The organism is Enterobacter cloacae complex sp. P24RS (genome assembly GCF_014982165.1).
In the GTDB taxonomy this organism is placed as follows: Bacteria; Pseudomonadota; Gammaproteobacteria; order Enterobacterales; family Enterobacteriaceae; genus Enterobacter; species Enterobacter quasihormaechei.
In genome coordinates, this window is sequence record NZ_JADCKU010000003.1 from 115,344 (window position 1) to 171,810 (window position 56,467).

The following is a 56,467-nucleotide window of genomic DNA, read 5'->3' on the forward strand; positions in this document are numbered from 1 at the left end:
CGGCATCGCCACCAGCACCGGGCCGAAAATCTCCTCCTGGCAGGTGCGGGCGCCGTTCGACAGCCCTTCAATAATGGTTGGCAGGAAGAAGCTGCCGTTTGCGAGCGCCGGATCTGCCGGGATTTCGCCGCCGCACAGCACCCGGCCCCCTTCGCGCTTCGCCAGCTCGACGTACTCAAGAACGCCCTGGCGATGCTTGTCGTTGATCAGCGGTCCTACATGGACGCCGTCAGCGAACGGATGCCCCACGCGCAGGCCGCGCGTGAGCTCCAGCAGCCGCGCCATCAGCGGCGCGTACAGGCTTTCGTGGATAAACAGCCGGGACCCGGCGATGCACGCCTGCCCTGCCGAGCTGAAAATGCCGTAGCAGATCCCGCGCGCGGCCTGCTCAACGTCGGCATCCTCCAGCACGATGGTCGGGGATTTGCCGCCCAGCTCCAGCGACGCCGGAATCAGCTTTTCCGCGGCCACGTGCGCCAGATGGCGGCCCGTATTGGTGCCGCCGGTAAAGGAAATTTTTCGCACGCGAGGATGGCGCGCCAGCGCGTCGCCAATCACCGAGCCTTTGCCCGGCAGCACGCTCAGCAGACCGGCGGGCAGCCCGGCCTGTTCAAAAATGCGCGCCAGCTCGAGCGCCATCAGCGGCGTGGCTTCGGCAGGCTTGAGGATCACCGCGTTTCCGGCGGCGATGGCCGGGGCGACCTTCTGCATCTCGCTGGCAATCGGCGAGTTCCACGGCGTGATGGCCGCCACCACGCCGAGCGGCTCATAGCGGCTTAGCGTCAGCAGATCCGGCTGGCGCGGCGTGGGCAGTTCCCCTTCCAGCAGCTCGCAGGCGGCGGCGAAGTAGCGGGCCGTTCCCGCCGCGCTCATCACCAGCCCGCGCGCCTCCGCCAGCGGCTTGCCGTTATCCCGGCTCTGCATCTGCGCCAGCTCGTCAGCGCGGGACTCAATCAGATCCGCCACCTTGTGCAGGATCTTCGCCCGCACGTGCGGCAGGCTGTTGCGCCATGCGGGATCGCGCCACGCGCGCTCGCCGGCCTCGATCGCGTCGTGCAGATCGTCAATGTTTGCCGCGTTCAGCGTCGCATTGAGCGACCCGTCTGCCGGGAAGTGGCTCTGCATCGGGTTACCGCCGCCGCGTCGCCACTGGCCGCCGATAAAAATCTTCAGATCGTCCATCGTCACTCCTCAGCTCAGGGCCAGCTCGCGGCAGGCGCGCACCGCGCTGAGTGCCGCCAGGGTGGAGGTTTTAGGGTTAGACGCCAGCGGCAGCCCGCTCAGCTCCAGATGGAATTCGCCAAACAGCCCTTCAACGTGCAGCGTGTGGGTGTTACGTTTCGTTGTCGGGTCAACCATCAGCTGCACGCGGGTTTCATCCATCCCGACGCCGCCGAGCGCCACGGTCGCCGCCACGTTGGCGTTCGCCGGGAACAGGCGCGCCGCCTCGCGGGCGCTGCCTTCAAAAAAGACCTGCGCCTCTCTGACTGCGTTGAGATCGATAAGCTGCTCGGCGTAGCTGCCGCGCCAGCTAGCCGGGCTTTTGCGCGACTGATAGGTGACGCGCTCAAGCCCGCCCTCCTTCGCCGCCGCCAGCCCGTCGATGCCCGCCACCGCCCCGGAGAGCAGGGTCAGTTTTCCGCCCGCCGCGAGCAGGCGCTGCTCCAGCGCGCTGTCCGCCAGCGCGCCGGTGGAAATAACCGCCAGATGCCAGCCGCGACGGAGAATATCTTCACCGTACTGCGCCACCGCCTGCTGGCTGGCGCACTCCAGCACCAGATCGGGCGTTTCCGTGCAGTCCATCGGCGAGCCCAGCGCCACCGCCGTATCGCTAAACCGTTCCGCGATCGCCGCGTGGTGAGACTCGCGCGCGACGATCCAGCCGATCGTCACCCCGGCAGGCAGGCGTTCGATCACCGCCTGCGCCATCGCGCCGTAACCAATTAACATGACCTTTTTCATGATGCGTCCTTACAGATGGCGGCAGAAGCCGCCGGAAACGTCCAGCGCCGCGCCGGTGGTAAACGATGCCAGCGGCGAGGCGAGGAACAGCAGCGCCTGCGCGGGCTCCTGCGGCTTGCCGAGGCGCGCCATTGGAATGCCGCGCCTGCGCGCGATCTCCGCCGTCCACTCCGGCCAGCTCTGGCTTTTGTCCGCCCGGCTTTCGAAGCGGCGCTGCCACTGGCCGGACTCGACCATGCCAAGCAGTATGGAATTGACGCGAATCCCTTTGCCCACCAGCTCTTTCGAGAGCGTCAGCGTCATGTTCAGCAGCGCGGCGCGGGCTGCCGACGTGGCGATCATGTGCTCTTCCGGCTGAAGCGCCAGCAGGGAGTTCACGCAGGTGATGGAAGCGATGTCGGACCGTTCCAGCAGCGGCTGAAACGCCTGAACCGGGTTAATGACGCCAAACAGTTTGAGTTCGGCTTCGTGCAGCCACGCCTCGCGCGGCGTGTCATGGAAGTGCGCCACGTAGCCCTGACCAGCGTTGTTGATCAGCATATCCGCCGCGCCAAAGCGCGCCTGCACCGCCTCCGCGAAGGCCTGCACCTCGTCGGCATTCAGCACGTCGCAGCGGTAAGAGAAAATTTCCCCGTCGGGATAGTCGTTTTGCAGCGTCGCATGGGCGCTGGCGAGCCGGTCCGGGTCGCGGCCACAGAAAGCCACTTTCGCCCCTTCGCCCAGCAGCAGGCGCAGCGTTTCAAAGCCAATGCCGGACGAACCGCCGGTAACGACCGCTACGCGGCCGTCAATGTGTGCATTCATCGCGCACCTCTTCGTTAATGCGTAAAAGCTGTTGGTTAAAAAACGCGTCGTTATCGAGATAGCTCGCGTGTCCGGCCTGCGGAATGGCGGTAAACGGCATGCCGTAGCGCAGCGCCAGCCCCTGCACCAGCTCGGGCTGCGTTATCGCGTCCTGCTCGCCGCACCAGACTTCAAATTGACCGGCGTAACGCGCCAGCCAGCCGTGAACGTCGTCGTGCGCCAGCATCCACGCAGCGGCAAGGTAGCCTTCCGGTCGCAGCCTGCGCATACCCGCCGCGACGGTGGCGATATCTTCCGCGCGCGCGCCGGGGCGTAGCAGCTTCGCGGCGCGGGTCTGGGCGAGGATGTCGCCGCCGAGCGCTATCTGCTGCTCGCGATTACGCCAGACCTGCTCCCGCTGCGCCGGCGCGGCATTGCCGTAGCCCTGCGCGGCGTCCGCCAGCACCAGATGAATGACGCGTTCAGGAAACTTCGCCGCAAACGCGCTGGCCACCAGCGCGCCCAGGGAATGGCCCACCAGCACCGCCTGCCAGACACCGGCGCGATCGAGCATCGCCGCCAGCGCGTCGGCGTAATCCCCCGCGTTCGCCCGCTCAACCGCCAGCATCGGGCTTTCACCGTAACCGGGCATGTCCCACGCCAGCACGCGAAAACCGTTCAGCGCCATCTGCTTGTGCCAGGACGCAGCGCCAGAGCTGATCCCGTGCAGCAGCATCAGCGGAATGCCGCTTCCCTGTTCACGAAAAGCCGTCATGTAGCCCCCTTAGTTCCGCTTCACTTTTGAGAGCGGATGATCGGAGGGGTAGGTCGGGATTTCCGGCTTGTTGGTTCCCAGCATGACGCACATCAGCGCCTCTTCTTCCCCGTGGTTAAACAGGCCGCGATAGATACCCGGCGGGACGGAGATCAGGTCACGCTCGCGCAGCACGGTTTCGGTGTAGTTGTCGCCGTCCTGGATCATCAGCGTGATCTGCCCTTTGAGCATGAAGAACACCTCCTCCACGTCGTCGTGCAGGTGCAGCGGCCCTTCGCACTTCGACGGCAGCACCATGGTGGAGAAGGTAAAATGGTCCGCCTGCACGGTGTTGGTGTCGTTCGCCACGCCGGTTGCGCCGGTGCCGATGTAGCGCATCTGCGCCCGGCGGTATTTCGGATCAAAATCGGCCTGGAACTTCAGCGCGTTCCAGTCGTATTTACGGCCTTCGAAGCGCGCGATGCGCGACTCGACCCACTCTTCCATCGTCAGGTAGTCAGGTTTGATGCCTGTTTTGTGGGTTACGGTTGAATCAGTCATGACACTCTCCTCAGTAACGTCTCAGCAGCGGCAGTAACAGGACGCAGCCCACCGCCGCCATCACCGCCAGAAAAATCAGCCCGGAATCCATGCTGTGGGTGAAGGCGATAAGCGCGCCCATCACCGCCGGCGACAGCGCGCCCGCAAAATTTCCCAGCCCGTTGAAAATCCCCCCCGCCGTGGCGCTCACCCGGGGATGGGTGGCCTTCGCCAGCAGGGCGAAAATGTTGGGGGCGCCGGTGCCCCACATAAAGGTGCTGAAGCTCATCGCCGCGATGATGGCAAGCGGGGTATCAAGGTGCATCACCGCCGCCAGCCCGACGGCCGCCCCCGCCATCGAGATAAAGCAGGCCGCCGCGCGCTTATCGACCCGGTCAGAGAGCCACGCGCCAATCACCTCTCCCGCCAGCATGGCGATGAACGGCATCGACGACAGCCAGCCCGCGTGCTCCAGGTGGATGCCTTTGCCCTTGATTAAGTAGCCAGGCAGCCAGCCATTAATGCCCCACAGGTAGGTCAGGAACGCGATGTTAAAGATGCAGATGATCCAGAAGTGCGGGCTGACAAACAGCTCGCGCCGCGCCGCGCGCCGCTCGTCCTGAGACGCCTGCGAGGTGCCGGGTTTTGCTTCCAGACGGATCCCGCGCAGGCCGATGCGCACAAAGATAAGCACCGGCACGGTCAGCATTGCCATGACAAAGAAGGTGCTCTGCCAGCCGAAGGTGTTCAGCAGCCAGAGGGAGAGCGGGAAGCCAATCGCCGCGCCTACCGGCGTGCCCAGCAGCCACAGCATGGTGGCGCGCGCCTGTAAATGCTGCGGGAAGTTGTGGCGCACGATGGCGAAAGCCAGCGGGAACAGTGGTCCTTCCGCCACGCCCAGCAGGATGCGCAGGACGATCATCAGCGTGTAGTTATGGGTAAAGCCCATCGCCACCATCAGCACGCACCAGATCGCCATCATGCCGGTGAGCAGGCGCAGCGGCGCGATTTTGTCGCCTAAACCGCTCAAAAATACCGACGAAAAGCCGTAGCTCAGCAGGAAGGCGCTCATCAGAATGCCGAGGCGCGTGGTGTCAAAATCGATGCCCATCGCCTGCTGGAAATGGGTGTCGGAAAAGAGCGCCGCGATGCTGATTTTGTCGAAAAACGCCAGCAGCACGCAGGCCAGCAGCGACAGCGGGATGGCCCAGCGCACCGCTTTTTCAGGCATGCGGGTTCCCTCACCGCTCGCCTCGACGGGCGCGGTGTTGGTCTCTAATGTGGTCATGTCTCCCCCTACGGGTGCGGGTTAGCTATCGCAGTGACATCAGTGAAAAAGTCGGGTCGGCGAGCGGTACGTCCGACAGGTCCCGCCCCGCCGCCATCCAGCGCTTCGCCAGCTTGACGGTGCGCGCATCGTTGAACGCCACCAGCTGCGTCAGCCGCCCGCGTTCATCCAGCGAGAAGAACAGCGCGTCTTCACGCACCCGCGTTTTGCCTCCCGGCTGCGGAATGCCGAGGATCTGAATATTGTGCTGGTATTGATCCGACCACAGCCACGGCGCGTCGTCGTAGCCTGGCGCATCGGGGTTAAGCATGGCTTTCGCCGTCGCCACCGCCTGATTCTGCGCGAAGGCCCAGGACTGGATGCACAGGCCGTAGTGATGGTGCTGCGCCACGTCGCCTGCGGCAAAGATGAACGGATCGGACGTGCGCCCCTGGGCGTCCACCACGATCCCCCGCTCGGTGCGAAGTCCCGCATCGCGCGCCAGCTCCAGATTGAGATCGACGCCGATCCCCACCACTACCGCATCTAAGGTTTCACGCTGGCCGTCGCAGTGGATGACCGGCAGGCCGTTATCGTCCTCCAGCTCCAGCGCGCCGCAGCCGGTACGGATCTCCACCCCCTGCTCGCGGTGGATGGCCTCTAAGCGCTGCGACACCTCGCCGCTCACCGAGCGCATGCACAGCGCGGGCTGCTGCTCAAACAGCGTGACCGCCACGCCGCTTTTGCGCGCGGAAGCGGCAATCTCCAGGCCGATCCAGCCGCCGCCGACAATCGCCAGTTTTTTACTTTCCGCCAGACGCGCTTTCAGGCGCTGCGCGTCCTGCCAGTGGCGCAGGGTGTAGACCTGCGGATGCGCCGCCCACGCCTGCGAAGGCAGGCGCGCCCGCCCGCCGGTGGCCATTAAAAGGATGTTGTAACTAAGGCGTTCGCCGTTGCTCAAACGCACGGATTTCGCTTCACGATCGACTGATTCAGCACGCAGCGGGCGGTACCAGGTCAGGTTCAGCGCCTGCTGTGCTGCTTCGCTAAACAGCCGCGGGAGCGCCGCGTCCGGCTCCAGCAGAGACGCTTTCGACAGCGGCGGACGTTCGTAGAAATCCCACTCCTCTTCCGCCACCACGCAGATCTCGCCGTCGAAGCCCTCGTCGCGCAAGGTTTTCGCCGCCCAGCCGCCCGCCTGACCGCCGCCGATAATGACAATGCGCGACGTCATACCGCCTCCGGCTTTTTCTGCTGGCGGCGCGTGTCGTGGTCAATCCCGCCTTCTACCGCCCATTCGGTAAAGGAGACCAGGGAGTGCTCCAGCTCGCGCGGCTGCCAGTTTTCCGTCAGATAGTCGTCGTTGGTGTAATACTCAAACGCGCCGCCGGTCGGGCTATTGACGTACCAGAAGTACGCCGACGACACCGGATGGCGGCCCGGCCCGATAAAGGTGCTCCATTCATTTTTATTCATCGCGATACCGCCGCCGATCACCTCGTGGATGTCGCGCACGGTGAAGGCCACGTGGTTGAGGCCGCGCTTGCGGTTCGGCAGTTGCAGCAGGAACAGGTTGTGATGGCCGCCGCGCGCCGCGCAGCGCAGGAACACGGCGCGGTTGATGTAGCGGTCCGAAACCTGGAAGCCGAGCACCTCGCGGTAGAATTTCTCCACCGCCGCCAGCTCCTCCACGAAGAACACCACGTGCCCGACGTTGATCGGCTGGGCACGCTCATAAACCGGGCTCGGCGTGTCGATGCGGCGGGCGTCGCCCCACTGGTTAATCGGCTCAACGTTCAGCTCCACGTCAGTCTGCTGGCTGACCTGCACGCGCAGGGTCATGCCGTTCGGATCGAGGCATTCCAGCGCGTCGCCCACTTCGCGAAAGCCGGGCTGCTGCGCAAGCTTCGGGCGCAGCGCGTCGAGATCGGACTGTGCGGCAACCGCCCAGGTCATGCGGCGCAGGGTGTTGCCCGCTTCAAACGCCGGCGGCAGGTCGGGGCTATCGATGGGGTTCAGCTCCACGCGCGCGCCGCTCAGGGTGGTAAAACGCTGGCCGCTGGCATCGCCCGTCAGGCCAAAATCACGCATAAATTTGGCGCAGTGCGTCAGGTCTTCCACGCCAAATTCCAGCTTTTCAATTCCGGTTACACTCATCGTTCGTTGCCTCATCTGGCCCAAATTGGGCGTAAAACATGCCCGACGCAGTTAAGCGCCTGACGTTAACTCACTGATTTAACTGGCCTGTGACAAATAGCCTAAGAAGCCAGAAATTTTATCTGCCGCGAGGCGAACCTCGTTTTGCAGCCGCTCGCGGTCGGTCTGCGGGATCTCCTCCGACGGCACCAGAATGCTGACCACCGCCGCCACGCGTCCGCTTCGGTCATACACCGGGTAGACGATGGAGGAGATGCCGTGGCGGAAGAAGGATTCGCCGATGACATACCCGCGGGCTTTGTCCTGCTGCACCATCTGCCACAGGGCCTCGCGGTTGTGAAGCTGCCCCGGCGCGTTGCCCGGCAGGCGCTCGTGCGGGAACAACTGTTCGAAATCGGCGCGGGAAATATCGGTCAGCAGCATGCGGCCCAGCGAGGTGCAGTGCACCGGCAGGCGGGTGCCAATGCTGACCTGGTTGATGCGCGACCCGGCGGCGCTGACGCGGGCGATGTAGATAATGTCGCGCCCGTCGCGGATCGCCAGATGGCTGCTGCACTGGCTCACGTCGCGCAGCTGTTCGATCACCGGCTGGCCGACCTGCGCCACGTCCAGCGAGGCGATGTACTCAAAGCCGAGACGCAGCACGTTCATGCCCAGCGAAAAGGTACTGGTGCGCGCGTTCCGCTCCAGAAAGCCCATGTACTCCAGCGTCTGCACCACGCGATAGGCGGTCGCCTTCGGCATATCCACCAGCCGGTGCAGCTCGGCAAAGGTCAGATCGCGATGCTGCTCACCAAAAGCCAACAGCAGCTGTAAACCGCGCTCCAGCCCCGGCACCAGATATTTCACTTCCTGATCGTTTGCCATAATCGCCACACCTTAGTTAAAAACAAAACCGCCGTTGACCGGGATCAGCTGCCCGGTGATAAATCGCGACAGATCGCTTAACAGCCAGACCACGCTGCCGGTGACGTCTTCCGGCTGCTGCGCGCCGGTTAACGCGCGGCCATTCTCGTAAAGCTGATGGCGCTCGGCCGGAACATATTCGGTTGCCTCGACGCGGGTTAACCCCGGCGCGATGGCATTAATGCGGATACGCTTTTCACCCAGTTCGCGCGCCATTGAGCGGGTCATCGCAATCACGGCGCCCTTGCTGGCGACGTAGGCCATCAGGCGCGGCGCGCCCCACAGCGCGGTGTCGGACGCAATGTTCACGATGCCCGCGCCCTCGCGCAGCAGCGGCACCGCGGCGCGCGTCACCAGCCAGGTGCCTTTGACGTTAACGCTCATCACCCGATCCCAGAGATCCGGATCGTAATCGAGCATATTTTTGCCGCCGACGCCCGTCGCCATCGCCGCGTTGTTCACCAGGCCATCAATCTGACCCTGCTCGCCAATCGCGCTGAACACCTGCTCAATGGACTGCGGATCGGCCAGATCGATAACGTGCGGTTCGATCGCATAGCCTTGCTCGCTCAGGGCGTGGGCGCTCTCGGCCAGCTCGCCCTTGAGGATGTCGCACATCATCACCGCCGCGCCCTGCTCCGCGCAGGCTTTGGCAAAGTGAAAGCCCAGCCCGCGCGCGGCGCCGGTTATGACGATGCGCTTGCCGCTCAGCAGCCCGTTCATCAGGCGGCTCCCTGCTGTTCTTCGCGCATCGCCAGCTGCTCTTTGGCGGCCTTTTGCATCATGCGGCGCAGGCGCGAGAGGCCGACGTCGTGCTGATACAGGTATTCATGGTCGCGGGCGTTGGGCGCCAGGCTTTCCAGCACCACGCGGTCCTGCTCCAGCACTTCCCAGTGCAGTTTTTCCAGACGGTTGCGGTACATGAAGCGCCACATGTCGCGCTGCCAGCCCTGCACCCGGCGAATGCGCCAGAAGAAGACGCGGCAGTTGTCGTTATCTTCCGGCACCACCATGCCGACGATAAAGAAGTGGCCGCCCGGCCCGAAGCGCTTCTTGTACGGAATGGAGAGGCGCATCCAGCAGGTGCCGCTGTTGCCCAGCTCCACCCAGTCAAAGTTGACGCCGCTCTGCCCTTTTTTCTCGAAAATAAAGCCGGTTTTGGTCGGCTGGAGCACCATGTCGGCCTTGCGATCCCCTTCCGCCATCGAGTGCGACGAAGAGTGCAGATAGGTGCCGTGCATCGGATCCATCACGTTTTCCAGCGCGTACTGATAATTGCATTTCCACGCGGCGGTGCAGAGGAAGTTGCTGAAACTGTCCGTATCGGCGAGCTCGTCCGGGAAGGTCAGCTCGTCCGGCTGCTGGTCTGCGGTGACGCCAAACCACAGGAAGATGGCGCCGTGCGCCTCCTGCACGTTGTAGCTGCGCACGCACTGCTGGCCGACCAGCGGGCATTTGTCCACGGCGGGCACGTCTTTCACCTCGCCGTTGCCCGCGACCTCCACGCCGTGATACCAGCAGGCAATGCGGTCGCCCAGGTTCCAGCCCATCGACAGGCGTGCGCCGCGGTGCGGACAGCGGTCCTCCAGCGCCTGCACCTGGCCGTCTTTGTTGCGCCAGACCACAATCTGTTCGCCCAGGCGGGTAATGCCCACCGGTGCAGACTGCACCTCCCAGCTCGCCAGCACCGGATACCAGAGGCCGCGCAGACCTTTATCGAGATAGTGTTGTACGGTAGTCGTCATCGCGTTGCCCTCAGTAGCCGTTAACCTGTAAGAATGCCTGGAAGCTGGCTTCGCTCCACGGCTCGCCCTGCTGATCGTGCATGCGCACCGCGTTCAGCCCGTTCACCAGCTCCGGTAAGGTTTCAACTCCCTGCTCGAAGAGATCTTCCAGCGTGGCGATGAGGTTCACTTCCCAGCTTTCCGGCTCGCGGCTGCGGGTCTGCCAGATCAGGTTCTGGTAATCACCCGGCTTATGGATCGCACCGTTACCGCCCTCAGCCGGTGGGGCAAACTGACGGCTTTCCGGCAGCGCCGGGTTGTAGTTCAGGGTGTCGCTCATGCCACGGTCTCCTCGACGAAGGTAATCTGAATCTGGTTTTCAAAAACCCGAACCGGGTAGCGGTTAAGGTTGCGTCCGCCGGGGCCGTGCAGGCACTGGCCGGTTTTGACGTCGAAGACCGCCTCGTGCAGCGGGCATTCCACTTTGCCATCTTCCACGAAGCCCTGGCTCAGCAGGGCATAGGCGTGGGGGCATACGTCTTCCAGCGCGTAATATTCACCGTCAATCAAATACACGCCGATCTCTTTACCGTCGACGTTGCCGCTAAAAGGGAAATCTTCCTGTACTTGTTCTGCGTCACATACGCCTATCCAGCTCATCACGATCCTCCAGGCTTTTGTTTCATATATGAAACTCTGTTTCTTATTTAATACGGTCAATATAAAAGCGATGAATGTTTCGTCAACCCGCAATGTGACGAATTTGTTAATCAAACGGTAATTAATTAACTAAGTGTGCAAAGGATCACGAAAAAATGCAGCGATATGAAATTTTCATTATTGCGGCGTGAAAGAATACGATTTATCGATGGCCTGAAATTTTAATAAACAGTGATTGACTTCTTTTCTTTTTGTTCCTTAAAAATAAAAGAAGGTAAAATTATGGTGTTTCACCTGTGAAACTTAATTTTATTTTTCCATTAATAAACAATGAGTTTCATAGGTGAACCATTTTACCCCTGTGACAATCACGCGCATGAAAAATAGAAATAAGCGAAAACATAAGGCAGGCGTTATGACGGCAAGATGGCAAGGCACAGTGGCATTGTTATTACTCATTATTATTTCCTACGTCGACCGGGTAAATATTTCTGTCATGATTTTAAACCCGGAATTTGCCCAGCATTTTCAGCTAAATGAAAACAGAATGTTACAGGGAATGCTGATGACCTGTTTCCTGCTGGGTTATGGATTTTCGGCTTTATTATTAACTCCGGTTATTGAAAGCAAACTCCATTATCGACAGGGATTATTGAGCAGCATAGCGATTTGGGCAGCGGTATGCGCCATTTCCCCGCTGCTCGGATCGCTGATGGGCATGCTTATCGCACGCACGATCCTGGGGATCGCTGAGGGGCCGCTCTTTTCGCTGAAAACGCGCTTCATCAGCGAACACTTTAGCGCGCAGGAGATCGGCAAACCCAACGCCGTGACCGCGCTGGGGGTCTCGCTCGGGCTGGCCGTGGGCTTTCCGCTGGTAACGTGGCTGATGGCGCATCTCGGCTGGGCCGGGTCGTTTTATGCCCTGGCGGTACTGAACCTGGTGCTGGGCGGCGGCCTTGTCTGGCGCTTCCTGCCCGCGCCGCAGGGTGCGGAGCAGATCAAAAAACCGGGCTTCGCAGAGACGTTTTCGCTTGCCTGGCAGACGCCGCTGCTCGGGTGGATCCTGCTGGTGGAGATTGCCACCCTGAGCTATCTCTGGGGGAGCAGCGCCTGGCTGCCCGCGTGGCTGCGCGACGAGCATCATTTCTCGCTGCACGCCACGGGCATGCTTGCGGCCATTCCCTTCCTGCTGAGCCTGGGCTCGAAGTTCCTCGGCGGGGTGCTGCTCGACAAAATGCGCCCTGAACAGGCGCCGGTGCTGTTTGTGGTGGGCGGCGCGCTGACGGCGCTGTCCGTGGTCGCGCTGATGCTCAGCCATCAGCCTGCCTGGCTGGCGCTGTTTATGCTCTCGGCGAATGTATTCTGGGGGCTACAGGGGGCGGCTATTCCGGCGGTGATCCAGCATCACGCCGCGCGGGAAGCGGTGGGCAGCGCTTACGGCATTATCAATGGGATCGGCAATATCTGCGCGGCGTTTATTCCGCTGCTGATGGGGATGGTGATGAGGTCGGTGGGGTCGGTCAGCTCAGGCTTTTCGGTGCTGGTCGTCTCGCAGGCAATCACCCTCCTTGCCGGGGGAATGTTGCTGCTGCGCATGCGTCGCGCAGCAGCAATCAGCGCGTAAGGCTTATTCGCCTTTTTTCGCGGCCTGGATGTAGAGCATTTCCAGCGCCAGGGTCGCCGCGGCAAGCGCGGTGATCTCGGACTGGTCATAGGCTGGCGCCACTTCCACCACGTCCATCCCAACGATGTTCAGATCCTTCAGGCCACGCACCAGCTTGATGGCGCGGTCTGACGTCAGGCCGCCAATCACTGGCGTACCAGTACCCGGTGCAAACGCCGGATCCAGGCAGTCGATGTCAAAGGTCAGATACACGGGCATATCACCGACGATCTGCTTAACCTGAGCCAGAATATCGTCCACGCCGCGATCGTTCACCTGGCCGGCGTCCAGCACGGTGAAGCCGTTATCTTTGTCGAACTCGGTACGGATGCCGATCTGCACGGAGTGGTTCGGATCGATCAGGCCTTCTTTCGGCGCGGTGTAGAACATGGTGCCGTGGTCGAACTCGCAGCCGTTCGCGTAGGTGTCGGTATGCGCATCGAAGTGCACCAGCGCCATTTTACCGAAGTGCTTCGCGTGGGCGCGCAGCAGCGGCAGAGTAACGAAGTGGTCACCGCCGAAGGAGAGCATGCGCTTACCGGCCGCCAGCAGCTTCTCTGCATGCGCCTGCAATTTTTCGCTCATTTCGCGCGCGTCGCCGAAGGCGTACACCAGGTCACCGCAGTCCACCACGTTCAGGCGCTCGCGCATGTCGAAGTTCCACGGGAAGCGGTTGTGCTCCCAGGCCAGGTTGGTGGAAACCTGACGGATTGCCGCCGGGCCGTGACGTCCACCCGCACGACCGGAGGTTGCCATGTCGAACGGTACGCCGGTGATCACCCAGTCAGCGTCGCTGTCGTACGGCTGGAAGTTCATTGGAAGGCGTAAAAAACCAAACGCGTTAGATACCAGAGAGTTATCGTACTGATGACCTAAAGTGCTCATGTCCAGACCTCTTTTAACGTCGATACATTAAAAACAGATGAAAAAAAATCCCCTCCGCGTCGTTAAACCCGACGAGGAAGGGATTGATTCGTAAATCGCATATTGGGGCGAATTATCGCCGTTAATTCATACGGGTTCAAGTGAGTATAGCATTCTGTCGGATGGCGGCTGCTCCTTATCCGGCCTACATTCGTAGGCCCGGTAAGCGCAGCGCCACCAGGCATTGGCGGCACAGCAGCCTGATGCCCTCACCCCACCCCTCTCCCACACGGAGAGGGCGTTTTACTTACTCGTCTTCCAGGTAGGTGTACCCGTACAGACCCGCTTCAAACTCTTCCAGGAACTGCTGCTGCAAGGCGTCGTCCAGACCGGTGTTTTTCACCTGGTCGCGGAACTGAGTGAGCAGTTTTTTCGGATCCAGTTGCACGTATTCGAGCATATCCGCCACGGTGTCCCCTTCGTCGGACAGCTCAACCTCGACGCTGCCGTCAGGGAAGACAAACACGTCAACCGCTTCGGTATCGCCGAACAGGTTGTGCATGTTGCCGAGGATCTCCTGATACGCACCCACCATAAAGAAGCCCAGCATTGGCGGGTTCTCAGGATCGTACTCCGGCATTGGCATCGTCGTTGCGATACCGTCACCGTCCACGTAGTGGTCAATCGCGCCGTCAGAGTCACAGGTGATGTCCAGCAGCACCGCGCGACGTTCCGGGGCGTGGTTCAACCCTTCCAGCGGCAGAACCGGGAACAGCTGGTCGATACCCCAGGCATCCGGCATCGACTGGAACAGGGAGAAGTTGACGTACATTTTGTCCGCCATACGCTCCTGCAACTCGTCGATAATTGGACGATGCGCGCGGTTGCTCGGGTCGAGCTGTTTCTGCACTTCATGGCACATGTTCAGATAGAGCTGTTCGGCCCAGGCGCGCTCTTGCAGGCTAAAGGTGCCTGACGAGTAGCCGACGTGAATATCGTGCAGGTCCATCTGGCTGTCGTGCAGCCATTCGCGCAGGGAACGACGCGTGCCCGGCTCGTGCATCTCCTGCCAGGTTTCCCACATGCTTTGCAGGGAACGTGGGGCATCGTCAGCCGGAGGCGTGGCTTCGGTGATTTCGCTACGCTCGACGCCGATGATGTTAGACACCAGCACCGTATGGTGCGCGGTAACCGCGCGGCCAGATTCGGTGATCACCGTCGGGTGCGGCAGGCCGTGCTCTTCGCAGGCATCGCCAATCGCCCAGATGATGTTGTTGGCGTATTCGTTCAGGCCGTAGTTGACCGAGCAGTCAGACTGGGAGCGGGTCCCTTCGTAGTCCACGCCCAGGCCGCCGCCCACGTCAAAGCACTGGATGTTCACGCCAAGCTTATGCAGCTCAACGTAAAAACGCGCGGATTCACGCACGCCGGTGGCGATGTCGCGGATATTGGCCATCTGCGAGCCGAGGTGGAAGTGCAGCAGCTGAATGCTGTCCAGACGTCCGCGCTCGCGCAGAATCTCCACCAGCTGAAGCACCTGGTTCGCCGCGAGGCCAAACTTGGATTTTTCACCGCCGGAAGACTGCCATTTACCGGAACCCTGCGACGCCAGTCGCGCACGCACGCCAAGGCGCGGGATCACGTTCAGACGCTCGGCCTCTTCCAGCACGATCGCGATTTCGGTCATCTTCTCGATCACCAGGTAGACCTTGTGGCCCATCTTCTCGCCAATCAGCGCCAGACGGATGTATTCGCGGTCCTTATAGCCGTTACAGACGATCACCGACCGGGTCATGCCCGCGTGCGCCAGAACGGCCATCAGCTCCGCTTTGGAACCGGCTTCCAGGCCCAGCGGCTCGCCGGAGTGGATCAGGGACTCAATCACGCGGCGGTGCTGGTTTACCTTGATCGGGTAAACGAGGAAATAGTCGCCGTTATAACCATACGATTCGCGCGCGCGTTTGAACGCGGCGTTAATAGAACGCAGGCGATGTTGCAGGATCTGCGGGAAGCAGAACAGTGCAGGCAAGCGCTGGCCCTGCGCTTCACGGGCTTTCACCAGCTTAGCGAGATCCACGCGCGCTTCCGGGACGTCCGGATCCGGGCAGACGCTGATGTGGCCCAGTTCGTTAACGTCGTAGTAGTTATTGCCCCACCAGGCAATATTGTAAGTGCGCAGCATCTTGCTGGCTTCCTGGGAGCTCATCGCAACCTCCTGCATAGAACGTAGTACACCCTGTTCGCCTGCTGACGAAGGCGAAAGCGAAGACATGTCGTCAGACATAGCGAACCTCAACTCTTTGTAGTAAGTGTAAAACAGTTGACTACTATCGCAGCGTTATACGGCGATAACAACCCATTAACGGCTCCATTTCCCAGCAGAGTATGCTGAAATCCAGACCGTGCGACCGGTTTCTTATTCATATCATTGTAAAACACGTATCCGAACTCTGTATGACAAGGTTCGGCGAAACCACGAGAAAACTCCTGTATTAACAAGAGCGCCCTTGTTCAGTTTTCACAAAGCGTAACCGGCTCTGGAATCCTGAGAAGCACCGAGATGGGTATAACATCGGCAGGTGTTTAAACCAGAAGTGCGGGTGGGAATCACATGCGCGCCAGAACGGCTGCGCTGAATGAGCGGAAAACGATGGTTCATTATCTCGTATCACCTCCACGGCCGCCTCTGCTGAAACGGACCACAAGCCAAAGCTAAAAGTTCACTGCTTAACCCGGCTGGAAGTGGCGACACGATGTGTTCATCGAGCGCTGATTTTATATGAGCCGCGCGCCGCGTTTTATACCGAGAAGGTAGCTAAAAAGCAAAATAAAAATGTGCAGGTTGCCAGCGCCGTCAGGAAAAATTTCCAGCTATGTTTTCAACGCAGTGAGAGGTGAGTCAAAAAAAACTGGAAATCGGGCGAAGAAGTGACCTAAAATAGCCATCCAGATGTTAATCCATCCATACCGATTAACACTCAGACTGCCAGTGTCAAAATCCTGTAGGCCTTGGTAGAATTATCTCCTTTGGCTATTCCACACAGCAGCTTGAGCTAACCAAATTCCTCTTAGGTGAAATAAAACATGGCAAAACACCTGTTTACGTCCGAGTCCGTATCAGAAGGACATCCTGATAAAATTGCTGACCAAATCTCCGATGCGGTGCTGGATGCGATCCTCGCGCAGGATCCAAAGGCGCGCGTAGCGTGTGAAACCTATGTCAAAACCGGCATGGTTCTGGTTGGCGGTGAGATCACCACCAGCGCATGGGTTGATATCGAAGAGATCACCCGTAACACGGTACGTGAGATCGGCTATGTGCATTCTGATATGGGCTTTGATGCCAACTCCTGCGCCGTACTGAGCGCGATTGGCAAACAGTCTCCGGACATCAACCAGGGCGTTGACCGTGCCGATCCGCTGGAACAGGGCGCGGGCGACCAGGGCCTGATGTTCGGCTATGCGACCAACGAAACCGACGTGCTGATGCCGGCCCCTGTGACTTACGCACACCGTCTGGTGCAGCGTCAGGCTGAAGTGCGTAAAAACGGCACTCTGCCGTGGCTGCGTCCGGATGCGAAAAGCCAGGTGACCTTCCAGTACGACGACGGGAAAATCGTCGGTATCGATGCCGTGGTTCTCTCCACGCAGCATGCTGAAGAGATTGATCAGAAATCGCTGCAAGAAGCGGTGATGGAAGAGATCATCAAGCCGGTTCTGCCGACTGAGTGGCTGAGCTCTGCGACCAAATTCTTCATCAACCCAACCGGACGCTTTGTTATCGGCGGGCCTATGGGTGACTGCGGTCTGACCGGTCGTAAAATCATCGTTGATACCTACGGCGGCATGGCGCGTCACGGTGGCGGTGCATTCTCCGGTAAAGATCCGTCTAAAGTTGACCGTTCTGCCGCGTACGCTGCGCGTTATGTAGCGAAAAACATCGTTGCTGCCGGCCTGGCTGACCGCTGTGAGATTCAGGTTTCCTACGCTATCGGCGTGGCTGAGCCAACCTCCATCATGGTGGAAACCTTCGGTACTGAAAAAGTGCCTTCAGAACAGCTGACCCTGCTGGTGCGCGAGTTCTTCGACCTGCGCCCATACGGCCTGATTCAGATGCTGGATCTGCTGCACCCAATCTACCAGGAAACTGCCGCGTACGGTCACTTTGGTCGCGAACATTTCCCATGGGAAAAAACCGACAAAGCCGCCCTGCTGCGTGACGCTGCCGGTCTGAAGTAATCGACTGACAGCTGCTAAAACAGGCCAGCCTTTGTGCTGGCTTTTTTTATGCCGGATATACCCCGCTTTCAGAATAATCTCTTTGCATGATCGTAATTCTTCTGCTGTTACATTCCCTTTCAGTTAAGTCTGAAATGCATGCAAACGCGATGCATATCAATTAATTTACCTCTATATTTTCAAAGCTTTAATTATTTTTACGGTTACGGGTTAGTGTAACCGATTACACCATTGTGATTTGTCTCACATATTTTTATGAGCCGCTCACCTACTCTTAATATCGATAAAACTGATAACCCAACTGGAGGGCATAATGCCTGACAATAATAAACAGGGGCGTACGTCCAATAAGGCAATGACGTTCTTCGTCTGCTTCCTTGCCGCTCTGGCAGGATTACTCTTTGGCCTGGATATTGGCGTCATCGCCGGTGCATTACCTTTCATCGCCGATGAGTTCCAGATTAGCGCACACACTCAGGAATGGGTGGTTAGCTCCATGATGTTCGGCGCCGCCGTCGGCGCGGTCGGCAGCGGCTGGCTCTCCTTTAAGCTCGGGCGTAAAAAGAGCCTGATGATCGGCGCGATCCTGTTCGTTGCCGGCTCATTGTTCTCTGCCGCTGCGCCTAACGTTGAAGTGCTGATCCTCTCCCGCGTGCTGCTGGGTCTGGCAGTGGGCGTGGCGTCTTACACTGCTCCGCTGTACCTGTCTGAAATCGCGCCGGAAAAAATTCGCGGCAGCATGATTTCCATGTATCAGCTGATGATCACCATCGGTATTCTCGGGGCTTATCTCTCCGATACCGCGTTCAGCTACAGCGGCGCATGGCGCTGGATGCTGGGTGTGATCATCATCCCTGCCGTCCTGCTGCTGATCGGCGTCTTCTTCCTGCCGGACAGCCCGCGCTGGTTTGCCGCCAAACGACGCTTCCACGATGCCGAACGCGTGCTCTTACGCCTGCGTGATACCAGCGCCGAAGCGAAAAACGAGCTGGAAGAGATCCGCGAAAGCCTGAAGGTGAAACAGTCCGGCTGGGCGCTGTTCAAAGAGAACAGCAACTTCCGCCGCGCGGTGTTCCTCGGCGTGCTGTTACAGGTTATGCAACAGTTCACCGGGATGAACGTCATCATGTATTACGCGCCAAAAATCTTCGAACTGGCGGGTTACACCAACACCACCGAGCAGATGTGGGGCACCGTGATCGTCGGCCTGACCAACGTGCTGGCGACCTTTATCGCCATCGGTCTGGTGGACCGCTGGGGACGTAAGCCAACCCTGACGCTGGGCTTCCTGGTGATGGCTGTCGGTATGGGCGTGCTGGGTACCATGATGCACCTGGGCATTCACTCTCCAACGGCACAGTACTTCGCCGTGGCGATGCTGCTGATGTTTATCATTGGGTTTGCGATGAGTGCCGGTCCGCTGATTTGGGTACTGTGCTCTGAGATCCAGCCGCTGAAAGGGCGTGATTTTGGTATCACCTGCTCTACCGCAACCAACTGGATTGCCAACATGATCGTCGGCGCAACGTTCCTGACCATGCTCAATACCCTGGGTAACGCCAATACCTTCTGGGTCTACGCGGGTCTGAACCTGTTCTTTATTGTTCTCACAATCTGGCTGGTTCCTGAAACCAAACACGTTTCACTGGAACACATTGAACGTAACCTGATGAAAGGTCGTCCTCTGCGCGAAATCGGCGCACACGACTGATCCTCTTGCGGGAGGCGCCTCTTGCGCCTCCCCGCTTCCCGCTTTATGCTCTGCCCCTATGAAAGCTCCCCGTCTCCCCATCGCCATTCAGCAAGCCGTTATGCGCAGCCTGCGGGAAAAACTCGCCCTGGCCAACCTGAAGCTCGGCCGCAGTTATCCTGAACCGAAGCTGGTCTATCAGCAGCGCGGCACCGCGGCAGGCACCGCCTGGCTGGAAGCCTACGAGATCCGCCTGAACCCGGTGTTGATGATGGAAAATCAGCAGGCGTTTATCGAAGAAGTGGTGCCGCACGAGCTGGCCCATCTTCTGGTGTGGAAACACTTTGGCCGCGTCGCGCCGCACGGCAAAGAGTGGAAGTGGATGATGGAGGCGGTGCTCGGCGTTCCGGCACGCCGAACCCATCAGTTCGAGCTGGAATCGGTGCGCCGCAATACCTTTCCCTACCGCTGCCAGTGCCAGCAGCACCAGCTTACCGTCCGCCGCCACAACCGCGTGGTGCGGGGCGAGGCAACCTACCGCTGCGTGAAGTGTGGCGAACCGCTGGTCGCGGAATAATCAACTGAACTATCAGGAACTTTCCTGATCTGACTGATTGCATACAGGAACAACATTCGTTACGTTGCGGGCTCGTTTTGACACGGAGTGTAAGATGTCCCGTAATGTTTCTCTCGCGGTCGCTTTTCTGGCGACGGCGCTTTCCGGCCATGCTCTGGCCGACGGTATTCACAGTTTTTCTCAGGCTAAAACGGCAGGCGTAAAGATTAACGCCGACGTGCCGGGTGATTTCTACTGCGGCTGTAAAATCCACTGGCAGGGTAAAAAAGGGATCGTGGACCTGGAGTCCTGCGGCTATAAGGTGCGCAAGAACGAGAACCGCGCCAGCCGAATCGAATGGGAACACGTTGTTCCGGCCTGGCAGTTTGGCCACCAGCGCCAGTGCTGGCAGGATGGCGGACGTCAGAATTGCGCAAAAGATCCGGTCTATCGCCAGATGGAAAGCGATATGCACAACCTGCAACCCGCCGTGGGTGAAGTCAATGGCGATCGCGGTAACTTCATGTACAGCCAGTGGAACGGTGGCGAAGGCCAGTACGGTCAGTGCGCGATGAAGGTCGATTTCAAAGATAAAGTAGCCGAACCGCCCGCGCGCGCGCGCGGCAGCATCGCCCGTACGTACTTCTATATGCGCGACCGCTACCATCTCAACCTTTCCCGCCAGCAGACGCAACTGTTCAATGCCTGGGACAAACTCTATCCGGTGACGGACTGGGAATGCCAGCGCGACGAACGTATCGCCAACGTCCAGGGGAATCACAACCCTTACGTCCAGCGGGCTTGCCAGGCGCAAAAGAGCTAACCTACACTACGGCCATTCGCTTATATCGCATGACATATGGAATTTCTGACTATGCGCATCCCTCGCATCTATCACCCTGAACTGATTACCGCTGGCGGCGAAATCGCCCTGTCTGATGATGCTGCAAACCACGTAGGCCGCGTGCTGCGCATGGGTGCAGGCCAGGCCATTCAGCTCTTCGACGGCTCGAATCAGGTTTTCGACGCTGAAATTACGCGCGCCGACAAAAAAAGCGTGCACGTAAAGGTGCTCCGTGGCGAAGTGGACGACCGGGAATCTCCGCTGCACATTCACCTCGGCCAGGTGATGTCGCGCGGGGAAAAGATGGAGTTCACCATTCAGAAATCCATTGAACTGGGTGTAAGCCTCATTACGCCACTTTTTTCTGAGCGCTGCGGCGTTAAACTGGATGCGGAACGTCTGAACAAAAAGCTCCAGCAGTGGCAGAAAATTGCCATTGCGGCCTGCGAACAGAGTGGCCGTAACCGTATTCCGGAGATCCGCCCGGCGATGGATCTGGAAGACTGGTGTGCAGAAGAGGAAAGCGGGCTTAAGCTTAATCTTCATCCGCGCGCCAGCGCCAGCATCAATACGCTGCCGCTGCCCGTTGAGCGCGTACGCCTGCTGATTGGCCCGGAAGGCGGCCTGTCGGCTGACGAAATCGCCATGACGGCGCATTACCAGTTTACTGATATTCTGTTGGGACCTCGCGTTCTGCGCACTGAGACAACGGCACTCACAGCCATTACCGCGCTACAGGTACGGTTTGGCGATCTGGGTTGACCCATTAACGGAGAAGAAGATGATTAAGCTCGGCATCGTGATGGACCCCATCGCAAACATTAACATCAAGAAAGATTCCAGCTTCGCTATGCTGCTGGAAGCGCAGCGTCGCGGCTATGAACTCCACTACATGGAGATGAACGATCTTTACCTGATCAACGGTGAAGCCCGCGCACGCACCCGCATCGTTAACGTCGAGCAGAACTACGACAAATGGTACGAATTTGGCACCGAGCAGGATATTGCCCTGGCCGACCTCAACGTCATCCTGATGCGTAAAGATCCGCCGTTCGACACCGAATACATTTACTCCACCTATATCCTTGAGCGTGCCGAAGAGAAAGGAACGCTGATCGTCAACAAGCCGCAGAGCCTGCGCGACTGCAACGAGAAGCTTTACACCGCCTGGTTCTCTGACCTGACGCCGGAAACGCTGGTCACCCGCAGCAAAACGCAGCTGAAAGCATTCTGGCAGAAGCACGGCGACATCATCATGAAGCCGCTGGACGGCATGGGCGGCGCGTCGATCTTCCGCGTGAAGGACGGCGATCCGAACATTGGCGTGATTGCCGAAACGCTGACCGAGCTGGGAACCCGCTACTGCATGGCGCAGAACTATCTGCCTGCCATCAAAGACGGCGACAAGCGCGTGCTGGTCGTAGACGGCGAGCCGGTGCCTTACTGCCTGGCGCGCATCCCGCAGGGCGGCGAAACCCGTGGCAACCTGGCGGCCGGCGGCCGTGGCGAACCGCGTCCGTTAAGCGAAAGCGACTGGGAAATTGCCCGCCGCGTCGGTCCTACGCTGAAAGCTAAAGGTCTGATCTTTGTCGGCCTCGATATCATCGGCGATCGCCTGACCGAAGTGAACGTCACCAGCCCGACCTGCATTCGTGAAATTGAAGCGGAATTCCCGATCTCGATCACCGGAATGCTGATGGACGCTATCGAAAAACGTTTACAGAAATAACCTGTGACAGCGCCTGTGTTTATCCCCATACTGGGCGCTGTCGCTTTTTAAACCAGGAAACAGTACCTCTGACAATGAATTTACAGCATCACTTTCTTATTGCCATGCCTGCTCTCCAGGATCCGATTTTCCGCCGCGCCGTGGTGTACATTTGTGAATACAACGAAGACGGCGCGATGGGGATTATCATCAACAAGCCGCTGGAAAACCTCCAGGTTGAAGGGATTCTGGACAAGCTGAAAATCCCCGCTGAAGCGCGACTGCCGGAGATCCGTCTCGATAAACCGGTGATGCTGGGCGGCCCGCTTGCAGAAGATCGTGGCTTTATCCTGCATACCCCGCCGGTTTTCTCGTCCAGTATTCGTATCTCCGATAACACCGTCGTCACGACGTCTCGCGACGTGCTCGAAACGCTGGGCACGGCAAATCAGCCTTCTGAAGTGCTGGTTGCGCTCGGCTACGCCTCCTGGGAAAAAGGGCAGCTGGAACAAGAAATTCTGGACAACGCCTGGCTCACAGCCCCTGCGGATATGAATATCCTGTTCAAAACCCCTATTGCCGATCGCTGGCGCGACGCGGCGAAGCTGATTGGCATTGATATTCTGACCATGCCTGGCGTTGCGGGGCACGCGTAATGAGCGGCACCCTTCTCGCCTTCGACTTCGGCACCAAAAGCATCGGCGTCGCCGTGGGTCAACGGATAACCGGCACCGCCCGCCCCCTCACGGCGCTGAAAGCTAACGACGGCACGCCGGACTGGAACCTTATTGAGCGCCTGCTCAAGGAGTGGCAGCCGGACAACGTGATTGTCGGCCTGCCGCTGAACATGGACGGCACCGAGCAACCGCTTACCGCCCGCGCGCGCAAGTTCGCGAACAAAATCCATGGCCGCTTTGGCGTCTCCGTTAAGCTGCACGATGAACGTCTGAGCACCGTTGAAGCGCGCGCTGGCCTGTTCGAGCACGGCGGCTTCCGGGCGCTGAACAAAGGCAGCGTGGATTCTGCTTCTGCCGTCATTATCCTCGAAAGCTATTTCGAACAAGGTTACTGAGCGCCGGAGCCTACAGCCGCCCCTGCGCCCGCCGCTCTGCCAGACTCTGCTCAAAGTTCTGCATCCCCGCCTGCTGCCCCGTTTGGATAATGCCCGGAAGTTGCCAGGTTTTGCCTTCGCGGATCAGGTTCGCCGCCGCAGACGTGTTCACCAGTAATTCGTACAGCGCCACGCGCCCGCCCTGGAGATCCTGACGCAGCTTCTGCGCCAGCACCGCGCGCAGGCTTCCCGCCAGCTGATTGCGCACCGGATCTTTTTCCTGTGCCGGGAAGGTATCGACCAGGCGCTCAATGGCCTGCGCCGCCCCGCGCGTGTGCAGCGTGGCTAAAACCAGATGGCCGGTCTCAGCCGCCGTCAGCGCCAGGCGTATCGTCTCGCTGTCGCGCAGCTCGCCAAGCAGAATCACATCCGGATCTTCACGCAGGGCGCTGCGCAGGGCCTCGGCAAAGGACGGGCTGTGCTGGCCTATCTCGCGCTGCTGGATCAGGCAACGTTCGCTCTGGTACATAAACTCCACCGGATCTTCCAGGGTCAGAATATGCCCGTCCGTCTGGTGATTGAGGAAATCGACCATCGCGGCCAGGGTGGTCGATTTTCCGCTGCCGGTGGCGCCGGTGACCAGAATCAGGCCATTGTCATGGGTCAACAGCGCCGGGATCGCTCGCGGCACGCCCAACGCAGAGAGCTGCGGGCACGTCAGCGGCAACAGCCGCAGCGCGATCGAAACGCCGTGCATATGCTTAAACGCACTGCCGCGCAGCCGCTGACCGCCTGCGAGGGTAACGGCAAAATCCACCTGCCCGTTTGCCCACCATGCGCCCTGCTGTTCGTCGTTGAGCCACGCTTTTATTAATCCCTCCACATCCGGGGGCGGAAACGGCGCCGGTTCAAGTCGGCCTAACCTGCGCCAGCGCGGTGGCGAATCACTGCACAGGTGTAGATCGGAGACGTTATGCTTTACACTAAGGGCCACAATTTCTTCCACATCCATAGACTACTCCTCGGAAAATGAACGACATTGCGCATAACCTGGCACAGGTCCGGGACAAAATCTCAGCCGCTGCAACGCGTTGCGGCCGTGCTTCAGAAGAAATTACGTTGCTTGCAGTCAGCAAAACCAAGCCTGCGAGCGCCATCGCAGAAGCGATTGCCGCCGGCCATCGCGCCTTCGGCGAAAACTATGTGCAGGAAGGGGTGGATAAGATTCGCGCTTTCCGGGAACAGGGCAATACGGACCTGCAATGGCACTTTATCGGCCCGCTACAGTCGAACAAAAGCCGACTGGTAGCAGAGCACTTCGACTGGTGCCACACCATCGATCGTCTGCGCATCGCCACCCGTCTGAGCGACCAGCGCCCGGCAGAGATGCCAGCGCTTAACGTGCTGATTCAAATCAACATCAGTGATGAAAACAGCAAGTCCGGCATTACGCTGGGCGAACTGGATGCGCTGGCGGCTGAGGTGGCGGCGCTGCCGCGCTTAACCCTGCGCGGGCTGATGGCAATTCCGGCGCCAGAGTCAAGTTATGAAAGGCAGTTTGCCGTGGCACAGCAAATGGCTGTAGCATTTGAGGCGCTTAAAGCGCGCTATGACACGGTAGACACGCTTTCTCTGGGCATGTCGGACGATATGGAAGCCGCCATCGCGGCAGGCAGCACCATGGTGCGCATCGGCACGGCTATTTTCGGTGCGCGCGATTACACCCAATAATAAGGAAAACTGAGGAACGCCATGAAGACGTTGACTTTCCTGCTCTCAACGGTCATTGAACTGTATACGATGGCGCTGCTGCTGCGCGTCTGGATGCAGTGGGCCCGTTGTGATTTTTACAATCCATTCTCACAATTTATCGTGAAAATCACGCAGCCCGTTGTGGGGCCGCTTCGCCGCATCATTCCGGCAATGGGGCCGATAGACAGTTCATCCCTGCTGATGGCATTTATTCTGAGCGTTATCAAAGCGATCGTGCTGTTTATGGTCATTACTTTCCAGCCAATTATCTGGATTTCAGCCGTTCTGATCCTCGTGAAAACCGTCGGCCTGCTGATCTTCTGGGTCCTGCTGGTGATGGCGATCATGAGCTGGGTAAGCCGGGGCCGTAGCCCGGTGGAATACGCGTTGATTCAGCTGACGGAACCGCTGCTGCGTCCGATTCGTAGCTTGCTGCCTGCCATGGGCGGGATCGACTTCTCCCCGATGCTCCTCGTTCTGCTGCTGTACGTGCTGAATATGGGTATCGCGGAACTGTTGCAGGCGACGGGCAATATGCTGCTGCCGGGGCTGTGGATGGCGTTATGAGTGCAGTTAGCCCCTGCGCCGACGGGCTGGTTTTACGGCTGTACATTCAGCCGAAAGCCAGCCGCGACAGCATTGTTGGGCTGCATGGCGACGAATTAAAAGTCGCCATCACCGCCCCGCCGGTTGACGGCCAGGCGAATGCGCATCTGACCAAATACCTGGCTAAACAGTTTCGCGTCGCTAAAAGCCAGGTCATCATTGAGAAAGGTGAACTTGGCCGCCATAAACAGGTAAAAATCCTTAATCCGCAATCTATCCCGACGGAAGTCGCGGCTCTGACAGAACAGGACTAAACCATGCAGAAAGTTGTTCTCGCCACCGGTAATGCCGGTAAAGTGCGCGAGCTGGCCTCGCTATTAAATGATTTTGGGCTGGACGTGGTGGCTCAGACCGAGCTGGGCGTGGATTCCGCCGAAGAGACGGGCCTGACGTTTATCGAAAACGCCATTCTGAAAGCGCGCCACGCCGCGCAGATCACGGGGCTGCCCGCGATTGCCGATGACTCCGGTCTGGCCGTGGATTTTCTCGGCGGTGCGCCGGGGATTTACTCCGCCCGCTATTCCGGGGTGGACGCCACCGACCAGCAGAATCTGGAAAAGCTGCTCGTGGCCCTGAAGGACGTTCCCGACGAACAGCGTACCGCGCAGTTCCACTGCGTGCTGGTCTACATGCGTCATGCGGAAGACCCAACGCCGATCGTCTGTCACGGCAGCTGGCCGGGCGTGATTACCCGTAAAGCGGCGGGCAACGGCGGCTTTGGCTATGACCCGATTTTCTTTGTCCCGACCGAGGGCAAAACCGCTGCGGAACTGACCCGCGAAGAGAAAAGCGCGATCTCCCACCGTGGTCGCGCGCTGAAACTGTTACTGGAAGCGTTACGTAATGGCTAATTTGCCGCCTCTGAGTCTTTATATTCATATCCCGTGGTGTGTGCAGAAATGCCCGTACTGTGATTTCAACTCGCACGCGCTGAAGGGCGAAGTGCCGCACGATGATTACGTCGCGCATCTGCTGGCCGATCTGGATGCCGATGTACCGTACGCGCAGGGACGTGAGGTAAAGACCATTTTCATTGGTGGCGGTACACCGAGCCTGCTCTCAGGCCCGGCGATGCAGACGCTGCTGGACGGCGTGCGTGCGCGCCTGAATCTGGCAGTGGATGCTGAAATTACGATGGAAGCCAACCCCGGCACCGTTGAGGCCGACCGTTTTGTCGAGTATCAGCGCGCGGGCGTGAACCGTATCTCCATCGGGGTGCAGAGCTTTAGCGAGCCGAAGCTGAAGCGTCTGGGGCGCATTCACGGCCCGGAAGAGGCAAAGCGGGCGGCAAACCTGGCAACGGGGCTTGGGCTGCGCAGTTTTAATCTCGACTTGATGCACGGCCTGCCGGACCAGTCGCTGGAAGAGGCGCTGGACGATTTGCGTCAGGCGATTGAACTGAACCCGCCGCATCTGTCGTGGTATCAGCTCACCATTGAGCCGAACACGCTGTTTGGCTCACGCCCTCCGGTGCTGCCGGACGACGACGCGCTGTGGGATATCTTCGAGCAGGGCCACAGGCTGTTAACCGCGGCAGGGTATCAGCAATATGAAACCTCGGCGTATGCAAAGCCGGGCTATCAGTGTCAGCACAACCTGAACTACTGGCGTTTTGGTGATTATCTGGGGATTGGCTGCGGCGCCCACGGTAAAGTGACCTTCCCGGACGGTCGCATTCTGCGTACCGCCAAAACGCGTCATCCGCGCGGATTTATGGAAGGCCGCTACCTGGAGCGTCAGCACGACGTCGAGGCGGCGGACAAGCCGTTTGAGTTCTTTATGAACCGCTTCCGTCTGCTGGAAGCCGCGCCGCGCGCCGAATTTTCGCGTTATACCGGGTTACCGGAATCAGCGATTCGCCCGCAGATTGACGAGGCGCTGGCGCAGGGGTATCTGACGGAATGTGATGATTACTGGCAGATCACCGAGCACGGTAAGCTGTTCTTAAACTCCCTTCTTGAGCTGTTCCTCGCTGAAGGATCCTGAAGGCTGATTCAGGATTTTGCATCCCGTTCTGCCGGCTGAGGGAAAGGCTGGCAGAGTGTGGGGATGGAAAAATCAAAACAACTCCGCAAACAAATGACACCCGAAGAATTACGCCTCTGGTATCTGCTCAGAGGTCGCCGCTTCTTTGGGTATAAGTTTCGCCGACAGATGCCGGTTGGGCCGTACATTGTGGATTTTGCCTGCTTTAAGGCGAAGCTCATTGTTGAGCTGGACGGGGGGCAACATCAGGATAAAGAGGCCTATGACTCTCGTCGCACCGAGTTTTTGAATGCGAACGGCTGGGAAGTCGTACGGTTCTGGAATCATGAATTCAGGGCTAATGAGGAGGAGCTGCTGATGGCAATTCTGCAACGATTGCAATGCCTGATGCCCTCACCCTAACCCTCTCCCACAGGGAGAGGGAACTGGTTACTCCCTCTCCCCTGGGGAGAGGGCCGGGGTGAGGGGCCCTGCGCGCAGAGGCGTTACTTCAACGTCCCCACCAGCGCTTTCCGGCTATCTTCCAGCGACACCACGCGCTTACACACGTCTTTGCCGAACTGCTGGAAATCAGCTTCCTGATTCTTCCACTCGTTCTGAATTGAGGTTTGCAGTCCGCCCAGGCTACCCAGAACGCCCTGCAACGGATTACCGCCGCCCTTCAGCACCGCCTGGGCGCCCATCTCGTTAATGCTGTCCTGGAGAATGCCGCCCATCGCCTGGTTCACCAGCTGCTGACCTTCGGCACGCACCTGATCGATCGCCTTATAGTGGAACGTCAGGCCATCAGAGCGCGTCTCGATAATACGGTTCATCTGCTCTTTCAGCTGTTTATCCAGCTTGGTCAGGCGGGTACGCATATTACTGCTCTCCCCCACCTCTTTAGTGATGATTTTATCCAGCGCCACGCGGCTCTTTTCAACGCGGGTCAGCGCGCCTTTGTTTATCCACGGCAGCGCGGTGCGCAGCTCGGCCTGGTAGTCCATCGCCTGCTCGCGCTGGGCGGCCGTCAGGTTTTGCGGTTTGCCGTTAAAGGTCACGTTGCCATCCGGCGTAATCACCAGATTGCCATTCTCGCCCTTAACCTGCACGGTTTGCGGACTCAACACCACGTCATCGCGCGGGGTGACGCTACATTTATATTCCGCATGGGCGGTGGATCCGATTGCCAGTAAAGCAACAGCCAGCAACGTTTTGCGCATCTTTAACACTCCCTCAGACAAAATGGGCCAGCTAATGCTGGCCCCGTACCTGCTTTATTAGTCCCACCAAACGTCGAAAAGTTCGCTCACGCGGACATCTTCCATCTTGTGGTCTTCAAGCCATTTGCGTACCAGCGCCTGATGTTCTTCGGTGCATTTACCCACTTCCTGGGTGCAGATCAGACCTTCCCACGCCAGATAGCCGCTACCGTCGAAGGCCAGCTTGTTTGGCTCGATGACCTCGTTGATGAACGCATCAACGTCCTGATCGATCTGCTCAACGCTGGTGCCTTCCGGGAAACGCCAGGCAACGGAGAAGCCCACTTCCTGGAATTCTTCGATGTGCATCTTTTTACGCAGACGACGGCTACGATTCTTTGCCATTATTTCACCCTCTCGAACATTAAGTCCCATACGCCGTGACCAAGACGATGGCCACGCTGTTCAAATTTTGTCACCGGACGTGAATCCGGACGCGGTACGTAGTCGTTGCTCTCGGACTGGTTTTTATACCCGTCCAGCGACGACATCACTTCCAGCATGTGTTCCGCATAAGGTTCCCAGTCGGTCGCCATGTGGAAAACGCCGCCCAGCTTGAGCTTACTTTTCACCAGCTCGGCAAACGGTGCCTGAACGATACGGCGTTTATTATGACGCGCTTTGTGCCACGGGTCAGGGAAAAAGAGCTGAACCATGTTCAAAGAATTGTCAGGAATCATTTTGTGCAGCACTTCCACCGCGTCGTGACACATCACGCGCAGATTCTCAACGCCCTCTTCGTGGGCCGTTGCCAGGCACGCGCCGACGCCCGGCGAGTGTACTTCAATGCCGAGGAAATTCTGCTCCGGGCGCGCTTTCGCCATAGTGACCAGCGAGGTGCCCATACCAAACCCGATCTCCAGCGTGACGGGCGCGTCGCGGCCAAACAGCTCGATAAAGTCGAGCGGCTGCTCGCTGAACTCAACGCCCATCACCGGCCAGTAGTTGTCCAGCGCGTGTTGCTGCCCTTTTGTCAGGCGGCCCTGACGGCGGACAAAGCTGCGAATACGGCGCAGCGGGCGACCGTTTTCATCAAATTCCGGTGAAATGACGTCGTTTTTCATAAAAGAGTTGTCTGCTTGTGAGAGTGTTCGGGAAACGGGCATTATCCAAAGTTAAGGCTTCTATGCAAGCATGGGAAAGATCCGGTTTACAGCAGATTGACGCTGTGCTGCAATCTGCGTCCCTGATTATGCGAATCGATGACCATGCAAGCCTCTCAATTTTCAGCCCAGGTGCTGGACTGGTACGACAAATACGGGCGTAAAACCCTGCCCTGGCAAATTGAAAAAACGCCCTACAAAGTATGGCTCTCCGAGGTGATGTTGCAACAAACGCAGGTCGCCACGGTGATCCCTTACTTCGAGCGTTTTATGGCGCGCTTCCCGACGGTCACCGACCTTGCAAACGCGCCGCTGGACGAAGTGCTGCACCTGTGGACCGGGCTGGGCTATTACGCCCGCGCGCGCAACCTGCACAAGGCCGCGCAGCAGGTCGCCACGCGCCACAACGGTAAATTCCCGGAAACCTTCGACGAGGTGGCGGACTTACCCGGCGTCGGGCGTTCTACCGCAGGCGCGATCCTCTCCCTTTCATTAGGCAAGCATTTCCCGATCCTCGACGGCAACGTGAAGCGCGTGCTCGCACGCTGCTACGCCGTTGACGGCTGGCCGGGTAAGAAAGACGTTGAAAAACGCCTGTGGGAGATCGCTGAAGCGGTCACCCCGGCGAAGGGCGTAGAGCGTTTTAACCAGGCGATGATGGATCTCGGCGCGATGGTCTGCACGCGCTCAAAACCGAAGTGCGAACTCTGCCCGGTGAACAACCTCTGCGTGGCGTATGCCAACCAGTCATGGGCGCAGTATCCGGGTAAGAAACCCAAACAGACGCTGCCGGAGCGCACCGGCTATATGCTGCTGATGCAGCGCGGCGACGACGTCTTCCTCGCCCAGCGCCCGCCGAGCGGCCTGTGGGGTGGTCTATACTGCTTCCCACAGTTTGAAGATGAAGCCTCGCTTCGGGAATGGCTTGAACAGCGTGGCATTGCGGCAGATACCCTGACGCAGCTGAACGCGTTCCGCCATACCTTCAGCCATTTCCATCTGGATATTGTGCCTATGTGGCTTCCCGTGTCCTCGTTCACCTCCTGCATGGATGAAGGCACCGCTCTCTGGTATAACTTAGCGCAACCGCCATCAGTCGGGCTGGCGGCTCCCGTGGAGCGCCTGTTACAGCAATTACGTGTCGGTGCAATGGTTTAGCATCGGCAACACAAAGAGGAATGAGTATGGCCAGAACCATTTTTTGTACTTTCCTACAGCGCGACGCTGAAGGCCAGGATTTCCAGCTCTACCCGGGCGACCTGGGTAAGCGCATCTATAACGAGATCTCCAAAGAAGCCTGGGGACAGTGGCAGAAAAAACAGACCATGCTGATCAACGAGAAAAAGCTCAGCATGATGAACCCGGAGCACCGCAAGCTGCTGGAGCAGGAGATGGTGAACTTCCTGTTCGAGGGCAAAGACGTACACATCGAAGGCTATACGCCACCGGAAAAATAATACTCTGCGGCTGTTGCCCGGCGGCGCTTTGCTTGCACGGGCCTACGGTTTTGTAGGCCGGGTAAGCGCAGCGCCACCCGGCGAAAGCAACGACTAAGCAAACACAACACGCACTCCCGGAATGATGAAAAAACTTTTAGCGCTAGCACTTGTTGCGCCGTTGCTTGTGTCTTGTTCTTCCAAAAAGGGCGATAGCTATAACGAAGCCTGGGTTAAGGACACCAACGGTTTTGACATTTTGATGGGGCAGTTTGCCCACAACATCGAAAATATATGGGGATTTAACGAAGTCCTGATTGCCGGACCGAAGGACTACGTTAAGTACACCGACGCCTATCAGACCCGTAGCCACATCAACTTCGATGACGGTACGATTACGGTTGAAACCATCGCGGGGACTGAACCTGCGGCGCATTTACGTCAGGCCATCATCAAGACCCTGCTGATGGGCGACGATCCGAGATCTATCGATCTCTATTCTGATGCCGATGACATTACCATCTCCAAAGAGCCGTTCCTGTATGGCCAGGTCGTAGACCAGACCGGTCAGCCGATCCGCTGGGAAGGCCGCGCCACCAAATTCGCCGACTACCTGCTGCAAACCCGCCTGAAAAGCCGCACCAACGGCCTGAAGGTGATTTACAGCGTGACCATTAACCTGGTGCCGAACCACCTCGACAAGCGTGCGCATAAGTATCTGGGCATGGTGCGTCAGGCGTCGCGTAAGTATGGCGTGGACGAGTCGCTGATCCTGGCGATTATGCAGACCGAATCCTCGTTCAACCCGTACGCGGTGAGCCGTTCCGACGCGCTGGGGCTGATGCAGGTTGTGCAGCACAGCGCTGGTAAAGACGTGTTCCGCTCGCAGGGGAAATCCGGCACGCCGAGCCGCAGCTACCTGTTCGATCCGCAAAGCAACATTGATACCGGCACGGCCTATCTGGCGATGCTGAACAATGTCTATCTCGGCGGAATTGATAACCCAACGTCACGTCGCTATGCGGTGATCACCGCCTACAACGGCGGGGCGGGCAGCGTGCTGCGCGTCTTCTCGAACGACAAGGTGCAGGCTGCGAATATCATCAACAGCATGGCGCCGGGGGACGTGTACGCTACTCTCACCACCCGCCACCCGTCTGCGGAATCCCGCCGGTACCTGTATAAGGTGAATACGGCGCAGAAAAACTATCGTCGTCGATAATCAACACACCTTCTCCTGTAAGGAGAAGGTGTTCTGCTTCTCTCCATCCATACGAAAATGCTATTTGCATCACAATCCAGACTGCAAATTAATGTGGATTGCATTTTTTTGCGGGAGGTAACAAAACATAACCTCGCCTGCTGATAGAATTGCATCAAATAACAACCCTGAATGTTCCTATAACAACATATCTCCCGCTCACTTGTGAGGAAAGTAACATGAACCTTAAGCTGCAGCTTAAAATCTTGTCGTTTCTGCAGTTCTGCCTGTGGGGTAGCTGGCTGACTACACTCGGCTCCTATATGTTTGTGACGCTCAAGTTTGATGGTGCGTCAATCGGTGCCGTCTACAGCTCGCTGGGTATTGCGGCTGTTTTCATGCCAACGCTGCTCGGTATCGTGGCGGATAAATGGTTAAGTGCGAAATGGCTGTATATGCTTTGCCATCTGGTGGGTGCGGGGACGCTGTTTATGGCGGCCGAAGTGACCACGCCGGGGGCGATGTTTATGGTGATCCTGCTTAACTCGCTGGCGTATATGCCAACGCTTGGGCTGATCAACTCCATCTCCTACTACCGCCTGAAATCTGCCGGTCTGGATATCGTCACCGACTTCCCGCCAATCCGTATCTGGGGCACCATCGGCTTTATCATGGCGATGTGGGGCGTGAGCTTCGCGGGCTTCGAGCTGAGCCACATGCAGCTGTATATTGGTGCTGCGCTCTCCGTACTGCTGGCGCTGTTCACCCTGACGCTGCCAACCATTCCGGTGTCTAACCAGCAGAAAAACCAGAGCTGGAGCACCATGCTTGGCCTGGACGCCTTCGCCCTGTTCAAAAACAAGCGCATGGCGATCTTCTTTATCTTCTCCATGCTGCTGGGCGCGGAGCTGCAAATCACCAACATGTTCGGTAACACCTTCCTGCACAGCTTCGATAATGATCCGCTGTTTGCCGGGAGCTTTATCGTTGAGCACGCGTCGGTGATGATGTCTATCTCGCAGATCTCCGAGACGCTGTTCATCCTGACCATCCCGTTCTTCCTGAGCCGCTACGGCATCAAAAACGTCATGCTGATCAGCATCGCCGCGTGGATGCTGCGCTTCGGCCTGTTCGCCTACGGCGACCCGAGCGCGTTCGGCACCGTACTGCTGGTGCTGTCGATGATTGTTTACGGCTGCGCCTTCGACTTCTTCAACATTTCCGGTTCGGTGTTTGTGGAAAAAGAGGTGAAGCCTGAAATCCGCGCCAGCGCGCAGGGCATGTTCCTGATGATGACCAACGGCTTCGGCTGTATTCTGGGCGGCGTGGTGAGCGGTAAAGTGGTTGAGATGTACACCACCAACGGCATTACCGACTGGCAGCCGGTGTGGCTGATCTTCGCGGCGTATTCGCTGGTGCTGTTCTTCGCGTTCCTCGCGCTGTTCCAGTACAAGCACGTTCGCGAACCGCACGGTGCGCAGCCGATCGCGCATTAATTGTTGTGCCCGGTGGCGCTTCGCTTACCGGGCCTACAAAACCAGACCGTAGGCCGGGTAAGGCGTAGCCGCCCCCCGGCTATTTTATGGCAGACAGCACCCACCCCACCGACAGCAAATCCGCGCTGCCGCCCGGACTCAGGTTTCGTTCAATAAACGCCCTATCCATCCTCAGCAACGCATCGCGATCCCAGCCGTTCGCCAGCAGTTCCCGCGCGTAACGTTGTACGTAGCGCAGCCCCTCCATACCGCCGCGCGACACCAGATTGCTGTCCTGGTTGATGGCCATCAGGCGTAACAACAGGTCATGAAGGGAATTCCCCTTCCACTGCTTCAGCGCGTTACGCACCGTGCTGAAGCCGCTTTCTGCCTCGCCGCGCGCGCCGGTGAGACCGTACAGCTGAAACTGCCGCTCGCCCGCCGTTGCCTGCCCGCTGCGCCCAACGAGCTCACGCGCCACCAGCCCACGACAAATGTTACTTACCTCACAACAGAGGCTGCCGGCGGAGACATTTTTCACACGCCCGGCAGCGAAGCAGAGCAAACCGAGGGCAAAAATCCCGCCCTTGTGCGTGTTTACCCCGTCCGTCGCGGCGTACATCGCCTGTTCGCAGGCCATCCCCATCGGGCGGATAATCCGCAGCTGCTGAGCGGCTGGCTTGTCCGCATGTGCCTCGCCCAGCTCCGCAAAACGGGCAAACCACGGCGTAATCGCCGTAATGCTGCGGACAAACAGGGCATGATCCATATCGCGGTGGGAACCGCTATTGAGCGTGTCCACAAGCCCAGGCTTGGGCGTCAGCTCCAGCTCCTGCCACAGCGCCGCTTCGGCAAGCGCGGGCACATCAATCGGGCGCGGTTTAGTCGCGAGCAAACCAGTCATCGATCGTCTTCTCCACGCGGGAAACTACCTGCTCAACGGGATGGCGACGCGAACGGGAGCAGGCATGCGCGGGCTCGTCGCAGATCAGGCAGCGCCTGAGGTTTGCCCCCAGCGACTGGCGCCCGACGTGGCCGTTCTGAGGACAGATTACATCCAGGTCCCACAGCCTGCCGAGCGGGTGCGTCTGCTCCAGCTCCGCGCAGTGCGCTTTGATTTCCGCCGCCGGATGGGCGACGCACCACAAGGCTTCCGGTCCGGTGGGCAGCCACAGCACCTGGCGGTCCAGCACCTGCCAGCGGTTCTCCCACAGCAGCTGGTCGCACATCTGGAGCGCCACGCCCATGGTGTTGCGATAGCGCAGGCTGTCTTTAATGTCCCCGGGCGTGACCAGCGTGAGGGAAATCACCGGTTGTTGATAGTGCGTGAGCATGTCGGCCTGGCGCGCCGCGCGGCGATCTTTCGCCACCAGCAGTTCGTCCAGGCTGACACCCGCCCGCACGGGTGTCGCAATCGTCATATTCACTCCTTCACCTGTCGCACGGTGTCGATCACGCTGCCGTCGCGGTAGCGGATGACGCCGACGATTTTGTCGGTAAATTCAATCGGTTTCGGTATCCCCGTCAGGGAAATCGCCCGCTCGTAGAGCGCATTGATATCCACAACCTTCAATCCTGCCGCCATCAGGCGCTCGCGGATCTCCGGGCGCGCCGGGTTGACCGCAATGCCGTGGTCGGTGACCAACACGTCGATGCTCTCGCCCGGCGTGAGGCGCGTGGTGACGCGCTTGACCACCGTCGGAATGCGGCTGCGCAGCAGCGGCGCGACGACGATGGTCAGGTTGGCTGCCGCCGCCACGTCGCAGTGCCCGCCGGAAGCGCCACGCATCACGCCGTCGGAGCCGGTGATGACGTTAACGTTAAAATCAACGTCAATTTCCAGCGCGCTGAGGATCACCACGTCGAGCTGATCGCAGCTTGCCGCCTTGCTGCCGGGGTTGGCGTAGACGTTGGTGGAGATCTCCACGTGGTTCGGATTGCGCGCCAGCGAAGCCGCCGCCTGGCCGTCAAAGCACTGGGTGTCGAGCAGCTTTTCGATAAGCCCCTTCTCGTGCAGATCCACCAGGCTGCCGGTGATGCCGCCGAGCGCAAAGCGGGCCTTCACGCCGCTGCGCTCCATCTTCTCTTCCATAAAACGGGTGCAGGCGGTGGCCGCCGCGCCGGAGCCGGTCTGCATCGAGAAGCCCGGTTTGAAATAGCCGGAGCGCTCAATCACGTCCGCCGCATAGCGGGCGATCATCAGCTCGCGCGGGTTGCTGGTGACGCGCGCCGCGCCGACGCTGATTTTCGCCGGGTCGCCCACGCTCTCCACCTGCACGACGTAGTCCACCTGGTCCTGCACCAGGCTGGCGGGCATATTTGGGAACGGCACCAGTTCTTCGGTTAGCAGCACCACCTTGCGGGCAAAGTGCGCGTCCACCATGGCGTAGCCCAGCGAACCGCAGCACGATTTTCCGTGCGTCCCGTTGGCGTTGCCAAACGCATCGCTGCACGGCACGCCGAGAAACGCCACATCGATGTTCAGCTCGCCGTCCTGGAGCAGCTTCACGCGCCCGCCGTGGGAGTGAATCTGTACCGGCTCGTCCATCAGCCCGTGGGAGATGGCGTCCGCCAGCCTGCCGCGCATGCCGGAGGTGTAAATCCGGGTAATCACGCCGCTTTCGATATGCTCGATCAGCGCGTCGTTGCAGGTCATTAGCGAGCTGGAGGCCAGGGTCAAATTTTTAAATCCCTTCCGCGCCAGCAGCGCCACAACGGTGTTGATCACCCGGTCGCCTTCGCGAAAGGCATGGTGGAAGGAGATGGTCATCCCGTCCTGCAAGCCGCTGCGCGCTACGGCTTCTTCGAGGGAGGCACAGAGCTTGCGGTTGTGCTTCACGTCCCTGTCCGCCAGCCAGGGCGTCGCGCTGTGAGCGGTATCAAAGGGTTTCAGGTCCCGCAGATGGGGGAAGTTCACGTGGAGAAGTTCTGTCTGATTCATTTTGTCATCCTTACCGACGCACGCCGGAAGCCGCTGCGCGCTCCAGCACCACCTGCGCGTGGTTAATAATCGGGGCGTCGACCATTTTGCCGTTGAGCGAGACCACGCCCAGGCCGTTACGCTCGCCCTCTTCTGCCGCTTCAATCACCCTTTTGGCGTGCTCCACCTCTTCCTGCGTCGGGGCGTAGGCGTTGTGCAGCAGGTCAATCTGGCGCGGGTTAATCAGCGATTTGCCGTTAAAGCCCATCTTGCGGATCAGGTCGACCTCGCGCAGGAACCCGGCTTCGTCGTTAACGTCTGACCACACCACGTCGAAGGCATCGATGCCCGCTGCGCGGGCGGCGTGCAGCACCGCGCAGCGGGCGTAGAACAGCTCGGTGCCGTCGCCGCGCTCGGTCTGCATGTCCATTACGTAGTCAAAGGCCGCCAGCGCAATGCCGATCAGACGCGGCGAGCTGCGGGCAATCGCCACGGCATTGATGACGCCAATAGCCGATTCAATCGCTGCCATCACGCGGGTAGAACCCACCTCGCGCCCGCACTCCTGCTCGATACGCTCAAGGTGGCCTTCCAGCTCGTAGATGTCATCCGGCGTGTCGGTTTTCGGCAGGCGGATCACGTCCACGCCCGCATGCACGGCGGCCTCCAGATCCAGCAGGCCAAACGGCGTGCTCAGCGGGTTTATGCGCACCACGGTTTCGATATCCTGATACATCGGATGCTGCAACGCGTGGAACACCAGCATGCGTGCGGTATCTTTCTCGCGCAGGGCCACTGCATCTTCAAGATCGAACATGATGGCGTCTGGCCGGTAGATAAACGCGGTGGAGAGCATGGCGGCGTTGGCGCCCGGCAGGAACAGCATACTGCGGCGGAGTTTGCTCATTTCAGCGCCTCCCAGTTGATGGCCTGTTCATCGGCAGCACGCAGAAGCGCGCTTTGCAGGCGGGCGCGGATTGCACAGTCCAGCGCCCCTTTGTCTTCAATAATGATTAATCCCTGATGCACGTTCATGGCGCGCAGCGTGTCGTCGACCACCTGGCGAATGTGCTCGCCAAACTGCTTAATCACTTCACTGTGGATGACAATCTCCAGCTCGCCGTGAGCGGGGGCGATTTTCACCATCAGGTCGCTGGACTCCTGCGTTCCGGCCAGCGCCTCCCTTACAATATTCATGATAAATTCCTGATAGTTATGCGACTTCCGCACTCGCGCGATAATGCGCTTCGAGATGCGCGAAGGTGGAGTCCGGGACAATCTCCCGGATCCGGGTAAACTGCTGTGTCTTGAGTAAACGGCGCACTTCGGACGCCGAAATGGCGTTGCCGGTGGCCTTGATGCGCGGCATCTCCACCACCTCAATGTGCGAGGCCAGCAGATCGTGCAGCGTCTGGTTGTACTGGCGGGTGATATCGCAGAACGGCTCCGAGCCGATAAAGCGGTGCGTGATGCCGAGCGCCGGGGCGATAAAGTCGCGGAAGATCAGCACGTCGATCTCGCTCCACGCCTGCTGCACTTTGCCGGTCTCTTTGAGAAAGTAGGCCGGAAACGTGGCGCGCGAGATGATGTACTGCGAGCCTTCATGCACCACCACGTTCGGCAGATGCGCCACGCCCGCGCGCACCATCTCAAGGCGCGCGCTGAACGGGAAGAACGAGGCGTCTTCACGCACCACAAACAGATGCAGGGCATCGCACTGCGCCGCCGCCTGCTCCACCAGATGGCGGTGGCCGAGGGTGAACGGATTGGCGTTCATCACAATCGCGCCAGTTTTCTCCCCGCCCTTTCGCATCCGGCTTAAGGTACGGCAGTAGCGCGCGATCCCCTGCGGGGTGTTCTCCATCAGCACCGCGTTGTTCCCGCTTTGGGCAATCGGCCAGAAGCCGCTGCGGCCAAAGCGCTCCTTATTGCATGGACGGGTGCAGAGGAAGAGGTGAAAATGGCCGCGCTCCAGCGCCGCATTCTCCACCTCTGCCAGCAGCCGCGCGCTGAGGTTTTCCCCACGAAGCTGCTCGTTGACCGCCACGCACTTGATGACGTTGGCAGCCAGCCCTGCGCAACCCACCAGCTGCGCGCCGGACCAGGCTTCAACAAACAGCGTGATGTCGTTGTCCAGGCCAAGGCCGCTGTCTGCCAGCAGGTAGCGGATCTGGCTTAAGCGTTCCGGGTGTTTCGCCACAACGGTATGGCGAAAATCAATGGGTTGCGATTGCATGCTGCCGCCTCACTCAGTGTGCCGCCGCAAGCCCGACGGCTGGCGCTTCCACGATCACGTTGCTCAGATGACCGATATGCTCGATCTCCACCTCAATGCGATCCCCCTCCTTCATAAACAGCGGCGGGTTGCGCTTTTTACCCACGCCGCCCGGGGAGCCGGTGATGATCACGTCGCCCGGGCTAAGGCGGGTGAAGGTGCTGATGTATTCGATGAGCTCCGCGACCTTGTGGATCATGCTGCTGGTGTTGTCCTCCTGCACCATGCGGCCGTTAAGCCACGTGCGGATCGCCAGGCTGTGCGGGTCCGGGATCTCATCCGCCGTCGCCATCCAGGGGCCAAACGCGCCGGTCTGACGCCAGTTTTTACCGGCGGTGAACCAGGTGTGCTGCCAGTCGCGGGCGGAGCCGTCCATGTAGCAGCTGTAGCCCGCCACGTGGCGCAGGGCGTCATCGCGGCTGATGTTCTCCCCACCCTTACCGATGATCACCGCCAGCTCGCCTTCGTAATCGAATTCGCTGGAGTGGCGCGGCTTCAGCACCGGCTCGTTGTGCCCGGTCTGTGAATCCGGGAAGCGGACAAACAGCGTCGGGGCCGGGTTGTGCTGGTCAAACTCCTTGCGCTTGTCGGCGTAGTTCATGCCCACGCAGAGGATTTTTTCCGGCTGCACGATCACCGGCAAGAAGGTGATGGCGTTCAGCGGCACGTCCACCGCGTCGTTCAGAAAACGGGTGGCCTGCGCCAGACCGTTCCCCTGCAACAGCGCTTTAAGGTCGCCGTAGCGGTCGCCCAGGCGGCGGCCTAAATCAATCACGCCCTCGGCCTGAACGATGCCGTAGCTGCGTTTTCCCTGGTATAAAAAGCTTGCGAGTTTCATTGTTTTTTCCTGAATACTTAGACGAGGAAGTTGCCCAGAATCAGCAGTGAGACAGAGACGTTAATCGCGCCGCCGATACGGGTAGCAATCTGGGCGAAGGGCATCAGGCTCATGCGGTTGCCTGCGGTCAGGATCGCCACGTCGCCGGTACCGCCCTGTCCGCTCTGGCAGCAGGAGACGATGGCGACATCAATCGGGTGCATACCGATTTTTTTGCCGACGAAGAATCCGGTCGCCACCAGCGCAGACACGGTGCTGATAATCACCAGCAGGTTGCTGACGGTGAACGCCGCGACCAGCTCGTGCCACGGGGTAATTGCCACGCCAACGGCGAACAGGATTGGATAGGTCACGGAGGTCTGGAAGAATTTGTACACCACCTGGGAACCCTCCAGCAGACGCGGAGAGGCGCCGTTGCAGAGCTTCACCAGCACCGCCATAAACAGCATGCCAACGGGCGCAGGCAGGCCAATCAGCTTGTGGCCGAGCATGCCCAGCATGTACAGCAGCACCGCCAGCAGCGCGCCGGAGGCGATAGTGGTCACGTCCGCTTTACCGGAGAACGCAGGCTGAGAGACGGTGGCATCCGCATTCGCGCGGTTAGGCATCAGCTGGCCTTCGCCGGTCAGGTGCGGGTAGCGTTTCCCGAGCTGGTTGAGGCAGCCGGAAATAATGATCGCCGTCAGGCCGCCGAGCATCACCATCGGCAGCACGCGGCCAAGCGCCACGCCCTGGTCCATGTGCAGCAGGGTGGCATAGCCGATGGAGAGCGGGATCGCCCCTTCCCCGACGCCGCCCGCCATGATCGGCAGAATGATAAAGAAGAAGATCTGGAACGGCTCAAGGCCCAGCGCCAGTCCCACGCCCATGCCAACAATCATGCCGACGATTTCACCGCACAGCATCGGGAAGAAGATGCGCAGGAAGCCCTGGATCAGCACGGTGCGGTTCATGCTCATGATGCTGCCGACGATAATGCAGCAGATATAGAGGTAGAGAATGTTGGTGGATTTGTAGAATTTGGTCGTGGATTCTACCACCACGTCCGGCAGCAGACCGTAGTAGACCAGCGCGGAAGGGATAAAGGTGGCGCAAATCGCCGCCGCGCCGAGCTTGCCGACAATCGGCAGGCGTTTGCCGAACTCACCGCAGGCAAAGCCGAAGAAGGCCAGCGTGGCCACCATCACCACGATGTCGCTCGGCAGCTTTCCGCCCAGACAATCAATCGCAATCAGCGCGCCCGCCAGAACGAACAGCGGCAAAGGAATAATGCCGATTTTCCAGGTATCCATAATATGCCACCAGCGCTCCTTGAGGGATGGCCGCTGAATATCAATCGGGTCGTGGGTAACAGAGAATGAATCGTCAGTTGTGCTCATAATAAGCCCCTTAGTTATTTTGTGCGTTCAGCTTAGAGTCACAAAGGCTTACTTTATGTGAGGGATGACATATTAAAGGCGAAGTTTTAATGGCCGCTATGGTTTTAATGGTTTCTATTATTTAATGTGATTTATGCCTTATTTATTACCGTGGTTTTTATGGTTTCTTTTCCTAACCGAACATAGAAATAACATTTATTCAGTTAGCATCCAGAGAATGAGACTTTCGGAAAAATCTTTTACAGAACGTGCTGTGCAAGGGATCACAAGTTTTCGGCAAAGCGGGCATCCTGGCGTTAAAAGATGATATATTCAGCCAACCTGTTGATACCTTGCGTGATAGTTATGAAAGTATCGTTTCAGATCAAGCTGTTTATTTCGCTGGTCGCCTTTTTCTCAGTGCTGTTCGCATTACTGGGCGGATATTATTATGTCGACGTCGGCAGGCAGCTTTATCAGGAAATGAGCGCGCGCGCAAAAATACAGGCTGAAGAGATAGCGCTTATTCCCACTCTGCGAAAAGAAGTCGAACAAAAGGATATCCAGAGCATCCATGACTTTATGCAGAAAATAGCCGCCCACAGCGACGCCAGTTTTATTGTGATTGGTGACAATAAAGGGCTGCATCTTTTTCACTCCGTGTTTGCTGACCGGGTGGGCAAAACGCTGGTTGGCGGGGACAACGACGAGGTATTACACGGCAAAAGCACCATTACCATCCGCAAGGGCGGGTTAGGTATTTCGCTACGCAGCAAAGCCCCTATTTTTAATGATGCCGGGCAGGTGGTGGGGATTGTTTCGGTGGGCTATCTCACAAGCTATCTGGACACCATCACCGTCAACAAGGTAGTCAATATCCTGATTGCCGCCGTGCTGCTGCTTATCGCCCTGTTTATTTTCTCCTGGTTCTTCACCCGCAGCATCAAGAAGCAGATATTCTCTCTGGAACCACGCGAAATCGGCCTGCTGGTGCGTCAGCAAAAGGCAATGATGGAATCCATTTATGAAGGGGTGATTGCCATCGATGACGACCTGCGCATTGAAGTGATCAATCAGGCGGCGCGTAAATTATTAGGCTTACGTCAGCCCGCCCGCGAACTGCGCGGTCAACACATTAGCCAGGTGATCGCACCCGTCCCGTTTTTTAACGCGCAGACCATGCTTGCGAAAGACACTCACGATGAGATCTGTCGCTTTAACGATCTCACGGTCATTGCCAGCCGGGTGCGGATCATGCTGGAAGATGCGTTGCAGGGCTGGGTGATCACCTTTCGCGATCGCAACGAGATCGACTCGCTCAGCGCCCAGCTTAGCCAGGTGAAGCGCTACGTTGATAACCTGCGCATCATGCGCCACGAACAGCTGAACCGCATGACCACGCTGTCCGGCCTGCTGCATATGGGCCGTTATGACGAGGCGATCCGCTACATACAGGCGCAGTCGGAACACGCTCAGGAGCTACTGGACTTTATCTCGTCCCGCTTTAGCTCCCCGACGCTGTGCGGTTTGCTGCTTGGAAAAGCCGCCCGCGCCCGTGAGAAAGGCGTTGAGCTGAGTTTCGATCCGGCCTGCCGGGTAGATAAACCGTTCCTGCCGCTGCACGAATCGGAACTTATCTCGATCATCGGGAACTTGCTGGATAACGCCATCGAAGCGACCCAGCGCGCCCCGCTCCCGCATGCGCCGGTAGACGTGCTGATAAAGCTGAACGAGCAGGAACTGATTATTGAAGTCGCCGACCAGGGCGTCGGCATCACACCGGCGATCCGCGACCGGATCTTTGAGCGCGGCATCACCACCAAAACGCGCGGCGATCATGGTATAGGCCTGTATCTGATTGAAAGCTACGTCACGCAGGCTGGCGGCGCAATTGAAGTTGCCGATAACACCCCACGCGGTGCCATTTTCTCACTGTTTATTCCCGCCACGGGAACGGCCCGGCACCCCGCACAGGAACTGGAAGATACCGACTATGCAACATGAACTTATCGACGTACTGATTGTTGAAGACGAGAACGAACTGGCGCAACTGCACGCAGAGCTTATCGGTAAACATCCGCGCCTGAGGCTGGTGGGGATTGCCGCGTCATTGGCCGACGCGCAGCGACAGCTGGAGAGCAAACAGCCGAAGCTGATGCTGCTGGATAACTACCTGCCGGACGGCAAAGGCATCACCCTTATCAGCAACCCGATGCTGGCCCGCGCCAACTGCTCGGTGATTTTCATCACCGCCGCCAGCGATATGGACACCTGTAGCCAGGCCATTCGTAACGGCGCGTTCGACTACATCCTCAAGCCGGTATCCTGGAAGCGCCTGAGCCAGTCGCTGGAGCGTTTTGTGCAGTTTGCCGAGCAGCAGCGCGTCTGGAAGATTGTTGACCAGCAGAACGTGGATTCGCTCTATCAGCTACAGGCGAAAAATTATCGTCTGGACAACGGCAGCAAAGGGATAGAGGAGAACACGCTGGCGCGGGTGCAAACGCTGTTCAACAGCAAGGCGGCGCACTGCTTTACGGTGGATGAGGTGGTGAGCGAGACGGGCCTGAGTAAAACCACCACCCGACGCTATCTGGAACACTGCGTGGAGGTGGGTTTTCTGACGGTGGAGATGCTGTACGGGAAGATTGGGCATCCGAGAAGGATGTACCGCCGCGCAGAAGTCTGACGCAGTATTGTAGCAACTCGCCGGGTGGCGCTAACGCTTACCCGGCCTACGTTCAAACATTCAATACGAACCCATAAAGTCGCTTTATCCCGTCCGCATCCTTCTCGCTGTACACGCCCTGCAACTCCGGCGAGAAGCCAGGCAGCATATTAATGCCCTCCTCCAGCGCCAGGAAGTAGCGCTGTACCGCCCCGCCCCAGACTTCGCCCGGCACCACGCACAGCACGCCCGGCGGATATGGCAGCGCGCCTTCGGCGGCAATGCGCCCTTCAGCGTCACGAATACGCACCAGCTCTACGTTCCCGCGAATGTACTCCTGGTTGGCATCCTGCGGGTTCATCACTACGGCGGGCAGGCTCTCCTGGCGGAACATCGCCTTCTGGAGATCCTTCACGTTAAAGCTGACGTAGAGATCGTGCATCTCCTGGCACAACTGACGGATCGTGTAGTCGCGGTAACGCACCGGGTATTTCTGATAGATGGTCGGCAGCACATCCGCGAGCGGCGTGTCGTCTTCAATATGCTGTTCGAACTGCCCCAGCATCGCCACCAGCTGCATTAACTTCTCCTCGCTCTCCGCTGGCGTCAGCAGGAACAGGATGGAGTTGAGGTCACACTTCTCCGGCACAATGCCGTTTTCGCGCAGGTAGTGGGCGAGAATGGTCGCCGGAATGCCGAAATCGGTATAGTGACCTGTTTCCGCATCAATGCCCGGCGTGGTCAGCAGCAGCTTGCACGGATCGACGAAATACTGCTCGCGAGCATAGCCTTCAAAACCGTGCCATTTTGCACCCGGCTCGAAGCTAAAGAAGCGACGCTCGCTGGCGATGACCTGCGTGGGGTGATCCTGCCACGGCCGCCCCGCCACCACTGGCGGGATAAACGGCTTGATCATATGGCAGTTGGCGATGATGGCCTTGCGCGCCTCAATGCCCAGCTCGACGCACTCCGCCCACAGCCTGCGCCCGCTCTCGCCCTCGTGAATTTTGGCGTTCACGTCCAGCGCCGCAAACAGCGGATAAAACGGGCTGGTGGAGGCGTGCAGCATAAACGCGTTGTTCAGCCGCTTGTGCGGGCAGAAGCGCGCCTGACCGCGGATGTGGTTATCCTTTTTATGGATCTGCGACGTTTGCGAGAACCCGGCCTGCTGCTTGTGTACCGACTGGGTCACAAAAATTCCCGGATCGTTCTCGTTCAGCTCCAGCAGAAGCGGAGACGTTTCTGCCATCATCGGGATAAACTGCTCGTAGCCCACCCAGGCGGAGTCAAACAGAATGTAGTCACACAGGTGGCCGATCTTGTCGATCACCTGACGGGCGTTGTAGATCGTGCCGTCGTAGGTACCGAGCTGAATGATCGCCAGGCGGAACGGGCGGGCCTCGTTGGCCTTTTCCGGCGCCGCCTCGCGGATCAGGTCCCGCAGATACGCGTCATCAAAGCAGTGTTCATCGATTCCGCCGATAAAACCAAACGGATTACGCGCGGCCTCAAGATACACCGGCGTGGCGCCCGCCTGGATCAGCGCCCCGTGATGGTTGGATTTATGGTTATTACGATCGAACAGCACCAGATCGCCACGGGTCAGCAGCGCATTGGTCACCACTTTATTGGCAGCCGACGTGCCGTTCAGCACGAAGTAGGTTTTATCCGCGTTGAACACCTTCGCCGCGAACTTTTGCGCGTGCTTGGCAGAACCCTCGTGGATCAGCAAATCCCCGAGCTTCACGTCGGCATTGCACATATCGGCGCGAAACACGTTTTCACCGAAGAAGTCGTAGAACTGGCGCCCGGCGGGATGTTTTTTGAAAAACGCGCCGTGCTGATGACCAGGACAGGCAAAGGTGCTGTTCCCCATTGCGACATACTGGCTCAGGGTGTCAAAAAAAGGTGGCAGCAGGTTCTCTTCATACCGACAGGCGGCGGATTCCAGTTCCAGGAACTCCTGCGCTTTACCCGAGATAATCGCCGTGACGCCATCAGGCACCTCTCCTGGCTCATGCGAGAACATAAACACCGGTAGCTGAAAGCCCGTACGCTTCAGCAACGCGAGAATGCCACTGTAGCTTTCAACCACCGTAATGACGACTGCCGCCACATCAGTGAAATCGGTGTTAACCAGCGTCACCTTTTCACGGTGCGTAGAAACTTTGGATACCAGCTCACGGCTGACGGCAATTTTCATGGTTTTCATAAGCGCAAATACCCTCACCGAACGGTGAGACAGGAAGGAGAAAATTCGCGCAATCATGTCACCTTTTATTTTCAGGCGCAAGAAGGAATCAGTATGCATTACGCCTCCCAAAGCTAACCATAATCAGGGCTGGACGTGCCATAATCATGCAATGCCAGTGCTTAAATAACAGGAGTTAAACGTGGTAATTGGACCCTTTATCAATGCGGGAGCTGTACTGCTGGGCGGTGTACTTGGGGCAGTATTGAGCCAGCGGTTGCCGGAGCGTATTCGCGTCTCCATGCCCTCCATTTTTGGCCTGGCGTCGCTGGGGATTGGTATCCTTTTAGTGGTGAAGTGCGCCAACCTGCCGGTAATGGTGCTGGCAACCTTGCTCGGCGCGCTGATTGGCGAATTTTGCTATCTGGAAAGAGGCATAAATAGCGCGGTAGGCAAAGCTAAAAACCTGATTGCCCGACCGGGCAAGGCGAAGCACGGCACGCACGAGTCGTTTATTCAAAACTACGTTGCGATCGTTATTCTGTTCTGTGCCAGCGGTACGGGGATTTTCGGTTCGATGCAGGAAGGAATGACCGGCGATCCCAGCATCCTGATTGCGAAAGCGTTCCTGGATTTCTTCACCGCCACTATTTTTGCCACTACGCTCGGCATCGCCGTCGCCGCGATTTGCGTGCCAATGCTGCTGATTCAGCTGGCGCTGGCCACCTGCGCCACGCTGATCCTGCCGCTGACGACGCCCGCGATGATGGCAGACTTTACCGCCGTCGGCGGCCTGTTGCTGCTGGCGACAGGGCTGCGCATCTGTGGCATCAAAATGTTTGCAGTGGTGAACATGCTCCCTGCCCTGCTGCTCGCCATGCCGCTTTCCGCGCTCTGGACGCACTTTTTCGCTTAAGTTTGCGGCGAAATGGTGAGAGAGTGTGCAGTCTGCACCGAAAGCAATAAATTTCGTTGACGTCGGAGGGCGGATCGGGTTTAATGCGCCCCGTTGCCCGGATAGCTCAGTCGGTAGAGCAGGGGATTGAAAATCCCCGTGTCCTTGGTTCGATTCCGAGTCCGGGCACCAAATTCATATTAACGGACCTCCACGGAGGTCCGTTTTTGCATTCTAAGCCCGCCAGAATCAACCCTTCTGCATTCCCTTAACGACATCCTGACCACTGCGTAAGCAGCGCATGCAGCTTAGCCGGCTCAAGAGGCTTGCGGAGTACAAGGTACCCTTCCTGCTCTGCCTCCAGCAGTACCGGTGAATTAAATTCGCCGCTGACTATCGCGCCGCTCATATCCGGCAGGCGTTCAAAAAGCGCTTTCAGGATGTCAAAGCCGCTTTCGCCGGATCGCAGGCGCTGGTCGCACAGCACGGCGAACGGCGTAAAGCCATCGTCGATGATGGCAAACGCTTCTTCAGCGGAGGCCGCACAGCGTACGTTGATTCCCCAGACGCTCATCAGGCTCTCCCAGGCAGACGTCACCAGCGGATCGTCATCGACGACCAGGCAGGAACCGTGCAGCGGCGCATAGCGTACCGGCGTGGCGGTGTGGTCAGAGGCGGGCGGGATATCCGGCGCGATGTCTTCGCCAGCGTATTGGGTGAAGCGCATCCAGAAGCGTGAGCCTTTACCTTCAATGGATTGCATCCCGTATTTCACCTTCATCAGCTTGGCACAACGGGCAACGACGGCCAGCCCCAGCCCGTGCCCGGCGCTATCGATCTTCCATGCCAGCTCGGGGCGGTAGTAAGGTGAGAAGATTTTGCCTTTCTCATCATCGGCGATACCGACCCCCGTGTCCCACACCTCCACCATACACTCGTCACCGCGCGGTCGGATGGCGACCAGCACGCCGCCCTGGAGCGTGTAGCGAAGGGCATTTTGAATCAGGTTAATCAGGGACTGTCGCACCAGCAGCGGATCGCCCATCACGTAAATGCGGCGTTTAGGCCGCCGGGTGCCCAGCCTAAGCGCGCGGCTGTTGGCTTCTTCGCGAAACAGCGTGATGACCGAGTCGAGCAGAGCGCCGATATCCACTTTGCCGGGGGCAGAAAGTACATTCCCGGATTCTATTTTGCTGAGATCGAGCAGAGAATTGAGCATCAAATGTACCGAGCGAACGCTCTGCTGTAGGTCAAGAAGTTGCGGCGTCAGGCTGTCGTCCCGGTTTCGGTGGAGGATGGCTTCGATCAGAAAGCCCATAGCGTGAACAGGCTGGCGCAGATCGTGGCTGGCGGTTGTCAGAAACTGATTTTTATCCAGCAGCGCCTGCTCAGCGTCCTCTTTAGCCTGACGAAACTGTTCCGCCAGGCGCGAGCTTTTTTCCTCAAGCAGCGCTTGCTGAATAAAGAACGCATGTGACGTTAACGCATGGCGATAAATCGCGAAGCCGTAAAGCAGATTCAGCATGAGCACGATGAACATCAACTCATCGAGCCGCCAGATAATACCGAGGTTCAGCACCCCCCATGAGGCGAAGAAAAAGCGCGTAAAGGTGCTGATGACCGGCGTCAGATGCGTCGCATTGGCGGCGACGATAGCGGCGATGCTGATATTCAGTAACAGGAAAAAGTCAAAGTTCTGCGTCTGTGGCGTAATTAAATAGAGTGATGAAATGCCCAGCCCGTGAATAAAGGCAATATTATTAATACGCGGAAGCCAGCGTCGCAGGACGTCCCTTTCATCGTTTTCTTTCGCTTCGCGCTGATAGCGTCGGTGCAATATTCGTATCGCCAAGGCACATAGCAGATAAATGATTATCCAGATAATCGTTGGGCCGAGTTTGTCCCCAAGCATATAAATCCAGATGGCGAAAGGAATACCAACAAAGGGCACCGCGCTAAAGCTGAATACCAGCCGCAGAAACGTGTTGTTTAGCAAACGGATCTGCGCCGGAGCAGAGATACCCTCGTTTTGTAAGCTCTGGAAAAACCTCATTCCGACGGTTCCTGCTTGCCATGCAAAAGCGTGATGGCTTCGACCCGACTGTTAACGCCTATCTTTTTCAAAATATTGCTGATGTGTTCTTTGACCGTGGGTTCAGAAATTGAAAGCTGGGCGGCGATGCGTTTATTTGGCAGACCGCGCATAATCATATTTAATACGTCAATTTGTCGCGGCGTTAAGTTAAATTTACTTAACCGCTCATTATTCGACTTAACGGAAATTTCGTTACCCTCAGGAAACCAGGTCAGATTATCAGTGAGGGCAAAAACGGCCCGTGAGAACATTTCTGGCGGCTCGCTTTTCAATACAAATCCGTGCCCCCCGGCGGCATGAACTTTCCGCCAGATATCATTATTGTCATCCCCGCTGACCACCAGGAGTCTTACCTGGGGGTAAAGTTCTTTTACTTCTTTGAGTAATTTCAAGGCCGTACCGGACGAGAGCCAAAAATCGATTACCAGCAAACGTGGCGGGCCATGGTCCCTAATTTGACGGTAGCAATCATCCTCATTCGTCACCACATACGCCTGCTTAAATTGGCAATGTGTAATCAGAAAATTGGCGATGCCGCTTGCTACCAATGGATGGTCATCAACGACTAACGCATAATTCTGTCCCAAAGGATCCTCCTTTTACCTTCGCATATCTTAGAGTACGGATGAATTATTCTCTACCTACCCTACTTTAGGAGGGTTTTTTCGATTAGGAAAGAGAAATATATTATTCGCTGGTTTGGGTAAAAGAAAACATAAATACAATCAGCAAAATTAACTGATTGGATATCAAGGATAATTTATGAAAAAGCCACTAATCGTTATAACCGTTACGTTGATGCTGGCGGGTTGTTCCACGTTGAAAACCGATCAGGCTATTCCACTTCTACAGGCAGAGACCGCTAAAATGCTGGGGCTGGGCTCATCAGATGAAATAACCGTGACCAACGTTAACGGCGCCCAGCCGGACGCACTGGGAGGACAAAAACTGACTTATCGCGCTACGACGGAAAAAGGGCGCATTTTTGATTGTTCATCAATGATGATGCCGGGAATTTTAGGATCCGCACCGACGCTGAGCGCGCCAACCTGTACACCTGTTGTCACACATAAATAATTAACGCCACATCAAAAGGCGTACATAAATAACGCCTTTTACATTATTCGACGTATCTGAGTTGTCATATAAAAACGATTTTCCTGACATCACGCTAATGAGTACGGAGATAGCCCGTGAATAACTCTACATCGCATTCTTTAGCGGTTAAGACGCCGCTTTCCAGACTTTACCTCGCTCTTTTTTCCGCACCGCTGCTACTGCTTTTACCTGTCGATGTCGCGCGTGCGGCTGATGCCATTTTTGATGGCGACTCGCGTATTACCGAAACGCTGGGTTACACCGGAGATGTTTATGTTGGACGTAACCAACGCGGAAACCTGCTGATCGATAACGGCAAAATCACCGCCTATAACATCAATATCGGTCGGCTGTTCGACGGCCAAATTTATGAAAGCGTGGTCACGGTCCGCGGGCCAAACGCTGAGCTTAATGCGGTGAACGATCGGTACGTCCTGCGCGGCGACCTGAATCTTGGCCTCGGCACCCTGCGGGTCGAAGAAGGCGCGCTGGCGAGCGCAAAGGAGATCGTTGTCGGCACCACCCGCGGTTACGACAGCCACCTTATCGCCACGGGCGCTGGCTCTCGTGTGACCAGTAATTTTCTTAGCGTAGGCACCGATCTGGGCGCACGTTCCACGCTGGCGATTGAGGACGGCGCGGCGCTCAGCACCGCCTACGATGCGCGCATCGGCAACGGTACCGGGCCGGGTGAAACCGACACGCTAAGCCCGAAAGCCACCGTCACGGGGAGCGGCTCACAGTGGAACGTTGGCCGTACGTTGACGCTTTATGGCGACCTGGACGTGCTGAACGGCGGTGCGGTTAACGTGGGCGGCGTGCAGGTAGCGGGCGTCTCCGGGGCAGGTAAAACGGCCGAGCTGGTTATTGCGGGCAAAGACTCGCGCTTTACCAGCGGCAGCAGCGTGAGCGTGGGCGATTATGGCAATGGCGTGCTGTCGGTGATTGACGGCGGTTCATTTTCAGCAGGCAGCAATGCGCTGATCGTGGGGACATCGGGTTCCGGCTCAAACCGGGGAGCGCTCATCATCGGCAGCCGCGGCAATATGGACACCGGCACGGGTTTAACTGAGCCAACGCTTGGCACGGCGGGCGGCGCAGGTTCCCTCGATGCGAAGACGGCAATCAGCCTGCGTGGCGGACTGTTCGGCAGCTATGTCTACTTCAACCATACCGACGCAAATTACGTCTTCAGCAACAAGATGAGCGGCGAAGGTGAGGTGATCAACACCTCCGGGCAGACGACCCTGAACGGCGATCTTTCCGGACTCAAGGCGAACGTAACCGCGCGGGGCGGTAAAGTCATCATTGCCAGCAATATTAACACCCAGCCAGAAGACGATATTTTTGATATTCAGACGCTTAGCGCGGAGAACGGCGGCACGCTGATCCTCAACGCGACGGCGGGTTCAGACGTCAGCAACGGGGCGGGTTACAGCAGCGCCGCGTCAATCAAGGCCGGCGGCACGCTGGGCGGCAACGGCACGCTGGGCCAGACCGAGATCTTGTCCGGGGGGCATATCTCGCCCGGTGACGGCACTATCGGTACGTTGACGCTGAAACGCTATCTGAACTTTATCGGCGAATCCTTCTATGACGTAGATATCGCGGGAGATGGCAGCAGCGACCAACTGCTGGTATCGGGCAAAACCACCATTAGCGATCAGGCTAAGGTACAGGTCACCGCGCTGGACCCGCAAACCAGCTATAAAACGGGCCAAAGCTACCGCATTTTAACCTCCGAGGGAGGGATTGACGGTGAGTTCGCCGGAGCGATTTCCAAATCCGCCTTCCTGGACGTGGCGCTCAAGCAAGGCACCAACGCCGTGGATCTGACCATCGCGCAGAAAGAGACCGGCGGCGAGAATCCTGGAGGCGAAAACCCGGGAGGTGAGAATCCGGGAGGAGAAAACCCCGGAGGCGAAAATCCGGGAGGTGAGAATCCAGGAGGGGAAAACCCTGGCGGTGAAAACCCGGGCAGCGGCAAGCCGGGGATTTTCCAGACCGTGGCCAAAAGCAGCAACCAGTGGAATACCGCCGGCGCGCTCTCCACGCTGACGCAAAGCGGCCCGTCGCTGGCGCTGTATAACTCGCTGCTGCTGCTCAGCGCACCGGAAGCGCGCGAGGCGTTCAACCAGCTGTCTGGCGAAGTTTATCCGTCAATGCAGTCCAACCTGATCGCCAGCAGCACGCAGGTTTTTAACGTGTTAAACCAGCGTATGCAGCGCGCGTTTGATAACGACAGCCTGCCGATACCACCGTTAGCAATGTCGCTGGTGCAGCAGCCGGAGCCGCAAAATAATGGCGTCTGGGGCCAGACCTTCAGCTCCTGGAGTAAAAACAGCGGCGACGATAACGTAGGCAAGCTGGACGGCAACACCACCGGCTTCCTGCTGGGGGCAGATCGCAAGCTGGCGGATCATAACGTGCGTGTCGGTGGCTATTTCGGCTACAGCCGGGGTGATTACGACGTCGACAGCCGTCGTTCCTCAGCGGATACCGACAACTACCATCTTGGCCTGTATGCGGCGGGTCAACAGGATGCGTTCTCCCTTCGCGGCGCGCTGGGTTACACCTGGCACAAGATTGAAGGCGAGCGCAATGTTGATTTCAGCGGCTTCTCGGATCGGCTGAAGTCGGATTACGACGCCAACTCGCTGCTGGCGTTCACCGAAGCGGGCTACCGTTTCGGCCAGCCTGATATGAATATTGAGCCGTTCGTCAATTTATCGTACATCCGGCTGCATACCGACAGCTTCAGGGAAGACGGCGGTGCCGCTGCGCTGAGCGTACGTAACGAAACGATGAACACCTTCTATTCCACACTCGGGGTACGCGGTGTTACCGAGCTGCCGAAAAACGTTAACCTCTACGGTTCGCTGGGCTGGCAGCACGCTTATGGCGATAAGAATACCTCTTCGCGCATGGCGTTTGCGGGCAGCGACGCGTTCATTACTCAGGGACAGGCCGTCGATGAGGACGTAATGGTGGGTGATATCGGCGTGAGCGTACAGCTGTCGCGTGCTGCGACGCTGGATGTGGGTTACCAGGGACAATATGGTGCGGATACCCGCGTCAACTCGGTTAACGCCAATCTGCGCTGGTCGTTCTGAATTATGTCCATTAAAAGAACCCGCCCTCGTGGCGGGTTTGTGCTTTTGGCTTCTGACTGAGCTAGGGATCGTTCCCAACCGCGTCCAGCAGTTTGTTTTTGAAGATGAATAAACACGCCTCGTTGAAGTTCCCCGCCCCTAACCGCTCCGACAGCACCGTTCGCTTGCGATAGAGGCTTTTGACCGACATATTCAGCTTATCTGCAATCTCTTCCATTGACCTCCCTGCCTTCAGCAACCGGATCATTACCGCTTCGTGTCGACTCAGGCGTAAGTTAAGCAGCCATTTGGTTGTCAGACGCCTGCCTTTCATATCGAGCACCAGATTGAATAACGACGCCATATCCGGCGCCGTAAGCGACGTGTTCATAAACAGCTTCATACTGAGAAGCTCCTCCTCTCGAGGGTGCATATCCAGCATAACGCAGCAGATCGTTTTTCTCGTTCTGGCCGGATGGCGTATCAGGTAATCATATAAACGGAGCGGCGTACGGCTATCAATCAGTACAGTATATTCATCTGCACCGGTATCAAATATGTTTCTGTCAATCGAACTGAGGCAAATTATATCCGGGAAAAATAGCCGCATCCCCCTGACAAGGAAACAATCCTGAGTCACTAACACAATTGAAGTCGCCACTAACCATCCCTTTTAGATTAAAGCAAGCCCGCCTCTTAAGAAAGAAGAACGCTTTCGCTTATAGCGCTTTACATTAACGGCAAATGTTTTCTGGCTTTGATCATCCCTCAATATGCACATTGGTGAGCTAGACTTTTCGTAGACTATCACTCAATGGCTGACGTTAATTATAAATAAAAAAGAATTTCAGAAAAGTCACTTCCCTTAACATTAAGAATTTTTGTCATGAAACTTCCCAAACACGCACCGGAAAGTACTTTAATTAACTGAGCAGAACTTCATTTCGAATATAACAAAAAGAAAAACAAACGAATAAAAAATAAATATTATCAATAAGTTAAAAACAAAAGCCGCGAATTAAATTATCTAAAAAACCGTCATCTTCCAGAATTATCTCAAAACACCCCACCCGCTTTTCAACTTATTTATCCCCCAACACATCGGGTGTACATTACCCCCAACTGAATCACCGAGATGAGGGCTCATAATTACCTTTAAGTAAGTATCCCGTAACGTAGCACCATTCAGATTTAATGTTCTCCTTTATGGCCTTTAACGCTGAGTTAAAAGGCGGCCGTGTTATGCAATGGATTCATGATAAACAAATGGCAAATAGATATGGAAAGATCGCTTCGCTTCACTACGTTATTCTTTTATCGCACCACAATATTATTACTCCTGCCTTTACTCTTTCCTGTTCTGGTTCAGGCTGATGAATCCGCTTATGCGCATCAGATTCAACAGGCACGTAACGGTAATTACGCTCAGTTTCTTGATTATCTACAGCGCTATGAGCAACAACATGCTTTAACGCCCGAACAGGTTGCGGACTGGTTACAGGTTGCCTCCTGGGCAGGGCGCGATGATGAGGTTATCCAGGTCTGGCAGCGTTATGGCATCTATATGCCGCTGCCCGCTCGCGCCATCGCTGCTGTCGCGCAATCCAGGAGAAACCAAAAGGCCTGGCCATCTGCCCTGTCGCTGTGGAAAGAGGCGCGCAGCCTTGCGCCGGATAACGACGATTACCGCATCGGCTATGTGAAGACCCTGGCCGATGCCCGCATGGATCGTCTCGCGCTATCGGAAGCCCGGCAACTGGTAAAGGAAGAGCCTTCTTCCGCGCACCTTGAGACGCTCTCCTATGTCTGGATGCGCCAGGGAAAAAACAGGGATCGGCTGCTGGCGGACATGCGGGCGCTGAGCGCCGCGCCAGGGAATGAGGCCCTTCTTCGCGAGACGATCGATGCGCTAACGGATAACCGGGTAAGCACGCCCGCACTCTGGCTGTCACAAAACGCGGCGCTCTCTCCTGCGGAGCGCCGCCGCCTTGAGCGTAACGCCGCGGCTGAACGGGTACGCCTGGCGGATGTGCCGGGCAGAACGGAGAAAGAGCGCCTGCGGCTGGCACAAAGCGCATTAGATCGTTACCAGGCCCTGCTTTCCCGCTGGCAAAACGACCCGCAGGCGGCTGAAGACATCATCCTTGCCCGTATCGATCGGCTTGGTGCGCTGTATGCGCAGGGTGATTACCGGCAGGTCATTAGCGAATATCAGGCGCTGACAGCCGCACAGCATCCGGTGCCGGAGTGGGCCATCGGCTGGGTGATCTCTGCATATTTGCAGGAGAAAAACGCCGTCGCCGCCTTCTCGCTTGTGCAACGCTATCCACAATACGCCTCCGATCCGCAGGACGAGGAACATGCGCTTTTCTACGCCTGGCTGGATACGGGGCAGTATCAGGCCGCCCGCCGCTACGTTGAGCGCGAGACCCGCAGCGTTCCCTGGACCCGCTACGATTTCGGGTCCCCCACCGCCCAGCCAAACGATCGGTGGCTTACCGGGCAGTCACTCAACTTTAACTATTTGCTGGCGACCAACGCCCTGCCGGAGGCCGAAAAGCTGGCGCATCGTCTGGCGTCAACGGCACCGGGCAATCAGGGGTTACAGATTGATTATGCCGCCCTGCTTCAGGCGCGGGGCCTGCCGCGCGCGGCCGAGCAAAAGCTTAAGCAAGCAGAGGCGCTTGAACCGTCGAATCTGGAGCTTGAAAAACAGCAGGCTTACGTCGCAATGGACCTTCAGGAGTGGCGACAGATGGATTTACTGGCTGAGGACGTGCTGTCTCGCGCCCCCGCCGATCGCAGCGCCCGCCGCCTGGACCGGCTCAGAGCGGTCCACCATATGTCTGAACTGCGTCTGAACGCGGGT

General features: G+C 58.0%; 57 protein-coding genes and 1 tRNA gene (2 of these 58 only partly in view). 26 read left to right on the forward strand and 32 right to left on the reverse strand.

What is annotated here, in order from left to right; all coding sequences use genetic code 11:
• The 13 genes from INF58_RS03140 to INF58_RS03200 all read right to left on the reverse strand — a co-directional run.
• Positions 1-1,182 carry the 5' portion of an aldehyde dehydrogenase gene (locus INF58_RS03140; RefSeq protein WP_193526977.1) on the reverse strand. 288 nt of this gene lie to the left of the window's left edge, so only the first 1,182 of its 1,470 coding nucleotides appear in the window; it begins with the start codon at positions 1,180-1,182; the stop codon falls past the left edge of the window.
• Positions 1,183-1,191: 9 nt separating this feature from the next.
• Entirely contained in the window at positions 1,192-1,962 is a 771-nt protein-coding gene (locus INF58_RS03145) for an aspartate dehydrogenase (protein WP_131636366.1), read from the reverse strand.
• 9 nt (positions 1,963-1,971) lie between these two features.
• Positions 1,972-2,766, reverse strand: a complete 795-nt coding sequence (locus tag INF58_RS03150; RefSeq protein WP_193526978.1) for an SDR family oxidoreductase — start codon at positions 2,764-2,766, stop codon at positions 1,972-1,974.
• Positions 2,750-3,520: an alpha/beta fold hydrolase gene (locus INF58_RS03155; protein WP_193526979.1), complete on the reverse strand. Its 771-nt coding sequence runs from the start codon at positions 3,518-3,520 to the stop codon at positions 2,750-2,752. Before INF58_RS03155 ends, INF58_RS03150 begins: the two co-directional genes overlap by 17 nt.
• Before the next feature lie 9 nt (positions 3,521-3,529).
• Entirely contained in the window at positions 3,530-4,060 is a 531-nt protein-coding gene (locus INF58_RS03160) for a cupin domain-containing protein (protein ID WP_193526980.1), read from the reverse strand.
• 10 nt (positions 4,061-4,070) lie between these two features.
• Positions 4,071-5,327, reverse strand: a complete 1,257-nt coding sequence (locus INF58_RS03165; RefSeq protein WP_193526981.1) for an MFS transporter — start codon at positions 5,325-5,327, stop codon at positions 4,071-4,073.
• Positions 5,328-5,352: 25 nt separating this feature from the next.
• Positions 5,353-6,540 (reverse strand): NAD(P)/FAD-dependent oxidoreductase, encoded by a 1,188-nt coding sequence (locus INF58_RS03170; protein WP_193526982.1) that lies wholly within the window; start codon positions 6,538-6,540, stop codon positions 5,353-5,355.
• A complete protein-coding gene (locus tag INF58_RS03175; protein WP_193526983.1) occupies positions 6,537-7,463 on the reverse strand; it encodes a VOC family protein in 927 nt (308 codons plus the stop codon). The genes INF58_RS03170 and INF58_RS03175 overlap by 4 nt, the downstream gene beginning before the upstream one ends.
• Before the next feature lie 78 nt (positions 7,464-7,541).
• Positions 7,542-8,330 carry an IclR family transcriptional regulator gene (locus tag INF58_RS03180; RefSeq protein ID WP_193526984.1) on the reverse strand — a complete coding sequence of 263 codons (789 nt, stop codon included), beginning with the start codon at positions 8,328-8,330 and terminating at the stop codon, positions 7,542-7,544.
• A gap of 12 nt (positions 8,331-8,342) precedes the next feature.
• The gene (locus INF58_RS03185; RefSeq protein WP_193526985.1) at positions 8,343-9,092 is read right to left on the reverse strand and encodes an SDR family oxidoreductase; all 750 of its coding nucleotides are present in this window, start codon (positions 9,090-9,092) and stop codon (positions 8,343-8,345) included.
• A complete protein-coding gene (locus tag INF58_RS03190; protein WP_028014352.1) occupies positions 9,092-10,114 on the reverse strand; it encodes an aromatic ring-hydroxylating dioxygenase subunit alpha in 1,023 nt (340 codons plus the stop codon). Before INF58_RS03190 ends, INF58_RS03185 begins: the two co-directional genes overlap by 1 nt.
• A gap of 10 nt (positions 10,115-10,124) precedes the next feature.
• Positions 10,125-10,433: a recombinase-like helix-turn-helix domain-containing protein gene (locus INF58_RS03195; RefSeq protein WP_028014353.1), complete on the reverse strand. Its 309-nt coding sequence runs from the start codon at positions 10,431-10,433 to the stop codon at positions 10,125-10,127.
• The gene (locus tag INF58_RS03200) at positions 10,430-10,753 is read right to left on the reverse strand and encodes a non-heme iron oxygenase ferredoxin subunit (RefSeq protein ID WP_003860044.1); all 324 of its coding nucleotides are present in this window, start codon (positions 10,751-10,753) and stop codon (positions 10,430-10,432) included. The genes INF58_RS03195 and INF58_RS03200 overlap by 4 nt, the downstream gene beginning before the upstream one ends.
• A gap of 415 nt (positions 10,754-11,168) precedes the next feature.
• On the opposite strand from INF58_RS03200, the gene INF58_RS03205 reads away from it, so the two are divergent.
• Complete coding sequence (locus tag INF58_RS03205; protein WP_193526986.1) at positions 11,169-12,380, forward strand: MFS transporter; 1,212 nt, start codon at positions 11,169-11,171, stop codon at positions 12,378-12,380.
• A gap of 3 nt (positions 12,381-12,383) precedes the next feature.
• On the opposite strand, the gene speB is transcribed toward INF58_RS03205, so the two are convergent.
• The 3 genes from speB to yqgB form a co-directional block, all read right to left on the reverse strand.
• Positions 12,384-13,304 carry an agmatinase gene (gene speB / locus INF58_RS03210; protein ID WP_017382921.1) on the reverse strand — a complete coding sequence of 307 codons (921 nt, stop codon included), beginning with the start codon at positions 13,302-13,304 and terminating at the stop codon, positions 12,384-12,386.
• Between the two features lie 286 nt (positions 13,305-13,590).
• A complete protein-coding gene (gene speA / locus INF58_RS03215; RefSeq protein ID WP_022649348.1) occupies positions 13,591-15,567 on the reverse strand; it encodes a biosynthetic arginine decarboxylase in 1,977 nt (658 codons plus the stop codon).
• An 8-nt stretch (positions 15,568-15,575) separates the two neighbouring features.
• A complete protein-coding gene (gene yqgB, locus INF58_RS03220; protein ID WP_129741668.1) occupies positions 15,576-15,707 on the reverse strand; it encodes an acid stress response protein YqgB in 132 nt (43 codons plus the stop codon).
• Between the two features lie 660 nt (positions 15,708-16,367).
• Between yqgB and metK the strand changes: the two genes are divergently transcribed.
• The 8 genes from metK to ruvX all read left to right on the forward strand — a co-directional run bounded on the left by metK (position 16,368) and on the right by ruvX (position 23,392).
• A complete protein-coding gene (metK, locus tag INF58_RS03230) occupies positions 16,368-17,522 on the forward strand; it encodes a methionine adenosyltransferase (protein WP_003860037.1) in 1,155 nt (384 codons plus the stop codon).
• Between the two features lie 313 nt (positions 17,523-17,835).
• Positions 17,836-19,233: a galactose/proton symporter gene (galP, locus tag INF58_RS03235; RefSeq protein WP_063867839.1), complete on the forward strand. Its 1,398-nt coding sequence runs from the start codon at positions 17,836-17,838 to the stop codon at positions 19,231-19,233.
• Between the two features lie 58 nt (positions 19,234-19,291).
• A complete protein-coding gene (locus INF58_RS03240) occupies positions 19,292-19,789 on the forward strand; it encodes a SprT family zinc-dependent metalloprotease (RefSeq protein WP_193526987.1) in 498 nt (165 codons plus the stop codon).
• 94 nt (positions 19,790-19,883) lie between these two features.
• The gene (endA, locus tag INF58_RS03245) at positions 19,884-20,591 is read left to right on the forward strand and encodes a deoxyribonuclease I (RefSeq protein ID WP_193526988.1); all 708 of its coding nucleotides are present in this window, start codon (positions 19,884-19,886) and stop codon (positions 20,589-20,591) included.
• A 51-nt stretch (positions 20,592-20,642) separates the two neighbouring features.
• Positions 20,643-21,374 carry a 16S rRNA (uracil(1498)-N(3))-methyltransferase gene (rsmE, locus tag INF58_RS03250; protein WP_193526989.1) on the forward strand — a complete coding sequence of 244 codons (732 nt, stop codon included), beginning with the start codon at positions 20,643-20,645 and terminating at the stop codon, positions 21,372-21,374.
• A 19-nt stretch (positions 21,375-21,393) separates the two neighbouring features.
• A complete protein-coding gene (gene gshB, locus INF58_RS03255) occupies positions 21,394-22,341 on the forward strand; it encodes a glutathione synthase (RefSeq protein ID WP_063451234.1) in 948 nt (315 codons plus the stop codon).
• 74 nt (positions 22,342-22,415) lie between these two features.
• Positions 22,416-22,976 (forward strand): YqgE/AlgH family protein, encoded by a 561-nt coding sequence (locus tag INF58_RS03260; protein WP_022649353.1) that lies wholly within the window; start codon positions 22,416-22,418, stop codon positions 22,974-22,976.
• Positions 22,976-23,392 (forward strand): Holliday junction resolvase RuvX, encoded by a 417-nt coding sequence (gene ruvX / locus INF58_RS03265; RefSeq protein ID WP_193526990.1) that lies wholly within the window; start codon positions 22,976-22,978, stop codon positions 23,390-23,392. Before INF58_RS03260 ends, ruvX begins: the two co-directional genes overlap by 1 nt.
• Before the next feature lie 10 nt (positions 23,393-23,402).
• On the opposite strand, the gene INF58_RS03270 is transcribed toward ruvX, so the two are convergent.
• Complete coding sequence (locus tag INF58_RS03270; protein ID WP_193526991.1) at positions 23,403-24,383, reverse strand: type IV pilus twitching motility protein PilT; 981 nt, start codon at positions 24,381-24,383, stop codon at positions 23,403-23,405.
• Positions 24,384-24,400: 17 nt separating this feature from the next.
• On the opposite strand from INF58_RS03270, the gene INF58_RS03275 reads away from it, so the two are divergent.
• The 6 genes from INF58_RS03275 to INF58_RS03300 all read left to right on the forward strand — a co-directional run bounded on the left by INF58_RS03275 (position 24,401) and on the right by INF58_RS03300 (position 28,117).
• Positions 24,401-25,102, forward strand: a complete 702-nt coding sequence (locus INF58_RS03275) for a YggS family pyridoxal phosphate-dependent enzyme (protein WP_063451232.1) — start codon at positions 24,401-24,403, stop codon at positions 25,100-25,102.
• A gap of 21 nt (positions 25,103-25,123) precedes the next feature.
• The gene (locus tag INF58_RS03280) at positions 25,124-25,690 is read left to right on the forward strand and encodes a YggT family protein (protein WP_063451231.1); all 567 of its coding nucleotides are present in this window, start codon (positions 25,124-25,126) and stop codon (positions 25,688-25,690) included.
• Positions 25,687-25,983, forward strand: coding sequence for a DUF167 family protein YggU (gene yggU / locus INF58_RS03285; RefSeq protein ID WP_003860023.1), 297 nt, complete (start codon positions 25,687-25,689; stop codon positions 25,981-25,983). The genes INF58_RS03280 and yggU overlap by 4 nt, the downstream gene beginning before the upstream one ends.
• Positions 25,984-25,986: 3 nt before the next feature.
• Positions 25,987-26,580 carry an XTP/dITP diphosphatase gene (locus INF58_RS03290; RefSeq protein WP_193033142.1) on the forward strand — a complete coding sequence of 198 codons (594 nt, stop codon included), beginning with the start codon at positions 25,987-25,989 and terminating at the stop codon, positions 26,578-26,580.
• Positions 26,573-27,715, forward strand: a complete 1,143-nt coding sequence (gene hemW / locus INF58_RS03295; protein ID WP_193526992.1) for a radical SAM family heme chaperone HemW — start codon at positions 26,573-26,575, stop codon at positions 27,713-27,715. Before INF58_RS03290 ends, hemW begins: the two co-directional genes overlap by 8 nt.
• A 63-nt stretch (positions 27,716-27,778) precedes the next feature.
• Entirely contained in the window at positions 27,779-28,117 is a 339-nt protein-coding gene (locus INF58_RS03300) for an endonuclease domain-containing protein (RefSeq protein WP_063451228.1), read from the forward strand.
• Between the two features lie 83 nt (positions 28,118-28,200).
• Here INF58_RS03300 and INF58_RS03305 read toward each other — a convergent pair whose 3' ends face one another.
• Genes INF58_RS03305 through trmB form a run of 3 tightly spaced genes read right to left on the reverse strand, consistent with a single transcriptional unit; the run spans position 28,201 to position 30,020 of the window.
• The gene (locus tag INF58_RS03305; protein ID WP_193526993.1) at positions 28,201-28,917 is read right to left on the reverse strand and encodes a DUF2884 domain-containing protein; all 717 of its coding nucleotides are present in this window, start codon (positions 28,915-28,917) and stop codon (positions 28,201-28,203) included.
• A 57-nt stretch (positions 28,918-28,974) separates the two neighbouring features.
• Entirely contained in the window at positions 28,975-29,301 is a 327-nt protein-coding gene (locus INF58_RS03310) for a YggL family protein (protein ID WP_006178455.1), read from the reverse strand.
• A complete protein-coding gene (trmB, locus tag INF58_RS03315) occupies positions 29,301-30,020 on the reverse strand; it encodes a tRNA (guanosine(46)-N7)-methyltransferase TrmB (protein ID WP_063867823.1) in 720 nt (239 codons plus the stop codon). The genes INF58_RS03310 and trmB overlap by 1 nt, the downstream gene beginning before the upstream one ends.
• A 144-nt stretch (positions 30,021-30,164) precedes the next feature.
• Between trmB and mutY the strand changes: the two genes are divergently transcribed.
• The 4 genes from mutY (at position 30,165) to INF58_RS03335 (ending at position 34,192) form a co-directional block, all read left to right on the forward strand.
• Entirely contained in the window at positions 30,165-31,217 is a 1,053-nt protein-coding gene (gene mutY, locus INF58_RS03320; RefSeq protein ID WP_193526994.1) for an A/G-specific adenine glycosylase, read from the forward strand.
• 26 nt (positions 31,218-31,243) lie between these two features.
• Positions 31,244-31,516, forward strand: coding sequence for an oxidative damage protection protein (locus INF58_RS03325; protein ID WP_003862425.1), 273 nt, complete (start codon positions 31,244-31,246; stop codon positions 31,514-31,516).
• 124 nt (positions 31,517-31,640) lie between these two features.
• Positions 31,641-32,717, forward strand: a complete 1,077-nt coding sequence (gene mltC, locus INF58_RS03330) for a membrane-bound lytic murein transglycosylase MltC (protein WP_193527098.1) — start codon at positions 31,641-31,643, stop codon at positions 32,715-32,717.
• Between the two features lie 218 nt (positions 32,718-32,935).
• Positions 32,936-34,192: a nucleoside permease gene (locus INF58_RS03335; RefSeq protein ID WP_193526995.1), complete on the forward strand. Its 1,257-nt coding sequence runs from the start codon at positions 32,936-32,938 to the stop codon at positions 34,190-34,192.
• Positions 34,193-34,271: 79 nt separating this feature from the next.
• Here the strand turns inward: INF58_RS03335 and citG are convergent, their stop codons facing one another.
• From citG to INF58_RS03375, 8 genes are read right to left on the reverse strand one after another with little or no spacing between them, the layout of a single operon-like run.
• On the reverse strand, positions 34,272-35,075 hold the full coding sequence (citG, locus tag INF58_RS03340) for a triphosphoribosyl-dephospho-CoA synthase CitG (protein WP_193526996.1): 804 nt from the start codon (positions 35,073-35,075) through the stop codon (positions 34,272-34,274).
• Entirely contained in the window at positions 35,053-35,592 is a 540-nt protein-coding gene (gene citX / locus INF58_RS03345) for a citrate lyase holo-[acyl-carrier protein] synthase (RefSeq protein WP_193526997.1), read from the reverse strand. Before citX ends, citG begins: the two co-directional genes overlap by 23 nt.
• Positions 35,593-35,594: 2 nt before the next feature.
• Positions 35,595-37,112: a citrate lyase subunit alpha gene (gene citF / locus INF58_RS03350; RefSeq protein ID WP_193526998.1), complete on the reverse strand. Its 1,518-nt coding sequence runs from the start codon at positions 37,110-37,112 to the stop codon at positions 35,595-35,597.
• A 10-nt stretch (positions 37,113-37,122) separates the two neighbouring features.
• On the reverse strand, positions 37,123-37,998 hold the full coding sequence (gene citE, locus INF58_RS03355; RefSeq protein WP_112791624.1) for a citrate (pro-3S)-lyase subunit beta: 876 nt from the start codon (positions 37,996-37,998) through the stop codon (positions 37,123-37,125).
• Entirely contained in the window at positions 37,995-38,288 is a 294-nt protein-coding gene (gene citD, locus INF58_RS03360; RefSeq protein WP_107533737.1) for a citrate lyase acyl carrier protein, read from the reverse strand. Before citD ends, citE begins: the two co-directional genes overlap by 4 nt.
• 16 nt (positions 38,289-38,304) lie before the next feature.
• On the reverse strand, positions 38,305-39,327 hold the full coding sequence (gene citC, locus INF58_RS03365; RefSeq protein WP_112791622.1) for a [citrate (pro-3S)-lyase] ligase: 1,023 nt from the start codon (positions 39,325-39,327) through the stop codon (positions 38,305-38,307).
• A gap of 13 nt (positions 39,328-39,340) precedes the next feature.
• Positions 39,341-40,204: a fumarylacetoacetate hydrolase family protein gene (locus INF58_RS03370; protein WP_015571851.1), complete on the reverse strand. Its 864-nt coding sequence runs from the start codon at positions 40,202-40,204 to the stop codon at positions 39,341-39,343.
• A 17-nt stretch (positions 40,205-40,221) separates the two neighbouring features.
• On the reverse strand, positions 40,222-41,583 hold the full coding sequence (locus tag INF58_RS03375) for a 2-hydroxycarboxylate transporter family protein (protein WP_022649371.1): 1,362 nt from the start codon (positions 41,581-41,583) through the stop codon (positions 40,222-40,224).
• 345 nt (positions 41,584-41,928) lie between these two features.
• Between INF58_RS03375 and INF58_RS03380 the strand changes: the two genes are divergently transcribed.
• Both INF58_RS03380 and INF58_RS03385 read left to right on the forward strand, forming a co-directional pair.
• On the forward strand, positions 41,929-43,566 hold the full coding sequence (locus tag INF58_RS03380) for a sensor histidine kinase (RefSeq protein ID WP_193526999.1): 1,638 nt from the start codon (positions 41,929-41,931) through the stop codon (positions 43,564-43,566).
• A complete protein-coding gene (locus INF58_RS03385) occupies positions 43,556-44,248 on the forward strand; it encodes a response regulator (RefSeq protein ID WP_193527000.1) in 693 nt (230 codons plus the stop codon). Before INF58_RS03380 ends, INF58_RS03385 begins: the two co-directional genes overlap by 11 nt.
• A 52-nt stretch (positions 44,249-44,300) precedes the next feature.
• Here the strand turns inward: INF58_RS03385 and INF58_RS03390 are convergent, their stop codons facing one another.
• A complete protein-coding gene (locus tag INF58_RS03390; RefSeq protein ID WP_193527001.1) occupies positions 44,301-46,439 on the reverse strand; it encodes an ornithine decarboxylase in 2,139 nt (712 codons plus the stop codon).
• Between the two features lie 181 nt (positions 46,440-46,620).
• Here INF58_RS03390 and INF58_RS03395 point away from each other — a divergent pair, with 181 nt between their 5' ends.
• Together INF58_RS03395 and INF58_RS03400 are read left to right on the forward strand one after the other, a co-directional pair.
• Complete coding sequence (locus INF58_RS03395; protein ID WP_064909939.1) at positions 46,621-47,334, forward strand: DUF554 domain-containing protein; 714 nt, start codon at positions 46,621-46,623, stop codon at positions 47,332-47,334.
• A gap of 95 nt (positions 47,335-47,429) precedes the next feature.
• Positions 47,430-47,505: transfer RNA gene (locus INF58_RS03400), tRNA-Phe, on the forward strand.
• A 76-nt stretch (positions 47,506-47,581) separates the two neighbouring features.
• Here INF58_RS03400 and INF58_RS03405 read toward each other — a convergent pair.
• Positions 47,582-49,366, reverse strand: coding sequence for a hybrid sensor histidine kinase/response regulator (locus INF58_RS03405; protein WP_193527002.1), 1,785 nt, complete (start codon positions 49,364-49,366; stop codon positions 47,582-47,584).
• Positions 49,363-49,995 carry a response regulator transcription factor gene (locus INF58_RS03410; RefSeq protein ID WP_112793091.1) on the reverse strand — a complete coding sequence of 211 codons (633 nt, stop codon included), beginning with the start codon at positions 49,993-49,995 and terminating at the stop codon, positions 49,363-49,365. The genes INF58_RS03405 and INF58_RS03410 overlap by 4 nt, the downstream gene beginning before the upstream one ends.
• Positions 49,996-50,170: 175 nt before the next feature.
• Between INF58_RS03410 and INF58_RS03415 the strand changes: the two genes are divergently transcribed.
• Together INF58_RS03415 and INF58_RS03420 are read left to right on the forward strand one after the other, a co-directional pair.
• Positions 50,171-50,485, forward strand: a complete 315-nt coding sequence (locus INF58_RS03415; RefSeq protein WP_063451200.1) for a lipoprotein — start codon at positions 50,171-50,173, stop codon at positions 50,483-50,485.
• A 116-nt stretch (positions 50,486-50,601) separates the two neighbouring features.
• Positions 50,602-53,619, forward strand: coding sequence for an autotransporter outer membrane beta-barrel domain-containing protein (locus tag INF58_RS03420; RefSeq protein ID WP_193527003.1), 3,018 nt, complete (start codon positions 50,602-50,604; stop codon positions 53,617-53,619).
• Positions 53,620-53,680: 61 nt separating this feature from the next.
• On the opposite strand, the gene INF58_RS03425 is transcribed toward INF58_RS03420, so the two are convergent.
• Complete coding sequence (locus INF58_RS03425) at positions 53,681-54,208, reverse strand: LuxR C-terminal-related transcriptional regulator (protein ID WP_193527099.1); 528 nt, start codon at positions 54,206-54,208, stop codon at positions 53,681-53,683.
• Positions 54,209-54,877: 669 nt separating this feature from the next.
• Here INF58_RS03425 and pgaA point away from each other — a divergent pair.
• Positions 54,878-56,467: the 5' portion of a poly-beta-1,6 N-acetyl-D-glucosamine export porin PgaA gene (pgaA, locus tag INF58_RS03430; RefSeq protein WP_193527004.1), read on the forward strand. Its footprint extends 849 nt past the window's final position; only the first 1,590 of its 2,439 coding nucleotides appear in the window; its start codon is at positions 54,878-54,880; the stop codon falls past the right edge of the window.

Coding starts and splice junctions, on each gene's coding strand:
- INF58_RS03145 (WP_131636366.1), bottom strand. CDS start 1,962: ATGAAAAAGGTCATGTTAATTGGTTACGGCGCGATGGCGCAGGCGGTG.
- INF58_RS03150 (WP_193526978.1), bottom strand. CDS start 2,766: ATGAATGCACACATTGACGGCCGCGTAGCGGTCGTTACCGGCGGTTCG.
- INF58_RS03155 (WP_193526979.1), bottom strand. CDS start 3,520: ATGACGGCTTTTCGTGAACAGGGAAGCGGCATTCCGCTGATGCTGCTG.
- INF58_RS03160 (WP_193526980.1), bottom strand. CDS start 4,060: ATGACTGATTCAACCGTAACCCACAAAACAGGCATCAAACCTGACTAC.
- INF58_RS03165 (WP_193526981.1), bottom strand. CDS start 5,327: ATGACCACATTAGAGACCAACACCGCGCCCGTCGAGGCGAGCGGTGAG.
- INF58_RS03170 (WP_193526982.1), bottom strand. CDS start 6,540: ATGACGTCGCGCATTGTCATTATCGGCGGCGGTCAGGCGGGCGGCTGG.
- INF58_RS03175 (WP_193526983.1), bottom strand. CDS start 7,463: ATGAGTGTAACCGGAATTGAAAAGCTGGAATTTGGCGTGGAAGACCTG.
- INF58_RS03180 (WP_193526984.1), bottom strand. CDS start 8,330: ATGGCAAACGATCAGGAAGTGAAATATCTGGTGCCGGGGCTGGAGCGC.
- INF58_RS03185 (WP_193526985.1), bottom strand. CDS start 9,092: ATGAACGGGCTGCTGAGCGGCAAGCGCATCGTCATAACCGGCGCCGCG.
- INF58_RS03190 (WP_028014352.1), bottom strand. CDS start 10,114: ATGACGACTACCGTACAACACTATCTCGATAAAGGTCTGCGCGGCCTC.
- INF58_RS03195 (WP_028014353.1), bottom strand. CDS start 10,433: ATGAGCGACACCCTGAACTACAACCCGGCGCTGCCGGAAAGCCGTCAG.
- INF58_RS03200 (WP_003860044.1), bottom strand. CDS start 10,753: ATGAGCTGGATAGGCGTATGTGACGCAGAACAAGTACAGGAAGATTTC.
- INF58_RS03205 (WP_193526986.1), top strand. CDS start 11,169: ATGACGGCAAGATGGCAAGGCACAGTGGCATTGTTATTACTCATTATT.
- speB (WP_017382921.1), bottom strand. CDS start 13,304: ATGAGCACTTTAGGTCATCAGTACGATAACTCTCTGGTATCTAACGCG.
- speA (WP_022649348.1), bottom strand. CDS start 15,567: ATGTCTGACGACATGTCTTCGCTTTCGCCTTCGTCAGCAGGCGAACAG.
- yqgB (WP_129741668.1), bottom strand. CDS start 15,707: ATGAATAAGAAACCGGTCGCACGGTCTGGATTTCAGCATACTCTGCTG.
- metK (WP_003860037.1), top strand. CDS start 16,368: ATGGCAAAACACCTGTTTACGTCCGAGTCCGTATCAGAAGGACATCCT.
- galP (WP_063867839.1), top strand. CDS start 17,836: ATGCCTGACAATAATAAACAGGGGCGTACGTCCAATAAGGCAATGACG.
- INF58_RS03240 (WP_193526987.1), top strand. CDS start 19,292: ATGAAAGCTCCCCGTCTCCCCATCGCCATTCAGCAAGCCGTTATGCGC.
- endA (WP_193526988.1), top strand. CDS start 19,884: ATGTCCCGTAATGTTTCTCTCGCGGTCGCTTTTCTGGCGACGGCGCTT.
- rsmE (WP_193526989.1), top strand. CDS start 20,643: ATGCGCATCCCTCGCATCTATCACCCTGAACTGATTACCGCTGGCGGC.
- gshB (WP_063451234.1), top strand. CDS start 21,394: ATGATTAAGCTCGGCATCGTGATGGACCCCATCGCAAACATTAACATC.
- INF58_RS03260 (WP_022649353.1), top strand. CDS start 22,416: ATGAATTTACAGCATCACTTTCTTATTGCCATGCCTGCTCTCCAGGAT.
- ruvX (WP_193526990.1), top strand. CDS start 22,976: ATGAGCGGCACCCTTCTCGCCTTCGACTTCGGCACCAAAAGCATCGGC.
- INF58_RS03270 (WP_193526991.1), bottom strand. CDS start 24,383: ATGGATGTGGAAGAAATTGTGGCCCTTAGTGTAAAGCATAACGTCTCC.
- INF58_RS03275 (WP_063451232.1), top strand. CDS start 24,401: ATGAACGACATTGCGCATAACCTGGCACAGGTCCGGGACAAAATCTCA.
- INF58_RS03280 (WP_063451231.1), top strand. CDS start 25,124: ATGAAGACGTTGACTTTCCTGCTCTCAACGGTCATTGAACTGTATACG.
- yggU (WP_003860023.1), top strand. CDS start 25,687: ATGAGTGCAGTTAGCCCCTGCGCCGACGGGCTGGTTTTACGGCTGTAC.
- INF58_RS03290 (WP_193033142.1), top strand. CDS start 25,987: ATGCAGAAAGTTGTTCTCGCCACCGGTAATGCCGGTAAAGTGCGCGAG.
- hemW (WP_193526992.1), top strand. CDS start 26,573: ATGGCTAATTTGCCGCCTCTGAGTCTTTATATTCATATCCCGTGGTGT.
- INF58_RS03300 (WP_063451228.1), top strand. CDS start 27,779: ATGGAAAAATCAAAACAACTCCGCAAACAAATGACACCCGAAGAATTA.
- INF58_RS03305 (WP_193526993.1), bottom strand. CDS start 28,917: ATGCGCAAAACGTTGCTGGCTGTTGCTTTACTGGCAATCGGATCCACC.
- INF58_RS03310 (WP_006178455.1), bottom strand. CDS start 29,301: ATGGCAAAGAATCGTAGCCGTCGTCTGCGTAAAAAGATGCACATCGAA.
- trmB (WP_063867823.1), bottom strand. CDS start 30,020: ATGAAAAACGACGTCATTTCACCGGAATTTGATGAAAACGGTCGCCCG.
- mutY (WP_193526994.1), top strand. CDS start 30,165: ATGCAAGCCTCTCAATTTTCAGCCCAGGTGCTGGACTGGTACGACAAA.
- INF58_RS03325 (WP_003862425.1), top strand. CDS start 31,244: ATGGCCAGAACCATTTTTTGTACTTTCCTACAGCGCGACGCTGAAGGC.
- mltC (WP_193527098.1), top strand. CDS start 31,641: ATGAAAAAACTTTTAGCGCTAGCACTTGTTGCGCCGTTGCTTGTGTCT.
- INF58_RS03335 (WP_193526995.1), top strand. CDS start 32,936: ATGAACCTTAAGCTGCAGCTTAAAATCTTGTCGTTTCTGCAGTTCTGC.
- citG (WP_193526996.1), bottom strand. CDS start 35,075: ATGACTGGTTTGCTCGCGACTAAACCGCGCCCGATTGATGTGCCCGCG.
- citX (WP_193526997.1), bottom strand. CDS start 35,592: ATGACGATTGCGACACCCGTGCGGGCGGGTGTCAGCCTGGACGAACTG.
- citF (WP_193526998.1), bottom strand. CDS start 37,112: ATGAATCAGACAGAACTTCTCCACGTGAACTTCCCCCATCTGCGGGAC.
- citE (WP_112791624.1), bottom strand. CDS start 37,998: ATGAGCAAACTCCGCCGCAGTATGCTGTTCCTGCCGGGCGCCAACGCC.
- citD (WP_107533737.1), bottom strand. CDS start 38,288: ATGAATATTGTAAGGGAGGCGCTGGCCGGAACGCAGGAGTCCAGCGAC.
- citC (WP_112791622.1), bottom strand. CDS start 39,327: ATGCAATCGCAACCCATTGATTTTCGCCATACCGTTGTGGCGAAACAC.
- INF58_RS03370 (WP_015571851.1), bottom strand. CDS start 40,204: ATGAAACTCGCAAGCTTTTTATACCAGGGAAAACGCAGCTACGGCATC.
- INF58_RS03375 (WP_022649371.1), bottom strand. CDS start 41,583: ATGAGCACAACTGACGATTCATTCTCTGTTACCCACGACCCGATTGAT.
- INF58_RS03380 (WP_193526999.1), top strand. CDS start 41,929: ATGAAAGTATCGTTTCAGATCAAGCTGTTTATTTCGCTGGTCGCCTTT.
- INF58_RS03385 (WP_193527000.1), top strand. CDS start 43,556: ATGCAACATGAACTTATCGACGTACTGATTGTTGAAGACGAGAACGAA.
- INF58_RS03390 (WP_193527001.1), bottom strand. CDS start 46,439: ATGAAAACCATGAAAATTGCCGTCAGCCGTGAGCTGGTATCCAAAGTT.
- INF58_RS03405 (WP_193527002.1), bottom strand. CDS start 49,366: ATGAGGTTTTTCCAGAGCTTACAAAACGAGGGTATCTCTGCTCCGGCG.
- INF58_RS03415 (WP_063451200.1), top strand. CDS start 50,171: ATGAAAAAGCCACTAATCGTTATAACCGTTACGTTGATGCTGGCGGGT.
- INF58_RS03425 (WP_193527099.1), bottom strand. CDS start 54,208: ATGCGGCTATTTTTCCCGGATATAATTTGCCTCAGTTCGATTGACAGA.